This window comes from Clostridium thermopalmarium DSM 5974 (genome assembly GCF_002995795.1).
GTDB lineage: Bacteria > Bacillota > Clostridia > Clostridiales > Clostridiaceae > Clostridium_H > Clostridium_H thermopalmarium.
Window position 1 is genome coordinate 1 of the sequence record NZ_PVXN01000001.1, and the last position, 40,792, is coordinate 40,792.

Annotated in this window: 43 protein-coding genes and 5 tRNA genes; 35 read left to right on the plus strand and 13 right to left on the minus strand. The window is 32.0% G+C overall.

The genetic code is table 11. The features are described from left to right. The first annotated feature begins 51 nt into the window (after positions 1-51). The 5 genes from CPAL_RS00005 to CPAL_RS00025 all read left to right on the plus strand — a co-directional run bounded on the left by CPAL_RS00005 (position 52) and on the right by CPAL_RS00025 (position 474). A tRNA-Thr gene (locus tag CPAL_RS00005) sits at positions 52-127 on the plus strand. 23 nt (positions 128-150) lie between these two features. Then, positions 151-225, plus strand: a tRNA-Glu gene (locus CPAL_RS00010). 6 nt (positions 226-231) lie between these two features. Next, a tRNA-Val gene (locus CPAL_RS00015) sits at positions 232-307 on the plus strand. Between the two features lie 9 nt (positions 308-316). Further along, a tRNA-Asp gene (locus CPAL_RS00020) sits at positions 317-393 on the plus strand. 5 nt (positions 394-398) lie between these two features. Further along, positions 399-474: transfer RNA gene (locus tag CPAL_RS00025), tRNA-Thr, on the plus strand. 136 nt (positions 475-610) lie between these two features. Here CPAL_RS00025 and CPAL_RS00030 read toward each other — a convergent pair. Together CPAL_RS00030 and CPAL_RS00035 are read right to left on the minus strand one after the other, a co-directional pair. Beyond that, the gene (locus tag CPAL_RS00030) at positions 611-1,603 is read right to left on the minus strand and encodes an ATP-binding protein (protein ID WP_061858591.1); all 993 of its coding nucleotides are present in this window, start codon (positions 1,601-1,603) and stop codon (positions 611-613) included. Beyond that, complete coding sequence (locus CPAL_RS00035) at positions 1,596-2,579, minus strand: DnaD domain protein (RefSeq protein WP_061858590.1); 984 nt, start codon at positions 2,577-2,579, stop codon at positions 1,596-1,598. The genes CPAL_RS00030 and CPAL_RS00035 overlap by 8 nt, the downstream gene beginning before the upstream one ends. Before the next feature lie 220 nt (positions 2,580-2,799). Here CPAL_RS00035 and CPAL_RS00040 point away from each other — a divergent pair, with 220 nt between their 5' ends. The 14 genes from CPAL_RS00040 (at position 2,800) to CPAL_RS00105 (ending at position 14,206) form a co-directional block, all read left to right on the plus strand. Beyond that, positions 2,800-3,570 carry a M23 family metallopeptidase gene (locus CPAL_RS00040; RefSeq protein WP_242862635.1) on the plus strand — a complete coding sequence of 257 codons (771 nt, stop codon included), beginning with the start codon at positions 2,800-2,802 and terminating at the stop codon, positions 3,568-3,570. A 78-nt stretch (positions 3,571-3,648) separates the two neighbouring features. Further along, on the plus strand, positions 3,649-4,074 hold the full coding sequence (locus CPAL_RS00045; RefSeq protein WP_106023822.1) for a GNAT family N-acetyltransferase: 426 nt from the start codon (positions 3,649-3,651) through the stop codon (positions 4,072-4,074). 169 nt (positions 4,075-4,243) lie between these two features. Next, positions 4,244-4,714: a MarR family winged helix-turn-helix transcriptional regulator gene (locus CPAL_RS00050; protein WP_061858599.1), complete on the plus strand. Its 471-nt coding sequence runs from the start codon at positions 4,244-4,246 to the stop codon at positions 4,712-4,714. Positions 4,715-4,718: 4 nt separating this feature from the next. Beyond that, positions 4,719-5,690 carry a beta-ketoacyl-ACP synthase III gene (locus tag CPAL_RS00055; protein WP_061858587.1) on the plus strand — a complete coding sequence of 324 codons (972 nt, stop codon included), beginning with the start codon at positions 4,719-4,721 and terminating at the stop codon, positions 5,688-5,690. A 26-nt stretch (positions 5,691-5,716) separates the two neighbouring features. Further along, positions 5,717-5,944: an acyl carrier protein gene (gene acpP / locus CPAL_RS00060; RefSeq protein WP_061858586.1), complete on the plus strand. Its 228-nt coding sequence runs from the start codon at positions 5,717-5,719 to the stop codon at positions 5,942-5,944. A 62-nt stretch (positions 5,945-6,006) separates the two neighbouring features. After that, positions 6,007-6,957 (plus strand): enoyl-[acyl-carrier-protein] reductase FabK, encoded by a 951-nt coding sequence (gene fabK / locus CPAL_RS00065; protein WP_061858585.1) that lies wholly within the window; start codon positions 6,007-6,009, stop codon positions 6,955-6,957. Next, positions 6,950-7,888 (plus strand): ACP S-malonyltransferase, encoded by a 939-nt coding sequence (fabD, locus tag CPAL_RS00070; protein WP_061858584.1) that lies wholly within the window; start codon positions 6,950-6,952, stop codon positions 7,886-7,888. Before fabK ends, fabD begins: the two co-directional genes overlap by 8 nt. 8 nt (positions 7,889-7,896) lie before the next feature. Continuing rightward, positions 7,897-8,637 (plus strand): 3-oxoacyl-[acyl-carrier-protein] reductase, encoded by a 741-nt coding sequence (gene fabG, locus CPAL_RS00075; protein WP_337954618.1) that lies wholly within the window; start codon positions 7,897-7,899, stop codon positions 8,635-8,637. Positions 8,638-8,668: 31 nt separating this feature from the next. Further along, on the plus strand, positions 8,669-9,910 hold the full coding sequence (gene fabF, locus CPAL_RS00080; protein WP_082787881.1) for a beta-ketoacyl-ACP synthase II: 1,242 nt from the start codon (positions 8,669-8,671) through the stop codon (positions 9,908-9,910). Positions 9,911-9,914: 4 nt separating this feature from the next. Continuing rightward, positions 9,915-10,427 (plus strand): acetyl-CoA carboxylase biotin carboxyl carrier protein, encoded by a 513-nt coding sequence (gene accB, locus CPAL_RS00085; RefSeq protein ID WP_061858581.1) that lies wholly within the window; start codon positions 9,915-9,917, stop codon positions 10,425-10,427. A gap of 80 nt (positions 10,428-10,507) precedes the next feature. Continuing rightward, positions 10,508-10,933 carry a 3-hydroxyacyl-ACP dehydratase FabZ gene (gene fabZ / locus CPAL_RS00090; protein ID WP_061858580.1) on the plus strand — a complete coding sequence of 142 codons (426 nt, stop codon included), beginning with the start codon at positions 10,508-10,510 and terminating at the stop codon, positions 10,931-10,933. Positions 10,934-10,942: 9 nt separating this feature from the next. After that, positions 10,943-12,286 carry an acetyl-CoA carboxylase biotin carboxylase subunit gene (locus CPAL_RS00095; RefSeq protein WP_061858579.1) on the plus strand — a complete coding sequence of 448 codons (1,344 nt, stop codon included), beginning with the start codon at positions 10,943-10,945 and terminating at the stop codon, positions 12,284-12,286. A 92-nt stretch (positions 12,287-12,378) separates the two neighbouring features. Next, entirely contained in the window at positions 12,379-13,245 is an 867-nt protein-coding gene (gene accD, locus CPAL_RS00100) for an acetyl-CoA carboxylase, carboxyltransferase subunit beta (protein WP_061858578.1), read from the plus strand. Positions 13,246-13,261: 16 nt separating this feature from the next. Continuing rightward, positions 13,262-14,206 carry an acetyl-CoA carboxylase carboxyltransferase subunit alpha gene (locus CPAL_RS00105; RefSeq protein WP_061858577.1) on the plus strand — a complete coding sequence of 315 codons (945 nt, stop codon included), beginning with the start codon at positions 13,262-13,264 and terminating at the stop codon, positions 14,204-14,206. A gap of 87 nt (positions 14,207-14,293) precedes the next feature. On the opposite strand, the gene CPAL_RS00110 is transcribed toward CPAL_RS00105, so the two are convergent. The 6 genes from CPAL_RS00110 to CPAL_RS00135 form a co-directional block, all read right to left on the minus strand. Continuing rightward, positions 14,294-15,493 carry a cation:proton antiporter gene (locus CPAL_RS00110; protein ID WP_106023823.1) on the minus strand — a complete coding sequence of 400 codons (1,200 nt, stop codon included), beginning with the start codon at positions 15,491-15,493 and terminating at the stop codon, positions 14,294-14,296. Between the two features lie 184 nt (positions 15,494-15,677). Continuing rightward, a complete protein-coding gene (locus CPAL_RS00115) occupies positions 15,678-16,835 on the minus strand; it encodes a pyridoxal phosphate-dependent aminotransferase (protein WP_106023824.1) in 1,158 nt (385 codons plus the stop codon). 31 nt (positions 16,836-16,866) lie between these two features. Then, positions 16,867-17,592: an amino acid ABC transporter ATP-binding protein gene (locus CPAL_RS00120; RefSeq protein ID WP_061858574.1), complete on the minus strand. Its 726-nt coding sequence runs from the start codon at positions 17,590-17,592 to the stop codon at positions 16,867-16,869. Further along, a complete protein-coding gene (locus CPAL_RS00125) occupies positions 17,585-18,238 on the minus strand; it encodes an amino acid ABC transporter permease (protein ID WP_061858573.1) in 654 nt (217 codons plus the stop codon). Before CPAL_RS00125 ends, CPAL_RS00120 begins: the two co-directional genes overlap by 8 nt. Positions 18,239-18,359: 121 nt before the next feature. Next, positions 18,360-19,166 (minus strand): ABC transporter substrate-binding protein, encoded by an 807-nt coding sequence (locus CPAL_RS00130; protein WP_061858572.1) that lies wholly within the window; start codon positions 19,164-19,166, stop codon positions 18,360-18,362. A 97-nt stretch (positions 19,167-19,263) separates the two neighbouring features. Then, on the minus strand, positions 19,264-20,541 hold the full coding sequence (locus tag CPAL_RS00135) for a lactate racemase domain-containing protein (protein ID WP_242862634.1): 1,278 nt from the start codon (positions 20,539-20,541) through the stop codon (positions 19,264-19,266). 167 nt (positions 20,542-20,708) lie between these two features. Here CPAL_RS00135 and CPAL_RS00140 point away from each other — a divergent pair, with 167 nt between their 5' ends. Further along, the gene (locus tag CPAL_RS00140) at positions 20,709-21,329 is read left to right on the plus strand and encodes an amidase domain-containing protein (RefSeq protein ID WP_106023825.1); all 621 of its coding nucleotides are present in this window, start codon (positions 20,709-20,711) and stop codon (positions 21,327-21,329) included. Positions 21,330-21,460: 131 nt separating this feature from the next. On the opposite strand, the gene CPAL_RS00145 is transcribed toward CPAL_RS00140, so the two are convergent. Further along, positions 21,461-21,742, minus strand: a complete 282-nt coding sequence (locus CPAL_RS00145) for a hypothetical protein (RefSeq protein ID WP_061858570.1) — start codon at positions 21,740-21,742, stop codon at positions 21,461-21,463. Positions 21,743-22,121: 379 nt separating this feature from the next. Between CPAL_RS00145 and CPAL_RS00150 the strand changes: the two genes are divergently transcribed. The 5 genes from CPAL_RS00150 to CPAL_RS00170 all read left to right on the plus strand — a co-directional run bounded on the left by CPAL_RS00150 (position 22,122) and on the right by CPAL_RS00170 (position 28,559). Then, positions 22,122-24,497, plus strand: coding sequence for an ATP-dependent DNA helicase (locus CPAL_RS00150; protein ID WP_106023826.1), 2,376 nt, complete (start codon positions 22,122-22,124; stop codon positions 24,495-24,497). Positions 24,498-24,585: 88 nt separating this feature from the next. Next, positions 24,586-24,867, plus strand: a complete 282-nt coding sequence (locus tag CPAL_RS00155; protein WP_061858568.1) for a hypothetical protein — start codon at positions 24,586-24,588, stop codon at positions 24,865-24,867. A gap of 112 nt (positions 24,868-24,979) precedes the next feature. After that, the gene (locus CPAL_RS00160; RefSeq protein ID WP_061858567.1) at positions 24,980-26,221 is read left to right on the plus strand and encodes a competence/damage-inducible protein A; all 1,242 of its coding nucleotides are present in this window, start codon (positions 24,980-24,982) and stop codon (positions 26,219-26,221) included. A 23-nt stretch (positions 26,222-26,244) separates the two neighbouring features. Beyond that, positions 26,245-27,117 (plus strand): DegV family protein, encoded by an 873-nt coding sequence (locus tag CPAL_RS00165; protein ID WP_061858597.1) that lies wholly within the window; start codon positions 26,245-26,247, stop codon positions 27,115-27,117. Between the two features lie 233 nt (positions 27,118-27,350). Then, positions 27,351-28,559: a dicarboxylate/amino acid:cation symporter gene (locus tag CPAL_RS00170; protein ID WP_106023827.1), complete on the plus strand. Its 1,209-nt coding sequence runs from the start codon at positions 27,351-27,353 to the stop codon at positions 28,557-28,559. A gap of 82 nt (positions 28,560-28,641) precedes the next feature. Here CPAL_RS00170 and CPAL_RS00175 read toward each other — a convergent pair whose 3' ends face one another. The 4 genes from CPAL_RS00175 to CPAL_RS00190 form a co-directional block, all read right to left on the minus strand. Further along, positions 28,642-29,835 carry a S8 family serine peptidase gene (locus CPAL_RS00175; RefSeq protein WP_061858565.1) on the minus strand — a complete coding sequence of 398 codons (1,194 nt, stop codon included), beginning with the start codon at positions 29,833-29,835 and terminating at the stop codon, positions 28,642-28,644. A gap of 117 nt (positions 29,836-29,952) precedes the next feature. Next, the gene (locus tag CPAL_RS00180; protein ID WP_061858564.1) at positions 29,953-30,384 is read right to left on the minus strand and encodes a DMT family transporter; all 432 of its coding nucleotides are present in this window, start codon (positions 30,382-30,384) and stop codon (positions 29,953-29,955) included. A 97-nt stretch (positions 30,385-30,481) separates the two neighbouring features. Next, positions 30,482-30,967 carry a dUTP diphosphatase gene (locus CPAL_RS00185; protein WP_061858563.1) on the minus strand — a complete coding sequence of 162 codons (486 nt, stop codon included), beginning with the start codon at positions 30,965-30,967 and terminating at the stop codon, positions 30,482-30,484. 148 nt (positions 30,968-31,115) lie between these two features. Beyond that, positions 31,116-31,661 (minus strand): hypothetical protein, encoded by a 546-nt coding sequence (locus tag CPAL_RS00190; RefSeq protein ID WP_061858562.1) that lies wholly within the window; start codon positions 31,659-31,661, stop codon positions 31,116-31,118. Positions 31,662-31,924: 263 nt separating this feature from the next. On the opposite strand from CPAL_RS00190, the gene CPAL_RS00195 reads away from it, so the two are divergent. The 10 genes from CPAL_RS00195 to CPAL_RS00235 all read left to right on the plus strand — a co-directional run bounded on the left by CPAL_RS00195 (position 31,925) and on the right by CPAL_RS00235 (position 40,500). Next, entirely contained in the window at positions 31,925-33,184 is a 1,260-nt protein-coding gene (locus CPAL_RS00195; protein ID WP_165815383.1) for a UDP-N-acetylglucosamine 1-carboxyvinyltransferase, read from the plus strand. Positions 33,185-33,212: 28 nt separating this feature from the next. Continuing rightward, positions 33,213-33,998 carry an MBL fold metallo-hydrolase gene (locus tag CPAL_RS00200; protein ID WP_106023829.1) on the plus strand — a complete coding sequence of 262 codons (786 nt, stop codon included), beginning with the start codon at positions 33,213-33,215 and terminating at the stop codon, positions 33,996-33,998. Between the two features lie 14 nt (positions 33,999-34,012). Continuing rightward, positions 34,013-34,579, plus strand: coding sequence for a GerMN domain-containing protein (locus CPAL_RS00205; protein ID WP_106023830.1), 567 nt, complete (start codon positions 34,013-34,015; stop codon positions 34,577-34,579). 81 nt (positions 34,580-34,660) lie between these two features. After that, entirely contained in the window at positions 34,661-35,164 is a 504-nt protein-coding gene (locus tag CPAL_RS00210) for an SEC-C metal-binding domain-containing protein (protein WP_106023831.1), read from the plus strand. Between the two features lie 200 nt (positions 35,165-35,364). Beyond that, positions 35,365-36,237: a response regulator transcription factor gene (locus CPAL_RS00215; RefSeq protein WP_106023832.1), complete on the plus strand. Its 873-nt coding sequence runs from the start codon at positions 35,365-35,367 to the stop codon at positions 36,235-36,237. Continuing rightward, positions 36,234-36,713 (plus strand): 23S rRNA (pseudouridine(1915)-N(3))-methyltransferase RlmH, encoded by a 480-nt coding sequence (gene rlmH, locus CPAL_RS00220; protein WP_061858556.1) that lies wholly within the window; start codon positions 36,234-36,236, stop codon positions 36,711-36,713. Before CPAL_RS00215 ends, rlmH begins: the two co-directional genes overlap by 4 nt. A 19-nt stretch (positions 36,714-36,732) precedes the next feature. Then, positions 36,733-38,487: a Na+/H+ antiporter gene (locus CPAL_RS00225; RefSeq protein ID WP_242976266.1), complete on the plus strand. Its 1,755-nt coding sequence runs from the start codon at positions 36,733-36,735 to the stop codon at positions 38,485-38,487. A gap of 17 nt (positions 38,488-38,504) precedes the next feature. Further along, positions 38,505-38,714 carry a hypothetical protein gene (locus tag CPAL_RS14050; RefSeq protein ID WP_242976267.1) on the plus strand — a complete coding sequence of 70 codons (210 nt, stop codon included), beginning with the start codon at positions 38,505-38,507 and terminating at the stop codon, positions 38,712-38,714. Between the two features lie 360 nt (positions 38,715-39,074). Beyond that, positions 39,075-39,461 carry a MerR family transcriptional regulator gene (locus CPAL_RS00230; protein WP_061858548.1) on the plus strand — a complete coding sequence of 129 codons (387 nt, stop codon included), beginning with the start codon at positions 39,075-39,077 and terminating at the stop codon, positions 39,459-39,461. Between the two features lie 16 nt (positions 39,462-39,477). Further along, positions 39,478-40,500, plus strand: coding sequence for a DUF362 domain-containing protein (locus tag CPAL_RS00235; RefSeq protein WP_106023833.1), 1,023 nt, complete (start codon positions 39,478-39,480; stop codon positions 40,498-40,500). Positions 40,501-40,792: the final 292 nt, after the last annotated feature.

Genomic DNA, 40,792 nt, shown 5'->3' on the forward strand with positions numbered 1-40,792 from the left:
CCTGTCACGCCGGAGGTCGAGGGTTCGAGCCCCTTCTGGGTCGCCAAATAAGCTGGCATGGCTCAATTGGTAGAGCAACTGACTTGTAATCAGTAGGTTCCGGGTTCAAGTCCTGGTGCCAGCACCATTAAAGATTAAAAAACATAATATGGCTCCTTGGTCAAGCGGTCAAGACACCACCCTTTCACGGTGGTAACAGGGGTTCGATTCCCCTAGGAGTCACCATTTTGTGGGCGCATAGCTCAGCTGGGAGAGCATCTGCCTTACAAGCAGGGGGTCACAGGTTCGATCCCTGTTGTGCCCACCACAAAAACATGGCCCAGTGGCTCAGTTGGTTAGAGTGCCGGCCTGTCACGCCGGAGGTCGAGGGTTCGAGCCCCTTCTGGGTCGCCAAATAAGCTGGCATGGCTCAATTGGTAGAGCAACTGACTTGTAATCAGTAGGTTCCGGGTTCAAGTCCTGGTGCCAGCACCAAACAAAAAACCTTAAGCAAAACGCTTAAGGTTTTTTGTTTATAAGCTTCTTTAATGTTTTCTACAATGGAGGTTAGCTTAGAGAGCTTAGGTTTTTTCCAAACTAAACACAGCGCCCAAACTCTCCGCTCTTCTGCTTATAGATTTTGTGACTTAATTTTATTTAAATTCATTTTTACTCTAATATCTTCACCATAAAATTTGCATAAAGTGAAGTTGCCGAAAAGTCTCGATGTTATTCTTTCAGAATAAGTCTTTGACAGCTCTTCTAAAGTATAGTTAGTAGAAACTATCATCTTCTTTTCCTTTAGAAGCCTTTTATTTATTAAATTAAATAACTCTGTTTTACTAAAATTACTTATCTGCTCAGTTCCCAGATCATCAATAATTAACAAGTCACAATTTGTAAGCAAGTCTTCCATATCTGCATTATTTTCTATACGGACTTCTCTAAGATTTTTAATCAGATCTTCAGCAGTTTTATATATAACCAGTATACCTCTATCTAAAAGCTCTTTTGCTATGCAGTGGGTTAAAAATGTTTTTCCAGTACCTGAGTTTCCATAGAATAGAAGGTTATCCTTAGAATTTGAGAAAGTCTCAATAAAGTACATACTTATTTTTACTATTTCTTCTATGTTTTTTCGTGGGCTTTTTATATTATCGCCGCTGCGTACCGTTGGATAGTACTCATATTTAAAATTATTAAAATTATTAGTTTTTAGTATTTGATTTAACTCAGAATTTTTATAGTATAGTTTTACTAAATTTTGTTTATAGCACTGACAGCGATTAACTCCAATAAATCCTGTATCCTTACATTTTTTGCACCTGTATTGCATATTTAAATAGTCTATATCATATCCGTGAGACACCAAAAGTTCAGATTTAGCTATTCTAAGGTCTGTTAGCTGTTCTTTAAGATTCTTCAAATATTCTTCACGATTTTTTATAGGTTTAAATGAGCTTATGGAAATATGTACGCAAAGTTTGTTTATTTGCTTATCTATGTCTTCAATCTCTGGAATATTTTTGTATATTTCTTCTTTTCTTTTTTTTAAAGCTCTTTCTTCTTCACGTCGTATATTTTCATACATCTCCATTATTTCAGAGTGATAACCCTTAATCATCAACATCCCATCCTAATAGTTTTTTTTCTAAGTCCTCATAATCATAAGAGCGCTGCTCATAATTATTAAAGGAATCATTTTTATTATTGCCATTATACTTATTTTTCTTAAAGTTAGGTTTTATCTTATCCTTTTTCTCTATATCTTCAAGAGTTTTTATATCATTGGTAAACCAATTGTTTAGTATACCATCAATATATTTAAATTCAGCCTTATTTAGCCTTTCAAAACAAATATCACAAGCTTTATATATGACTTCTAAAGAAAACTTATAAACATTTAGCCATTTATCAATCATCTGCTCTTGGGGTTTCATAACATCATTACTTTGAACACCCAGATATTTTAATATCTTTTTAATTTTAAGCCATTTATCTTCATGTTTTTTAATAAAGGCTTGAGCATCATCTACAGTCTTTATTTTTGAGTCATGCCAAGAAATAGCTATCTTTTCTATATATCTATAGTCTGTTTTTCCTTTAGATATACTGTACTGAATTAAAAGAAGAAGCAGCTCAGGAGTAAAATCGTAATCTTTGAGCCAGCTTAGATACATGGTCATTTCTTTATTAGAAAGAGGTCTAGCAAGTAATTTTTGAATATCTTCCATCATATCCTTTATAGCCGTATTTTTTAACTCTGATAAAAGATTTATCTTATCATTAGAATCTATATTTTGAGCATTTAAATCTAAAAATTCTATGGAGAAGTTCCCCATATTATCAATTTTACTAATCCTTACTACACCTTCATCATTCCAATAATTCCAAGCATTCATAACATCGCTTTCTAGGAGATGTAAGCTGGTTGCTATACTAGATGAATTAATTCCTATTTCGCCAGATAAGCAATAACGAAGTCCAAGAAGGTATACCTTTATATATTCTCCACGAGCCTTAGGCATAAATTTATCTATGAACACGTTACTTATAGGTGTATATTCTATATTTGTATTTTTAAACATGAATGTACTCATGCAATCTCAACCTTTCCTTTTATAAGCACTATATATGGTATATATAATATTTAATTATAACAAAATGTAGTTACTTTCTCAATTAGTTAGGAGTTTTGCTTATAAATTATTTTAAAATTATATTATATACCAAACTTAGGATAAATTAAATTACAAAAATATGATTAAAATTTAGGGATATGGGGAATATTAGAAAAATGTGAAAGGATGTGTTATAAATTTGAGTTGTGACAATAAACAGAAAAAAATGCTAAGCTATATAATTATAATAATCACTATAGTCATATGTATGTCTTTTTACATAGCTTACAGACCAAATGCTTACGAAATAAAAATGAATGATAAAATTAATTTTTATGTAAAAGATAAAGAGGAATTCAAAACCCAAGTTAATAAAATTCAAAGTGATTTAAGAAAAGAATTTAAGGATTTTAAGCTTAAAGATAAGTTTACTTGGACTAAAGTTCATATTGATTATAAGGACTTAACTCCTGAGGAGGATATAAAGAATATTATATTAGAGAGCAATAAAGAAACTTTAAAAGTATTACAAGAAAAAAAGGAAAAAGAAAAACTCGAAGAGAAAAAGGCAAAGGCTTCAAAAAATAATCCTGTTTCAGCTAACAAGATTAAGTTTCTTAAACCTTGTGATGGAACAGTTACATCACAATTTGGAATGCGATGGGGAAAGATGCATAAGGGTATAGATATAGCAAATAAAGAAGGATCTCCTATTTATGCCGCTTTAGATGGAAAGGTTACCTATGCAGGATGGATGGAGGGCTATGGAAATGTAATAAAGATAGACCACAATAACGGTGTAGAAACTACATATGCTCACTGTAAGCTTATAAGAGTAAAAAAAGGAGAGCAAGTTAAAAAGGGTCAGTTAATAGGGGATATGGGGAGCACAGGAAGAAGTACAGGACCTCATGTTCATTTTGAAATAAGGGTTAACGGTGTGCCTCAAAACCCGTCTAATTATATATAAAATGTTGAAGGAAGAATAATTTAGTGATATGTTTATATTATTATGCAAATTTAAATGAAATAAGGTGGGGGGTATAGCATGACTAAAATTGTATGGATTTATGGAAATAAGGGGATTGAGGATGCACTAAGTATAAGGCGTAAAGTATTTATAGAAGAGCAAAGTGTACCTGAAGAAATAGAAATAGATGATATAGATAGTTTTGCAGAACATATAATAATTTACGAAGATAATAAGCCTATAGCTACAGGGAGAGTTTTTAAAAAAGATGATAATTTCTTTTTAGGAAGAATTGCGGTTTTAAAAGAGTATAGAAGAAAACATTTTGGGAAAATGGCTGTAAAAATGCTTGTTAACAGAGGATTTAACAAAGGAGCTGAGAAAATTATAATACATGCTCAGACTACTGCAGAGGAGTTTTACAAGAAGTTAGGTTTTAAATCCTTTGGAGAAAAATATTATGAAGCTGGAATAGAGCATATAAATATGATTTTAAAAAAGTAATATTTTTATATAAGGCTGTGTTTTGAAATTTGTCAAAACATAGCCTAAAAAATTGATTGACAGTTTTTTATTTTTTGTATATACTTTGATTATCAAAATATTTGATTATCGAAGTAAGTTTTAATAAAGTGTAAATATGGACGTTAGTTAGAAAGAGAAGTGATATGTGATGGATAGACCTATAAAGAAAATACTAAACGAACTACTAGTAGATACATTCAATGAAATATTGACAATTGAACAAACTGCTTTAAAGTCTGGCAAATTAAATGATTTATCCGTGACAGAAATTCACACAATAGAAGCTATTGGTATGTATAGAGCAAGAACAATGTCTGAGGTGGCAGCTGATCTTGGAATAACTGTAGGAACATTAACCACAGCTATAAATAATCTTGTAAAAAAGGGATACGTAGAAAGACAGAGGGATGAGAAAGATAGAAGAGTAGTTAAGATAATTCTTACAAGAGCAGGTAAGCTTGCTTATAGAGTTCATGAAAAGTTTCATTCTGATATGATTAAGGCTACTATAGAAGGCTTATCAGAGGATGAAGAAAAAGTTTTAGAAAGAGCCTTAAGTAAATTAAATGACTTCTTCAAAAATAAGTATCTAACAAAAAATCAATGTGAAAAGGAATAGGAATATGTTTGAAGTTAAAGTAATAGGTACCGGAAGGTATGTTCCAGAAAATATTGTTACAAATGATGATTTATCAAAGATTGTAGATACCAATAATGAGTGGATTAAAAGTAGAACTGGAATAAGGGAGAGGAGAATTTCAAAAGAGGAAAATACCTCTGAGCTAGCTGCAAAAGCTGGAAGAAAGGCGCTGGAAAGTTCTAAATTAAAACCAGAGGATATAGAACTTATTATAGTGTCAACTGCTACTCCAGATAACTTTACTCCATCCACAGCATGTATGGTTCAAGAAAAACTAGGAGCTATTAATGCTACTTGTTTTGATATAAGTGCAGCATGCACAGGATTTATATATGCAGTAGGGATTGCATCTCAGTTTATAAAGACAGGACAAAGTAAGAATGCTTTAGTAATTGGAGCCGAGGTTTTATCTAAGATAATTGACTGGGAAGATAGAAGTACTTGTGTATTATTTGGAGATGGAGCAGGAGCAGTTGTTCTTGAGAGAAGTGAAGAAATAGGCTTAATATCTCAATATACAGGTTCTGATGGAAGTGGAGGCAAATTTTTAGAGTGTGGTACAGTACCTTTAAAAAATCCTTATTCCAAAACTGATATAAATTTTAAAAGTAATTTATCTATGGAAGGAAGAGAAGTATTTAAATTTGCTATAAATGCAATGATCCATAGTATAGGTAAGGTTCTTAAAGATACTCAATATACTTTAGATGATATAGACTATATAGTTCCACATCAGGCCAATTTAAGAATTATTGATTTTGTGGCTAAAAAGTTGAAGCTCGATAAGGATAAGTTTTATATAAATTTAGATAGATATGGAAATACATCTGGGGCAAGCATTCCGATAGCCTTAGATGAAATGAATGAAAAAGGACTTTTAAAAAAAGGAGACAAAATCATTATAGTGGGCTTTGGTGGAGGGCTTACCTTCGGAGCACATTTAATCAAATGGTAATTATATAAAATATGGGAGGCGTTATTATGTTATTTGAAAAAGTTAGAAAGATTATGGCAGAACAATTAGGAATAGGGGAAGAGGAAATAAAGTTAGAATCAAATTTCCAAGATGATTTAGGGATAGATTCTCTAGACATATTTGAGGTAATAATGGAACTTGAAGATGAATTTGATATACAAATTCCTAACGAGGACCTTGAGAACTTAAAGACTGTTGAAGATCTAGTAAATTATATAGAATCAAAGTGCTAATAGGATAAACAATCAAAAACTAAAGACTGCAGCATAGCAGTCTCTTTTTGTAGGAGGTAAGTATGAGCAGTAATAGTTTATTTAAAAAATTAGGTATAAAATATCCTATAATCCAAGGAGGAATGGCTTGGATAGCTGACAGCTCATTAGCAGCAGCAGTTTCTAATGCAGGGGGTCTTGGAATTATAGCAGCAGGAAATGCTCCTGTAGATTATGTTAGAGAAGAGATAAGAAAGGCTAAACAAATGACAGATAAGCCTTTTGGTGTGAATATAATGCTTTTAAGTGATAATGCAGATGATATAGCAAAGCTTGTTTGCGAAGAGGGAGTAAAAGTTATAACAACAGGTGCAGGAAGTCCGGGGAAATATATGGAGATGTGGAAGAAACATGGAATTACTGTAATACCTGTAGTAGCATCAGTAGCTTTAGCAAAGAGAATGGAAAGAAGTGGAGCAGATGCTGTAGTTGCTGAAGGCTGTGAAGCTGGAGGGCATATAGGAGAGCTTACAACTATGGCTCTTGTGCCTCAAGTGGTGGATGCAGTGAATATTCCTGTAATAGCAGCAGGCGGAATTGGAGACGGAAGAGGAGTTGCTGCTGCATTTATGCTTGGTGCTTCTGGTGTTCAGGTTGGAACAAGATTTTTAGTTGCAAATGAGTGTACAGTTCATAAAAACTATAAAGAAAGAGTTATTAAGGCCAAGGATATTGATACTGTGGTTACAGGAAGAGCTACAGGACATCCAGTTAGAGTTTTAAGAAATAAATTAACAAGAGAGTTTAGTTTGTTAGAAAAAGGAGAATTCTCATTAGAGAAGTTTGAGGAATTAGGAAAAGGTGCACTTCCAAGAGCAGCCCGTGATGGTGATATTGAAATGGGGTCAGTTATGGCTGGACAGATAGCAGGACTTATAAAGAAAGAACAAAGCTGCAGGGAAATAATAGAAGAAATTTTCACTGAAGCAGAACAGGTAGTTAAGAATGTGACATTGGGAGGTTACTATGAATAAAGTTGCTTTTATATTCTCAGGTCAAGGAGCACAATATGTTGGCATGGGAAAAGAAGTTTATGACAACATAGAAGAAAGCAGAAAAGTTTTTGAGGCAGCAGATGAGGCATTAGGGTTTTCTATAAGCAAATTGTGTTTTGAAGGCAGTAAAGAGGAATTGGATAAGACTGAAAATACTCAGCCTGCTGTTGTAACAACAAGTATAGCTTTATTAAAGGCTTTAGAAAGAAGTGGAATAAAAGCAGATGCAGCTGCAGGACTTAGCCTTGGAGAGTATTCTGCATTAGTGTACAGCGGCGTTTTTAACTTTGAAGATGCAGTAAAGCTTGTGAAAAAAAGAGGAAGGTTCATGCAGGAGGAAGTGCCACAGGGCGTTGGCACCATGGCAGCTATTATAGGTTTAGATAGGGAAAAGGTTAAGGAAGCCTGTATTGCTTCAAAGTCAGAAGGAATTGTAGAAGTTGCTAACTTTAATTGTCCTTCTCAAATAGTTATTGCTGGGGAAATAAAAGCAGTAGAAGCAGCTTCATCTAAAGCAAAAGAACTTGGTGCAAAGAGAGTGATGCCCCTTTCAGTAAGTGGGCCTTTTCATACATCTATGCTAAAGGGTGCTGGAGAAAAACTTTATAAGGAGCTTGAGAAGGTAGAGATTAATGATATAGGTATTCCTGCTATGACCAACGTAACAGGAGATTATATAAAGGATAAAAGCGAGATAAGAGAGCTGCTAAAAAAGCAAGTATATAGTTCTGTATTATGGGAGGATATAGTAAATAATATGATAAAGGATGGAATAAATACTTTTGTTGAAATAGGACCAGGAAAAGCACTAAGCGGATTTGTAAAAAAGATAGATAGAAGTGTTAAGGTTCTAAATGTAGAAGATTTAGCTTCATTAAATAAGACAGTAAAAGAATTAAAAGGAGTGTAAATTAAATGATATTAAAAGGAAAAAATGCCATAATAACAGGAGCTAGCAGGGGAATAGGAAGAGCAATTGCATTAAGGCTTGCAGAACTTGGTGCTAATGTTGTTTTAAATTATAGAAGTGATTTAAACTCAGTAGAAGAAGTGGTTAAGCAGGTCGAAGAAAAGGGAGTAAAGGCATTAGCGGTTAAAGGAGATGTAAGCAGTTTTGATGATGCTAAGAGAATAGTTGATGAAACTATAGAAAATTTTGGCTCAATAGATATTTTGGTAAATAATGCTGGTATAACAAAAGATACTCTTCTTATGAGAATGAAAGAAGAGGAGTTTGATAGGGTTATAAATGTAAATTTAAAAGGAGTATTCAACTGCACAAAGCATGTTGTACCTGTTATGTTGAAGCAAAGAAGTGGAAGGATAATTAATATTTCCTCTGTAGTAGGATTATCAGGAAACGCAGGTCAGGCAAATTATGCAGCTGCTAAAGCTGGAATTATTGGATTTACAAAGTCTATAGCTAAAGAAATAGGAAGCAGAGGAATAACTGTAAATGCTATAGCGCCAGGATATATTGAAACAGATATGACTGAAGTTTTATCTGATAAAGTAAAAGAGCAGATAAAGGCTAATATTCCTCTAAAAAGGCTTGGAACACCTAAGGATATAGCAAACGTAGTTGCTTTTTTATCTTCAGAAGACGCTAGTTATATAACAGGTCAAGTGCTTAGTGTAGATGGAGGAATGCATATATAGATTTTAAAGGTTAAGCAGGGAGTGAATTATGGTGAAAAACAGAGTAGTTATCACAGGTATGGGAGCTATTACTCCTATAGGTAATGATGTAAATACATTTTGGAGCAGCATCAAAGAAGGAAAGTGCGGAATTGATAATATAACAGCTTTTGATACAACTGACTATAAGGTTAAATTAGCTGCTGAGGTTAAAAATTTTGATGCAGCTGATTATATGGATAAAAGAGAAGTTAGAAGGATGGATAGGTTCTGTCAATTTGCTATGGCGGCAGCAGATGAGGCTGTGAAGGATGCAGGGCTTGATCTAGAATCTCTTGATAGAGAGAGGTTTGGGGTTATTGTAGGTTCAGGAATAGGCGGTATAAGCACTATAGAAGAACAACATAAAAAGTTAATAGAAAGAGGACCAAATAGAATATCACCATTTTTTATACCTATGATTATAGGAAATATGGCAGCTGGGAATATAGCTATAAAATATGGAGCTAAAGGAATTTGTACTACAATAGTTACAGCCTGTGCTACAGGAACTCATGCTGTAGGAGAAGCTTTTCATAATATAAGAAATGGGTTATCAGATATAATAATTACAGGAGGAGCAGAAGCTTCAATAACACCTCTATCAGTGGCTGGATTTATATCACTTACAGCTTTAAGCACAAGTAAAGACAAAAATAGGGCATCTATTCCTTTTGATAAGGAAAGAGATGGCTTTGTTATGGGAGAAGGATCAGGAATATTAATTCTAGAATCTCTTGAGCATGCATTAAAGAGAAATGCAAAGATATATGCAGAGATAACCGGTTATGGAGCTACTTGTGATGCTTATCATATAACTTCACCAGCACCAAATGGAGAAGGTGGAGCAAGAGCAATGAAACTGGCTATTAAAGATTCAGGCATAGGAGAAGAAGAAATTTCTTATATAAATGCTCATGGAACAAGCACACCATACAATGATAAGTTTGAAACTGCTGCAATAAAGACTGTATTTGGAGATTATGCATACAAAGTACCAGTAAGTTCAACTAAGTCAATGACAGGGCATCTTCTTGGAGCAGCAGGAGCAGTAGAAGCTATTGTCTGTGTAAAAGCTTTAGAAGAAGGATTTGTACCTCCAACTATAGGATATAAGGTTCCAGATGAGGAATGTGATTTAGATTATGTTCCAAATAAGGGAAGAAAACAAGAGTTAAAGTATGCCATGTCCAATTCATTAGGTTTTGGAGGACATAATTCAACAATAGTTTTAAAGAAATGGGATGAGAGGTAGAGTTATGGATTATAAAGCTATTCAAGAACTTATAAAGACTATGAGCGACTCTAAGCTTACATCTTTAGAAGTAGAGGCAGATGATATTAAAATCAAGCTAAAAAAAGAAAGCCAAGTTGATAAGTTAGAAAAAGATAAGTTAAATGTTAAACAAGAATATATTAACAATTTACAAGTTAATGAATTAGAAGTTAGAAAAGACGGTGGATTAGACGAAGTAAGTGTAGAGAGTGTCCTTAGAAATAAGGAAGAAGTAATAAGTAAAAAAGATGAAAATCTTATAGCTATAAAGTCTCCAATAGTTGGAACTTTTTATGCAGCACCATCTCCAGAGGATCCTCCTTTTGTATCAGTTGGAGATAAGGTAAAAAGGGGAGATGTACTCTGCATAATAGAAGCTATGAAGCTTATGAATGAAATAGAAGCGGAAGATGACTATGAAATAGTTGAAATTTTAGTAGAAAATGAAGAAATGGTTGAGTATGGAGAAACAATTTTTAAAGTTAGAAAACTTTAAGATTAAATTAACAATGTACAATGGGCAATTAACAATTGTCCATTTATAATGGTTGATTATACAGATTGGAGTGATAAAAAATGCTTGGTATAAAAGAGATCCAAGAAATAATTCCTCATAGATATCCTTTCCTTCTTGTTGATAGAGTAGAGGAGCTAGAAGAGGGCAAGAGGGCTGTTGGATATAAAAATGTAACCATGAATGAATATTTCTTCCAAGGACATTTTCCAGGGGAGCCGGTTATGCCTGGAGTGCTTATGGTGGAGGCACTTGCTCAGGTTGGAGCAATAGCTCTTTTAAGCAAAGAAGAGTTTAAAGGGAAAATAGCATATTTTGGAGGAATTAATAAGGCTAAGTTTAGACGCAAGGTTGTTCCAGGAGATGTGTTAAGGCTGGAAGTTGAAATAATAAAGATGAAGGGACCTGCTGGAATAGGAAAAGGAATAGCCACTGTTAATGGAGAAAAGGCAGTAGAAGCTGAAATTATGTTTGCAGTAGGAAAGTAGGTGGAATATATGTTTAACAAAATCTTAATTGCTAATCGTGGAGAAATTGCAGTTAGGATAATTAGAGCATGTAGAGAAATGGGAATTGAGACAGTAGCAGTATATTCCGAAGCAGATAAAGATGCCATCCATGTAAGTATGGCAGATGAGGCTGTATGTATTGGGCCAGCAAAGGCAAGTGAAAGCTATCTTAACATGGAAAACATAATAAGTGCTACGGTTCTTACAGGGGCTCAGGCCATTCATCCTGGCTTTGGATTTCTGTCTGAAAACAGCAAATTTGCAGAGATGTGTAGAGGGTGCAATATCACATTTATAGGACCTGATGTAAAGACTATAGAAGATATGGGTAATAAGTCAAGGGCTAGAGAAATAATGATACAAGCAGGAGTTCCAGTCACTCCAGGAAGTATGGGAAATCTTGAAACCTTAGAAGATGCCTTAAAGGAAGCAGAGAGAATTGGATACCCAGTAATGATTAAGGCGTCATCTGGAGGCGGCGGAAGAGGTATAAGAATAGCAAGAAATAAGGAAGAGATTATAAAAGTATTTGATACGGCAAAGATAGAGGCTAAAGGAGCTTTTGGAGATGACAGTATGTACATGGAAAAGTTTATTGAAAATCCAAGGCATATAGAGTTTCAAATACTGGGAGATAACTACGGAAATATAATACATCTAGGAGAAAGAGATTGCTCCATACAAAGAAGAAATCAAAAGGTTTTAGAAGAAACCCCTTGTCCTGTAATGAATGAAGAATTGAGAAGGAAAATGGGAGAGGTTGCAGTGAAGGCTGCTAAAGCTGTTAATTATAAAGGAGCAGGGACTATAGAATTTTTATTAGATAATAAAGGTAACTTTTACTTTATGGAAATGAACACCAGAATACAGGTAGAGCATCCAATAACAGAGATGGTAACAGGAATAGATTTAGTAAAAGAACAGATTAAGGTTGCTTCTGGGGAGAGGTTAGAAGTAACTCAAGAGGATATAAGGCTTAAAGGCCATTCAATAGAATGCAGAATAAATGCAGAAAATCCGGAAAAGGGCTTTATGCCATCACCAGGAACTATTAATATTACTCATATACCTGGTGGAAGTGGAATAAGAATAGATAGTGCATTTTATCAAGGCTACAAAATACCTCCTTATTATGATTCTATGCTGGCAAAGCTTATAGTTCATGGAAGAGATAGAAATGAAGCTATAAACAAAATGAAAAGAGCCTTGGAGGAGTTTGTAATAGAAGGTATAAGCACTAATATAGATTTCCAACTAAAGATACTTTATAATGATACTTTTACAAAAGGTGCTTATAATACAGGATTTATAAAAGATGAATTTAATTATTAAAGATAAATTAGAATATAACCTATTATGGTTTAATATATTAGGTCATTTTATAACAACAACTTCAATATTGTTGTTAAAGGCAGGTGGGTTTTATGTTTAAGTTCAATCCTATGTTCAAAAAGACTAAGTATATAACTCTAAAAAATTCTGTAAATGATAGAGATAACGAGGAAAATACCCCCAATATACCTAGCGGTATGTGGATAAAATGCAGCGGTTGCGGAAAAATCTTATATAAAAGAGATTTAGAAGAAAATTTTAAAATTTGTCCACAGTGCGGAAAACATTATAGGATGAGCGCCAAAGAGAGAATAGATTTAATTGTAGATACAGGGACCTTTAGGGAAATGGATAGGGATATGAAAACATTAAATCCTTTAGACTTTCCAGAGTACTCTGAGAAAATAAAATCTTCTCAGGAGGCATCAGAATTAAATGAAGCTGTGGTTACAGGTATAGGTAAGATTTATGGAAAAGATGCAGTGATAGGAATTATGGATAGTAAATTTATGATGGGAAGCATGGGCTCTGTTGTAGGAGAGAAGTTAACTCGGGCAATTGAGAGAGCTACAAAGGAAAGACTTCCAGTTATAATATTTACAGCATCAGGTGGAGCTAGAATGCAAGAAGGAATGTTTTCTCTGATGCAGATGGCAAAGACAAGCGCAGCTATAGCAAGACATAATGAAGAAGGACTTTTATATATAGCCGTGCTTACAGATCCAACTACAGGAGGTGTCACTGCAAGTTTTGCCATGCTTGGGGATATTATTTTATCAGAACCTCAAGTGCTTATAGGATTTGCAGGTAGAAGAGTAATAGAGCAAACCATAAAGCAAAAACTTCCAGAGGGTTTTCAAAGTGCAGAATTTTTATTGGAACATGGATTTATAGATAAGATAGTAAATAGAAATGAGCTTAAGAAGACATTATATAGAATTTTAGATATACACTCCTAAGGGTGAGGTGATTTTTTTGCTAGAGTGCGAAAAGAAAATCAGTGAAATCAGTAAAAAGATAGAAGAATTAAAAAAATTTTCGGAAGAAAAAAATATAGATTTATCCCTTGAAATAAATGAATTTGAAAAGAAGCTAAAAGAGCTTAAGGAAAGCGAATATAAAAATCTAACTCCTATGGATAAGCTTATGTTGTCTAGAATGATAGAGCGTCCAACAGCCCTTGATTATATAGAAAGAATTTTTGATGGGTTTATAGAATTTCATGGAGATAGATATTTTGGTGATGATGCTTGTATCATAGGAGGTATTGGAAAGCTAAATGGAATGCCCTGTACCATAATAGGACAGCAAAAGGGAAGAAATACAAAAGAAAATATAAAAAGAAATTTTGGTATGCCAAATCCAGAAGGATATAGAAAAGCTTTAAGACTTATGAAACAGGCGGAAAAGTTTAAGAGACCAGTAATTTGTTTTATTGATACACCAGGAGCTTTTCCAGGGAAAGGTGCAGAAGAAAGAGGTCAAGGAGAAGCTATTGCTAAGAATCTTATGGAAATGGCCATGCTAAAAACTCCAATAATATCAATTGTTATAGGAGAAGGAGGCAGCGGAGGAGCTTTAGCACTATCAGTAGGAGATGAGATATGGATGCTTGAACATGCTGTATATTCTGTACTTTCACCAGAAGGCTTTGCCAGCATTTTGTGGAAGGATTCTTCAAGAGTAGCAGAAGCAGCTGATGTAATGAAGATAACGGCTCAAGATTTAAAGTCTTATAATATAATAGATAAAATTATAGAAGAACCTTTAGGAGGAGCTCATAAAGATGTAGATTTAATGGCTGATAGAATTAAAGAGGAACTTTTAAAGGTGAATTTTCATGAATTGATGGAAGATATAGAGTGCACTTTGGATAAGAGATATAATAAATATAGGACTATAGGAAAATATTTAGAATAGGTATGAGAGAAGGTATAATATATAAAGATGTGATTACACACTGAAGGACATATGTAATTACATCTTTATATATAGTTTTTAAATTTTTTAAGCAGCTCTATGAGTAAAATATATATTCTCTTTAAAAGCTAATTTTAATAAAATTGGAGTTATTAAAGTTGAAAATATAACTACAGCGATTATAGATCCTATAAATTGTTTTGGAAGTAGATTTATAGCAGAACCTTTATTAGCAACAATAAGGGCTACTTCCCCACGAGAAATCATTCCTACTCCTATTTGAAGAGAAGATTTATTGTCATATCCACATAGCTTAGCACCTAGGCCGCATCCAACTACCTTAGTTAGTATGGCTATGACTGTTAATACTACAGTAAATAGCAGTAGAGAACTGCCAGCAGATGATAAATCATTGTTAATTCCTATACTAGCAAAAAATATAGGTGAAAGAAGAAGATAAGATAAAACCTCTATTTTGCTCTCAATATAGTCTGAATGAACAGTATTTGAAATTATTACTCCTGCAATGTAGGATCCAGTAATATCAGCAATACCAAAGTATGCTTCTGCAATAAAGGACAAAATCAAGCAAAAAGAAAAAGCAAATAAAGAAAGTCGCCTCTTAGGACCGTGGCGAAGGCTTAGAAAGATAAAAATTTTTCTGAAAATGATACCGCTAACAATAGATATTAAGAAGAAGGCAGCTATTTTAATTAATGAATAAAGTATATTTACAGAAGGATCATTAAAGCTAGTTGCTATAGTAAGAAGTATTATACCTAAAATATCATCGATAATAGCGGCTCCCATTATAGCAGTTCCTGCGCTGGTTTTTAATTTTCCAAGTTCTTGAAGTGTTTCCACGGTAATACTAACAGATGTAGCTGTTAATATCACTCCCATAAATATATTTTCAATAAGTTTTTGATTACTCAAATTAAAAAAGTTTCCATCATTGTTAAAGAAGCTAGCTACTGCAAGCCCGCCCATTAAAGGAACTACAACTCCCATTAGAGCAATAATAAAGGAGGCTTTTCCACACTTTTTCAGCTCGTTAAAGTCAGTATCCAGACCAGCTTGAAACATAAGAACAATAACACCAAGCTCGGACATTTTAGAGATAAAGTCTGTTTCATGAACCATTCCTAAAACAGAAGGTCCTAAGATTATACCAGCTAAAAGTGCTCCTACTACTTGAGGCATATGAATTTTTCTAGTAAAAAGCCCTAATAGTTTAGTTGACAATAAAATAATAGATAAGTCTAGCAAAAAATGAATAGAAAGCATAGATGCCCACCTCCATAATTGAAATAATTTTTACATAAATACATTATATTGTATTTATGCAAAAATTATACCATATAGTATAAAAAATTAAAAGTAAATAATTAATTAAAATTTAAAATAGAAAATAAAAAAAGAGCACTAGTAAAAAAGTTCTAATACTCTTTTTTATTACAATATAATTTTATTAAACATTAAATAAGTTTTTCATTCTATTCAACGCTTCTTCTAATTTCTCTATATTAACAGTACAAGCTATTCTAACAAAACCTTCACCGCTTTTGCCAAAAGCGGTGCCTGATACAACAACAACTTTAGCTTTCTCTAAAAGAACTTTACAAAACTCTTCTGAAGTCATTCCCGTACCTTTTATATTAGCAAATAGATAGATGCCGCCTTTTGGATCTAATACTTTCATGCCTTTGATTTCATTTATTTTATTTGCTGTATAAATCATACGTTCTTCAAAACCTTTTACAATAGCTGGTTGAACTTTATTTCTATTTCTCAAAGCATAAATAGCTGCCCTTTGTGAAATAGATGGTGCTGAGAAAGTTACACTTTCGTTAATTTGAACCATGCAATCAATAACATAGTCTGGCGCAATTGCAAAGCCAACTCTCCATCCAGTCATTGCATATCCCTTTGAAAAACTTCCTAAGAGAACACTTCTTTCTTTCATACCTTCCATTGAAAGGATAGATGTATGTTTTTTATCATTAAACATAATGGCATCATACACTTCATCAGAAATAATAACAAGATTATTTTCTATTGCTACCTTAGCTAAGGCCTCTAAAGTTTCTCTATCATAACATGCTCCTGTGGGATTATTAGGAGAATTGATTATAATTGCTTTAGTTCTTTCGTTAATTAAAAGCTTTAATCTACTTATGTTTATATTAAATCCTTCATCTTCATTTGTCACTAATGTAACTATTTTACCTCCAACATCTTCAATTTGATCTTTGTATGGAGTAAAATAAGGTTCTGGTACAATTACCTCGTCACCTTCATCTATAATAGATTTAAGGGCCAAATACATTGCGTGACAAGCACCTACGGTAACCATTACTTCATTTTCTTTCACATCAATATTATAATCATCTTTATAAAACTTAGTAATCTCTTTTATAAGCTCTGGGTCTCCAGACGGTTTTGTGTATTTAGTATGTCCATTTAAAGCGTCCTTAAAAGCTGCATTAGTTATGATACTGTCTGTTATAAAGTCTGGGTCTCCAATGCTTAAATTAATAATATCTTTATCTCCCAGTAGAGAAGCCGCTGAAGATAGAGGATTAGAGTTATCATTTAAATATTTTTTCCCCAAAAATCTGCTTTTCATAATTTATACCCCCTTTTTATAATCTATACCCCTAAGATAGGACTTTGCTTAAGAAATCTTTAGTTCTAGCATTCTTTGGATTGTTAAATACTTCTTCCGGAGTTCCTTCTTCAATAATGTTTCCTCCGTCCATAAAGAAGATTCTATCTCCTACTTCTTTAGCAAATCCCATTTCGTGAGTAACAACCACCATTGTCATTCCTTCTGACGCAAGTTCTTTCATTACATTCAATACTTCACCAACCATTTCAGGGTCTAATGCAGAAGTGGGTTCATCAAAAAGCATAACATCTGGTTCCATAGCTAATGCTCGTGCTATAGCTATTCTCTGTTTTTGACCACCGGAAAGTTGAGAAGGGTAGCTATTTGCTTTATCATCAAGACCTATTTTCTTTAAAAGTTTAAATGCAATAGCTTCTGCTTCTTCCTTTGATTTCTTTTTTACCTTTATTGGTGCTAAAGTTATATTCTCAAGAACGGTTTTATTAGGAAACAAATTAAACTGCTGAAAAACCATTCCCATTTTTTCACGTAAATGATTTATATTAACCTTTTTATCTGTAATATTAGTACCTTCGAAGATTATTTCGCCCTCAGTTGGAGTTTCTAATAAGTTTAGGCATCTTAAAAATGTACTTTTTCCAGAGCCGCTAGGCCCAATAACAACTACAACCTCACCCTTATTAATGTGGGCGTTTACTCCTTTAAGAACATGGACGTGATTAAATTTTTTATGCAAATTATTTACCTTAATCACTAGTTTTCATCCTCCTTTCAAGTAATCCAATACATTTAGACAATGTAAATGTCATTATAAAATACAAAACTGCAACTACTATTAAAGGTTCAAATGAAAGATATGTTACTCCTCTTATGATATCAGAAGTTCTGGTAAGTTCTGTAAGCCCTATAACCGACACTATAGAAGATTCTTTTATAACTGTAACAAATTCGTTACCTAAAGCAGGTAAAACATTTTTAACAGCTTGAGGAATGATAACTTCCTTCATGGTCATAGCATAAGTCATACCTAAGCTTCTAGCTGCTTCCATTTGACCTTTATCAACAGCTTGTATTCCTGATCTTATTATTTCTGCTACATATGCTCCACTATTAATTGATAGAGCTAATATAGCAGATGGGAATTCAGGAAGTTCTACTCCTAAAGCAGCGGGTATACCGAAGTAGAATAAAAACAATTGAATCATTAAAGGAGTACCTCTTATAAACTCTACGTAAGCTGTAGAAATAAGTTTAAGTATCTTATTATTAGAAAGTCTCATTAAAGATAATAGAGTACCTAAAATTGTTCCAAATAAAACTGTTAAAAATGCTAACAATAAGGTCATTTTTACACCAGATAAGAACATCGTATAGTATTTTACTAAAAAACTAAAGTTCAATTATAAATCCCTCCTATAAATTGAAAAATTATAACTAAAAAACAAAAAATAAACAATTGATCTTAACTAACAAAAGATAATGGCTTAGCCATTATCTTTTCCTAAGTTACTCTATAGTATGTTATTCAATCATATTGCTTGCGTCTACAATAAATTGATTAATCTTATCTTCGGTCATAAGTCTATCTAAAGTTTTATTTATTGAATCTAAAAATTCTTGGTTATTCTTTGTTACTGCTATAGCAGATCCTTTTTCTGAAATAGATTTATCAAATTCTATATCAGACATGGATAAATCTTTATTTTTATCTGCATAAGATTGTCCAACAGGAAGTTCTACTACTAAAGCATCTACCTTTTTATTCTTAAGTTCAAGAATTAAATCTGTAATTTTGCTTAAAGATTTGATTTCAGCATCTTTAATTTGAGATTTTGCTATTTCTTCCTGAGTTGAACTCAATTGAACTCCAACTTTTTTACCCTTTAAGTCATCTAAAGATTTTATTTTATCTTTATCTTCAGCTCTTACTAAAACTGCTTGCTTAGCTACATAATATACCTTTGAGAAGTCAACTTCTTTTGCTCTCTCAGGAGTTGGATTCATACCAGCTATAACCATATCAACTTTGTTGCTTTTTAGTGCGCCTAATAAGCCCTCAAAGTTCATATCCCTTATTTCTAATTTTACACCTAAGTCTTTTGCAATTTCTTCAGCTATCATTATGTCGAAACCAACAACCTTATCTTCACCATTTACTTTTTTATGAAATTCATATGGTGGATAGTCACCGCTTGTTCCAACTATTAAAGTACCATTTTCTTTAACTCTTTCCATAGGTGATTTAGTTTTGCTACAAGCTGAGAAAGTAAATATCATGGCAGTCATTAACGTTAATGTAACTAATTTATTTAATATATTCTTTTTCATAAAAACAACTCCCTCTCAATTATCTTATGTATTATTATACATGTATACTTATAAATATTCAATAAGGTTTATTAAATTTTTATGAAAAAATTATACTTTAAGATTGAACAGGTAATGTACTTCCCGCTGTAGGCATTAAATAGATTAAATCAGCATTGTCTATAGCATCTTTAGCATAATATATAGCATCTTCTAAATTGTTTGTAATTTTAATGTTGCAACATTCTAAAGCCTTTTGATCCATTGAAGAAACTAATATTATATTGTATTTAACTGCCATTTCGCATATAACAAAAGCAAAAAACTTTGCAATTGTATATTCTCTTCTAACTTCCTTTTCTCTTTCTGCATTGTTTTTAAAGTTATAGAATATATGCTCCATATCTTTATGACCTAATCCTTCTATACATTGAGCAACCAAAATTATGGTTCCGCCTTCACGTACAGCTTCTACTGAATTGCTTAAGGCTTTTGAAGCTTGATAAAGATCTATATCTTTTGGATATCCACCAGCTGAAGCTATAATAACATCAGCTTTTTCTTTAATATTGAAGCTGTCTATTGATTTCAATATTTCACAGCCTTTTCTGTGGGCGGTAATATAATTACCTGCAACGGCAGCTGTAAAATTGCCATCTGAATCTAGTATTACATTAAATAAAAAGGATGGATTTACAAATTTAGCAGCTTCAAGCATGTCCTCGCTAAAAGGGTTTCCATCCATAAGGGCAGTTCTAACTTTTGGATTACTTCCTGGTCCATTTGGATTTAGTGAAAGAGAGTGATTTTGCATTACAGTTTCATAACTGCTGATACCTGGTAATATGGCCTTTCTTCCTCCACCAAAGCCAGCTATATCGTGAAAGACAATTCCGCCTGTAAGGATAATGTGTTTGCATTGAAGTGCTAATTTATTTACATACACTTCAGTACCAAAAGATGTGGTACCAACATATTGGAGATTATCCTTATCTCTACAGTCATGATCTATAATTTCAAACCTATTAAAAAGATCTTCACCCATGATCAATTTATGTTCTTCTTCATTTTGCTTTCTATGAGTTCCTAATGCGCAGATGAAATGGATATTATCATCTTTAACTCCTGCTTCTTCTAATTCTTTAATCACATAAGGCAAATATACAGATGGTTTTTGCCATAATCTTGTAACATCTGGTACTATAATGCACACATCTTCATCAGGTTTTACTATATCCTTTAATCTTGGGCTATCGATTGGATTTTCAATAGCATATTTTAATATTTCTTCTTCTCTTTTTAATTTAGGAGAAGATAGACTACTTATGATTTTTACATTTTTATGTTCAAAATTTAAATCAAAGTGCTTTTCACCATATTTCATTGATATTTTCAATTTCTACACCCCCTATATATGTTATATCTATTATATAACATATATTAATATAATGAAGTATAATTTATGCGAAAATATGAATTTTTATACAACAAGGTTTATCTTTTGGTATAAAATATAGTTATATCTTATATTATATAATGATAACAATTATTTTAGAGGATATTATGAGTGAATATAATAGAGAAAATGATATTATCTCAAAAGCAAATTTACACTATGATAGAATGTTAGCTAAGGAATATGCAGAAAAATATGCTTTAACCCCTAACATAAGTCAGTATCCATATTTTGAAACAGATGATTGTGCAAACTTTGTATCTCAAGTCTTAAAAGCTGGAGGAATGGAGGAAGTAGGCAGCAAATGGGATAAAATTGATTCTTGGTTTTGCAAAACAAAGGATCATAAAAATTTAACTAATATATCTATAACATGGAGAGCCGCACGATATTTTAGAAGGCATTGGGGAAATGAAAACGGTTTAGGAGCCAATAGAGCTGCAGCATATACTGCTATAACAGTTCAACAAGCATTAGACAATTTTGATAGGTTATTTTCCTTATTAAATATAGGAGATGTGATACAACATGGTAGTCCTGATAATAAATATCCATACCATACTCAAGTTATACACGATAAAGGCTATAACTGGAAAATAGGCATATATGATTTATTTATGGCTCAGCATACGAAAAATAGACTTTATGTATCACTTTACCAGTATTTAAGCGACTTTACGGATAAAGATATAAGGCCAGTGTATATTTATAGAATTAAGGACGATTAAGAAGTAAATTGTGACAATTTTTATTGAAGATTCTATATGGGATTTGCATTTAGGAAAGCTTCTAATGCTAGTTCAACGCTTTCTATAATGCAAATCTTATATTTCTATTAGTTTTGTTTGATTTAACATTTTTACCACTTTAAAAGAATTTTATTAATAGCTAGAAAAACAATTGAAAGAAACATTATTAAACTTATCACTTTATCCTTAAATTTAGCAGATGGTCTAATTATGCAAAATAAATATGATGCTCCCATAAATGAATAGGATACTATTTGTAAATAAGTAATCTGAGTAGATCCCAATGAGAATAAAGGAAAGGCTACAGGAATAAGCACTAATACTCCAATTGCTAAAAGTAAAGTTTGTACTTTTTCAGCTGAGGTTAAATCTTTTAAGCGATTTTTAAACATGCATTTATACCTCCTTATATTGATATATACTTAATTATTATTTCGATTAACACTTTTTAACTTTATTCCCATTATATTTATTTTAATAATATCATATAAACATTTATTTTAAAACGTTATTTTAAATTTTATAATTGGATTTTTGAAAAAGATCTTATGTGTTTTTTTCATAAATAAATAGTGCTATGAAGGCACGTTATATCATTATTGGACATTATTTAGGAATAGAGCTTTAACAACAATAACCAGCATAGATGCTTTAGGTATATCAGTAATTAATTCTGCAGGAGTATGTAGGTTTGTTTGGATTGATTCATATATATTTTAAAAATAAGTTATAATTAAGTATAGACTATACATAATCGAGAGGATAAAAAATATGGAAGAGAAAACCATTATAAAGATTTCCGTTAGAAACCTTGTGGAGTTTGTTCTAAGGTCTGGAGATTTGGTTTCGACATTTACGGGAAGTTCTAGAAACGTGGATGCTATAAAGGTGCATCAGAAAATACAAAAATCAGCTCCTAAAGAATATAAGAGTGAGGTAGCACTTTCTTATACTATAGAGGATGAAGGTATAATTTTAGAAGTAGGTGGACGTGCTGACGGAATTATAGAGGAAGAGGATAGGATTATAATTGATGAGATAAAGACAACTACAGTTCCTTTAGAGTTTGTGGAAGAGGATTATAATGAGCTTCATTGGGCTCAAGCTAAGTGCTATGGATTTATATATTCTAAGGAAAATAATTTAGAAAATATATGTATTCAGCTTACATATTATCAAATGGATACAAAAGAAATTAAAAGGTTTATGAAGACCTTTGACTTTAAAGAGTTGGAAGAGTTTTTTTATAGTTTAGTAGATCAATATATGGATTGGGCAAGGATGCAGCAAAGTTGGGTTGAAGAGAGAAATAGGTCTATAGTAGAGATGCTATTTCCGTTTAAAAGTTATAGAGAGGGACAAAGAAGGCTTGCTGTAGCTGTATACAAAACAATAGTTGAGGAAAAGAAAATATTTGCTCAAGCTCCTACAGGCATAGGAAAGACTTTAGCTTCGCTTTTTCCAAGCATTAAAGCTATGGGAGAGGGACACACCTCAAAGATATTTTATCTTACAGCAAAAACTATAACTAGAACTGCTGCGGAAAAGGCTGTAGAAAAAATGAGGAATAAAGGACTTAGAATTAAAAGTCTTACAATTACAGCTAAGGATAAAATATGTTTTAAAGAAGAGAAAAATTGTGATCCTGAAAAGTGTGAATACGCTAGAGGACACTTTGATAGAGTAAATGAAGCTATAAAGGATATTTTTAAGGAAGATAATCTATGTCGAGAGATTGTTGAAGAATATTCTAGAAAACATAGAGTATGTCCTTTTGAATTTTCTTTAGAATTGGCTAATTTTTCGGACTGCATAATATGTGATTATAATTATGTATTTGATCCTAGAGTATATTTAAAAAGATTTTTCTTAGAAGGAACTACAGATTTTACATTTTTAATTGATGAGGCTCATAATCTGGTTGATAGAGCAAGAGAAATGTTTTCTGCGGAACTTAGTAAAAAAGAAATATTGAAGTTAAAAAAAGATACATTAGATAAGGCTAAAGAAGTTTCTAGAATTCTTAATAAGATAAATTCAGAGATGATTAAGTTTAGAAAGCTGTGTGAGGAGAACGGCGGCAATGCATATATAGATAAAGAACCTCCTAAGGATATAATATCTCTTTTAAGGGAATTTTCATTTCATGCAGAAAAGTGGTTTTTAGAAAATAAAGATAGCAATGAAAATTTTAAAGATGAACTTATGGAGTTTTACTTTAATGTCCTAAACTTTATAAGGACTTTTGATGGATATGATGATACATATGTAACTTATGCAGAGAAGCTTGGAGATGAGGTTAAGTTAAAATTATTCTGCCTAGATCCATCACTTTTACTTCAGGAGGGAATGAAGAGAGGAAGAGCTTCTATTTTATTTTCAGCTACTCTAATGCCTATGGATTATTTTGTTGATATTCTTGGAGGAGATGAAAATTCATACAAAATAAGATTGAATTCACCTTTTAGAAGGGAAAATCTCTGCTTAATGATGGATAGCAGCATAGCTACGACATACAAAATGAGAAAGTTTACTTATGATAAAATCGTAGAAGATATTGAAAGAATTTTTGAAAGTAAGAGAGGAAACTATCTAGTGTTCTTTCCATCATATGAGTACATGAATGAAGTTTATACAAGGTATTCTCTAAAAAATTCTCATGTAAAAACTCTGTGTCAAAGTTCTTTTATGATGGAAGAAGAAAGAGAAGAATTTTTAAATAGTTTTTCTAAGGATAATAAAGAGGGCTTAATTGGGTTCGCTGTCATGGGAGGAATTTTTTCAGAAGGCATTGATTTAACCGGAGATAGATTAATAGGAACTATAATAGTGGGAGTTGGTCTTCCACAGATTTCTTTAGAGAGAAATATAATAAAGGATTATTTTAATCATAAAAACAATAAGGGGTTTGAATATGCATATATGTACCCGGGGATGAATAAGGTTATGCAGGCTGCAGGAAGAGTAATAAGAACAGAAGAAGATAAGGGAGTAGTTCTCTTAATCGATGAGAGATTTTCTTATCCAAGTTACTATAAGTTATTTCCAAGGGAATGGAGAAACTTAATACTTCTTAAAAATTCAAAAGAAATAGATAGGATTGTTAAAGATTTCTGGAATAGAAGTCAGGGAAATATTTTCAAATGAATGAAAAGAAATATTGACAATCGAACAAATGTTCTATATAATCGAATTATGTAGTTATTTGCACGATTTTATAGATGGGGGTACATTTATGCAACAACATGGCAGTTTTTTTGTTAGAGTAAATTATTCTATTCAAGGTAGGGACAAGAAAGGAAAGTGCATAGGAGCACATATAACAAGGATAAAAAATAATGGAGAGAATAAATATTTAATAGGTGGAGGACACATCAATAGGAATGAAGGTTCATTTTTATTTAAGGTGAAGGATTTGAAAGAAGCAAATGAGGTTGCTAAGAATAGCGTATTTATAAAGGATAAAATATATAGTTACGAACTTATTATATTAGATGAAAAAATCAGAATAGCATAATGAAGAGAGTTTCCTGTCGTATTTTGAACAATAGATTATATATATATCTATTGTTTTTTTGGTATAATATTGAATAAAGCGTTATGTTTAAAAGAGGAAAGAAGGAAAAATAATGAGGGCGGAAATATTAGCAGTAGGTACAGAGATATTATTAGGTAATATAGTGAATACTAATGCTCAGTATATAGCAAACAGATTAGCTGAACTAGGTATAGAGGTATATCATCAATCAGTAGTTGGAGATAATGCAGAGAGGCTAATGCAGGCTTATGATTTAGCCTTTAAAAGAGCAGATCTAGTAATAACTACAGGAGGACTTGGACCGACTAAAGATGATTTAACTAAGGAAGTAGCATTTGAGTATTTTGGAAAGAAAGCAGTTCTTCATGAGGAATTATTGAAAGAAATAGAGGATTATTTTAAAAAAATAAACATGCCTATGAGTGAAAACAATAAAAAGCAAGCGTTTTTCCCAGAGGATGCAATTATAATGAAGAACAAAAATGGTACAGCACCAGGATGCATAATAGAAGAAGGTAATAAGATATTAGCTGTGCTTCCTGGACCTCCAAGGGAAATGAAACTTATGTTTGAGGAGAGCCTGGTTCCATATCTAAAAAAATTTCAAGATAGTGTTTTAGTATCAAAAACTCTTAGGGTTATAGGTCTAGGAGAAAGTAATGTAGCTGAAATTATAGATGATATTTTAGAAAATTCAAAAAATCCTACAGTTGCACCTTACGCCAAAGAAGGTCAGGTTACTTTGAGAATTACAGCTAAGGCAGAAAATGAAGAAGAAGGGAAAAAACTAATCATTTCAGTTGAAAAAGAAATTAGAGAAAGACTTGGAATTTCAGTATATGGAGAAGGAGATATTACATTAGAAGAGGTTGTAGGAAAAATACTAGTTGAAAATAATTTAACTATAGCTACAGCAGAATCTTGTACTGGAGGACTTTTGGGCGGAGCCATAATAAATTATCCAGGAATATCTAAAGTATTTAAAGAAGGGTTCATAACTTATAGTAACGAAGCTAAGATTAAGAGATTAAATGTATCGGAAAAAACACTTAAAAACTTTGGAGCAGTAAGCAGTGAGACGGCAGCAGAAATGGCTAAGGGAGCAGCTCTTTCTTCAGGAAGCGATATAGGTATATCAACAACAGGAATTGCAGGACCAGGAGGCGGAACTAAAGAAAAACCTGTTGGACTTGTGTATGTAGGCCTTTATATAAAAGGAGAGGTTAAAACTAAAGAACTGCATTTAGTAGGAAATAGGCAGAGAATAAGGAACATGACAGTGATGAGGGCCTTAGATTGGTTAAGAAGAGAATTAATAAGCAGGTATATATAGGAATTACCAAGGAGGATTATAATATGAATACTATTATAACTACAGATTCAAGTAGTGATTTGCCGCTGGAGTATGTTGAAAAAAATAATATACAAACTTTAGGCTTGATATGTCATTTAGAAGGACAAGATTATATAGATGACTTTGGTAAAACCCTTACATATGAAGAGTTTTACGGCAAATTAAGAAAGGGAGCTATGCCTACTACTTCTCAAATAAATGTATATAGATTTGAAGATTTATTTAGAAAATATGTAAAAGAGGGAAAATCTATAATTCATCTGTCTATGTCCTCTAAAATAAGCGGGTGTTACAGCAGTGCCATTATTGCAAAAAAAACAATTGAAGAAGAGATAAAAGGAGCAGATATAACGGTAATAGATACAAAAAGTGCTTCTATTGGAGAGGGAATTTTAGTATATACTGCTGTAGAAATGCTAAATGGTGGAGCATCAAAGGAAGAGATAATAAATTGGGTGGAAGAAAATAAATTAAAACTTCATCATTGGTTTATAGTAGAAGACCTTATTCATTTAAAAAGAGGTGGAAGACTTTCTAGTGCAAAGGCTAATATAGGAACTCTTCTTCAGATAAAGCCTTTAATATATATAGATAAAGAGGGAAATCTCCAAAATTTAAGCAACATAAGAGGAAGAAAAAAGGCCATAAAATCTCTTATGGATAAATTTGAAGAAAATATTGTAGATACAGAAAATTTGGTTGTGGGCATAAGCCATGGGGATTGCCTTTCTGATGCTCTTTATCTTAAAGAGATGATTCTTGAAAAATATAATGTAAAAAAGGTTTTAATAAATCATGTAGGTCCTGTTATAGCATCTCATACAGGAGCGGGAATGCTATCATTATGTTTTATAGGCAAAGATAGAGTTATATAGAAACCTAGGATTGCAAGTTAGAAGTCTAATGTTAAGAACTAAAATATTTAGAAAAGAACTAGGCAATGTAGTTTTAGATTGCTTAGTTCTTTTGATTTTTTGTAAATAATATAAGAAACAATATAATTAAATTTTTGTTGACAAATGAGGGACAAGGTGTTAATATCTTACTGTATTTATACTAGATACAAATGTTTTTTGTATAAATACAAAATGTAAAAGGGGGGATTTATATGAAAAAGATGGGGCTTTTACCCAAATTGGTTATAGGAATAATATTAGGTATCATAATTGGAATTGTATCAAAAAATACAGAAGTTTATTTTATTTCAAGAATATTTGTTACCTTTTCAAGCTTATTCGGTAGCTTTTTAAGCTTTATCATTCCTTGTATAATTTTAGGATTTGTTGCACCGGGTATTGCGGATTTAGGAAATGGATCTGGAAAGTTACTAGCGATAACAACAGCAATAGCGTATGTTTCTACTATAATAGCAGGAACAGCAGCATATTTCATTGGAGCATCTATACTTCCTAAGGTAATAAAGGCGGCGGAAGTAGCTAAAGGCTCATCTATAGAGCTAGAGCCGTATTTTACAATAACTATAGACCCAGTAATGGGAGTTATGACAGCACTTGTTATGGCGTTTATGCTAGGAATAGGCATGTCATATATAAAGGGAAATGCACTTCTTAATGCACTAAAAGATTTTCAAGATGTAGTAGCACTTGCAGTAAAGAATATAATTATACCTCTTGTACCTGTATATATAACAGGAATATTTGTAAAACTTACAGTTGCAGGAGAAATATTTAGAACTTTAAAGACATTCTCATCTGTTTATATAATATTATTATTGCTTCAAGCGGCTTATCTTGCAGTTCAATATGTGGTAGCTGGAACTATAAGTGGTAAAAATCCATTTAAATCCTTAAAAAATGAGATTCCAGCATACTTTGCAGCACTGGGAACTCAGTCATCAGCAGCTACTATTCCGATAAACCTAGAATGTGTAAGAAAAAACGAAGTTTCAGATGAAATTGTAGACTTTGTTGTTCCATTATGTGCAACAATTCATTTAGCAGGAGATACTATAACATTAGTATTAGCTTCTATGGGAGTTATGCTAATGAATGGACAAAATCCAACATTTGCAGTAATGTTTCCATTTATACTAATGCTGGGAGTAACAATGGTAGCGGCACCAGGAATACCAGGTGGAGGAGTTATGGCATCCTTAGGACTTTTACAAGATATGCTTTTATTTACTCAACCTCAACAAGGTTTGATGATAGCGCTGCATGCAGCACAAGACAGCTTTGGTACAGCTACAAATGTAACAGGGGATGGAGCTATAGCTATTATTGTAGATCATATTTTCAAAAGAAATAAATCTAAAGATGAGGAAAAAGTAATAGAAATCAAGGCTGCAGAAGGCTAAATAAAAAAGATGTAAGAATTGGTCACAAATAATTCTTACATCTTTTTTGTGCTTAAAATAATTTACTTATAGTTTTATAGTATTAGGAAAGTAGTTTTTTAATATTTATAATACCTGAGCCCTGTATACTTTTAGGTATGTTTAAAAAAGTAGAAGACATCTTAAGGAGAGAAACTATATCTTTATATGTTAGATTGGGATTTTTTTCATATAATAAGGCGCAAACACCACTTATATAAGCAGCTGCACAGGATGTACCTGTATAGGTGGTGTAAGGATTATCTATAATACGAGGATATAGCTTTTGTCCATCTCTTTCAGATATATATGATGTATCCGAGTTTAAAGAGCATATGTTCACACAAGCAGCAGATAAATCGGGCTTTTCAAGCTTGCTACCAGATCCAGCAGAAGAATTTAAATAAGGTTTTTTTACACCAGAAGTATCTATGCCAGCTACGGTTATACAGTTTTTTAGAAGAGCTATTCCCCTCATAGAATTTTCTGTATTGGTATTGTGGCCACTTGGCACTACAATAACCAAATTATTTTCTACGGCTTTTTCAAAAAGCTTTGAAAATAGAGAAAGATAAAACTTGTTATAATCTAATAGTTCAAAAGGAAGACATATTATTTTTATATTGTAGGTATTGCTCTCTTCTATTAAAGTATCTATAGCAAACAATATGTCGGAGATAAAACCCCTTCCTGCACTATTAAAAGCTTTTATCATATAAATTTTACTTCCTTCAGCTATTCCTTTATACATTCCGTTAGAACTATAGCCGCTGGAAGCAATAATACCGCTTATAAAGGTTCCATGACCATTATCATCATAAGGATATTTAAGATTATTTATAAGATCTAAAAAATTTAAAATTTTATTAGAAGGACTTTTTAGATCTGGATGAGGATATACTCCACTGTCTACGATTCCTATACATACATCCTTTCCTGTTAGTTTGCTTTTATTTTCAAATTTAACTCCGTTTGCGGAAAGTACACTACTGCCGCATAAGAGAGCATAATTATCAAAACAAATATATTTTATCTCAGGATACTCAATAAGTCTTTCTATGACATTAGGAGAAACATTAGCACATATACATCCTACAGATGGAATTGAACGTATGACATCGCATCTATATATTTTAAGCTTTTTTTCGATTTTGTCTTGGAGAGATTTACAATATATTAAAACCCTATAATTTTTATATAGCTTATTTTCTAAGGCATCTTTTAAATTTATATCCAACTTGTTTTTTAGAGAAAACACTGGTATCCTCCTAAAATATTACTCTATTATATAGTATAGTAGTATTAAAGGGAAAATGTTAAAAATAAAAATAGAGAAACAAATAATCTCTACTCCCAATAGAGATTATTTGTTTCTCTATTTTTTCCATTCGAATATTATTATACCTAAGAGCATAATAGCGGCACCAATTATTTTAAACATACCAAAGTTAGATTTGTCAGAATCAAAAAGACCAAAAGCCTCAATTAGTGCAGCAGAAACAAGTTGGGCAATCAATATAGCGCTTACTGCATATGTAGGACCTAGTTTAGCCATTCCACACATAACTGTAAGAGTAATAGCTACGCCAAGGGGACCACCGAGAAGATAAAGTTTATTAGCTTCTCCTATATTTCTTATATTGCCTTTTCCTGCAAATAACATAATTACAAGTGTTAAAACAAAAGCTATTCCTTGCACTATTGTATTTGTCTCCCAAAGTCCAATCTTTTGACTAAGACGAGTATTAAAAACACCTTGAAGACTCATAAAAAGACCTGCAAGGAGAGAACATATTAGTCCGAACATAAAAATCACCCTCCAAGGATAGTGTACCCTAAAATTATAGGTTATATTATCCTTTCAGAAGGCTAACATAATAATTAACTTGTTATAAATTCATATATTAATATCCATTATCTTGTCTTGCATGATTTATAGCATTCTTATGGTAATAGGCATTCTCAATTTCTTTAAAGGTAAAACCTAAGTCGTGTCCAATACATAAGAAATCTTCAAATAAAGTTTTATAGTTATCTCTAGATGAGCAAACTATAAAATCGTTAATATCTATGTATAGATTAAGAAATTTTTTAGTTAACTCAGTATCCTCACCCTTACAGACAATATCTATGTCACAATAATTTTTATCAAGACCTATACTAAGTATAAAATGCAGACAGTCTACATATTCCTCAAGTATTTTTTCTTTAGGAGAAGGTCCCTTATTGCTCCAAAACTTAAAACACCTGGTTTCGTTAGCAAGTTCACTTATCTCTACCTGAAGAGCTAAAATCTTTTTTGAAAAAAGAGATTCATTTTGTAAATGATGTTCTTCTAAAATTCTTTTATCAAGATCCTGTTGTAACTGGAATAACTTATGCAAATTCATCTAAGATTTCCGCCTTTCTTTAAATTTCATACTAATATATTGTATAATATTTTCAGAAATATTAAAAGATTGACAAAACGTTTACATTTAAAATGTTAAAAAATAAATTCGTATCAAAATTTGTAGATTCGATACGAATTAACTTTATTTAATAATCTCTTAAAATGTAATCTTTTATTAAAATTTGTTTTTTATTGTTGATTGGTTTCCAAAGTTCAATGCGGTTAACCTTAGCAAAGTCATAACATATATCTTCATTTTTAAATGTAAATTCTGCATGCAAATCTTCATTTAGTGCTTTTCTAATAGAATAATTAGAATTTGCAATAGGCATATACAATTCTTTATCAGGATCATTTTGTATATTAAATCCATTTAAGAGAAGAATATCGGTAATGTTACGGATAATTCTATTTATATACCCACTATGTTCTACCCTTAAATTGATAGTTTTTAGAGATTTATCAAAGCAAAATTTAGGATTAATTTGAACCTTGAATTTTTTATAAGGAGCTAAAGTATCTGTAACAATCTTATCAAGTTTATCCATATCAGGGTCAATTATGGTTTGGATATGTATGAAAAATTGTTGATTTGTTTTATAAAGTTTATATTTTCTACATAAATCTCTTTGAGTTGTTTCAATAAGCTTATTAGATTCTTTATCAAATAAGGCAACTAAATGATATTTCATTTTAATCCCCCAAAAACAATTTTTATTGTTATTATATCATACTTAGTATATTTATGCATACTGAAAGTATACATAACATAAATTATTTACAGGTTAATCCTAATAGTGAATATATTAGCTTGCAATCAAACTTATGCTATAACATATAAAAAAATAGGTATTAAAAATCAGCAGTATTATGCTATAATAAACTTTGTGAAATATTTGATGCCATATTTTATAAAAATAAAATACTAAAAAAGATAGTAAGGATGGATAATCATATGGAGAAGTTGATTATTTATGGAGGAAGACCTCTTAATGGAGAGATAGAAATAAGTGGAGCAAAAAACGCAGCAGTTGCAATTTTACCTGCAGCTATAATGGCAAGTAAAGGTGTTTGTACTATTGACAATATACCTCAGATTAGTGATACATATTGTATAGAAAAAATTATAGAAAGCTTAGGAGCTAAAATAACTAAGAATAAAAATACAGTTATAATAGATAGTACCTGTATAAATAACAGTAATGCAGATACAGATGATGTAAGAAAAATGAGAGCTTCTTACTATTTGATAGGAGCACTATTAGGAAGATTTAAAAAAGCAAAGGTAGAAATGCCTGGTGGATGTGCTATAGGGGTTAGGCCTATTGATCAGCACATAAAGGGATTTGAAGCACTAGGTGCAAAGGTAAAAATTGAGCATGGTGCAGTGGTTGTAGAAGCAGATAGATTGGTTGGAGCTAATATATATTTTGATGTAGTTAGTGTTGGAGCTACTATTAACGTCATGTTAGCAGCTACACTTGCTGAGGGAAAAACTATACTTGAGAATGCAGCTAAAGAACCTCATGTAGTTGATGTAGCTAATTTTTTGAATAGTATGGGTGCGGATATAAAAGGTGCTGGAACAGATGTTATTAAAATAAATGGTGTTAAAGAACTAACAGGCTGTAGTTATAGTGTTATACCAGATCAAATAGAGGCCGGTACATACATGATTGCTGCCGCAGCTTGTGGAGGAAAGGTTACTGTAAATAGTGTTATACCGAAACATCTAGAATCTATATCAGCAAAACTTATAGAAATGGGTGTTAAAGTAACAGAAAATGGAGATAGTGTAACTGTGGAGAGTCACGGAAATTTAAGAGGAGTGAACATAAAGACTCTTCCATATCCAGGATTTCCTACAGATGTGCAGCAGCCAATGACTGCACTTTTGAGTATAGCAAAGGGAAGAAGTATAGTTAATGAAAGTATATGGGAAAGCAGATTTAAGCATATTGATGAGCTAAAGAAGATGGGAGCTCAAGTAAATGTAGAAGGTAATTTAGCTATTATTGAAGGAGTTTCACATCTTACAGGAGCAAAGGTAAAGGCTACAGACTTAAGAGCAGGAGCTGCTATGGTTATAGCAGGGCTTATTGCTAAGGGAGTTACAGAAGTTACTAGTATACAGCACATAGATAGAGGATATCCATATATAGAAAAGAAATTTAATGCGTTAGGTGCAAAAATAATAAGAGTTAAAGATGAATAGACTTTATGATTAGAATGGAGAAAGTACAATGATATTTTGTCCTTTGTATAGTGGAAGCAGTGGGAATAGCATATATGTATCCTCAAATTATGCAAGTATATTAATAGATGCAGGCTTAACAGGAAAAAGTATAGAAAGTGCATTATCATCCATTAAAAAGGACCCAAATAAAATAGACGGTATATTTATAACTCATGAACACAGTGATCATATAAAAGGTGTAGGCGTTTTATCAAGAAGATACAATATACCTATTTATGCTAATGAGCTTACATGGAAGAGTATGGAGAAGAGTATAGGAAAAATTAAGGAAGAAAACAAAAGAGTCATAGATAAGTCTGGTGTTAATATAAAAGATATGCAAATATGCAGTTATTCAATACCTCATGATGCTGCTGACCCAGTAGGTTATACTATTAGCTGTGGGAAAAATAAGGTAAGCATAGCCACAGATCTTGGATATTTTTCGAAGGAAGTAGAAGAAAACGTAAAAAATTCAGATGTTATTCTGCTTGAAAGTAATCATGATGTTGAGATGGTAAAATTCGGACCATATCCATATCCTTTAAAGAGAAGAATTCTAAGTGATGTTGGCCATTTATCTAATTATGATTGTGGAAAGGCCATAGTAAGTATGACAAAAAATAGTTGCAGAAGAATAGTTCTGGGACACTTAAGCAAGATTAACAATTATCCAGAGCTAGCATATGAAACAGTAGTGAGTGTGCTTAGAGAAGAAGGCATAAAAGTGAATGAGGATGTTTTTATTGGTATGGCTAAAAGAGACATGCCAAGTAATTATATAGAATTTTAAGGAGGAGGTATGGTGTGAAAAAAATATACAGGCTGTTTTTAATCATACTAGCAACTGTTTTTTTAAGTTTTATTCTTTTAGGGTGCGGCAATAAAAATAAAGACTTAGTAAAGGATAATAAGAAACTAAAGACATTAAAATTACCTAACTCCGATGAAACTTGCATAAATTTAGATGTTTATTTTGATGGATCTAAAAGTGAAAATGAAGTAAAAGTATTGAAAGAAGAAAGAATACTAGAGAAAGAAGAACTCATAGGGGAAATTATAATGCAGGAGCTTATAAAAGGGCCTTCTGTTGAAAGCCAGTTAAAGCCTGTATTTCATAAGGATACCAAGCTTATAAGTTTTTCAATTAAAGATGGCATTGCATATGTAAATTTAAGCAAAGAAGCGAAATATAAGATGAGTACAGCTAAGGAAGAAGCTTGCTTAAGAAGTATTGTATTATCATTAACTCAACTAAGTTCTATTAACAAGGTAAAAATATTAATTAATAATAAAAGTGTAGATTCTTTAGGTGGAAATTATGATATATCTAAGGCTTTTGCCGAGGAAGATATATCTAAAATAAAGAAATAATTGGAATTGAAAAGAAAATAAAATTTTATTATAATAATAAATAATTACGGGCAAATATAATTTACAGAAGGAGAATGTAAGATGAGTTTGTACAAGGATTGGACAAATATGGTTATAGATTATGTAAAACATAAAGGCGAGGCTGCTTTTTGGAAAGAGTATGGAGATATGGAAAAAAACATATATGCTAAGATTTTAGCTAATCATAAAGAATCTCCTAAGGGAACAGTAGAGGAATTAGCAGCTAAATTTGATACTCCTATAGATTTTTTTGTAGGGTTCTTAGATGGAATTAACGACAGCCTTGTGGCACCTTTAGATATAGAGAATATTGAAAAGGATACAGTAGTAGAACTAAATATAGATTTAGAAAAGCTATATTTTAATATGGTAGATGCTAAAGCAGACTATCTATACAATCTTCCTCAATGGGATGGAATTTTCTCTGTAGAAAAGAGAAAAGAAATTAAAAAAGCATGGAGAGCTTCTAAGACTGTAGTTAGAGAAGAGAAAATAGGAAGAAATGATCCTTGTCCTTGCGGAAGTGGTAAAAAGTATAAAAAGTGCTGTGGAGCTGCGGTTTAGAGATTTAAATAATAGTCTAAAATCATGAATCACACAGGATGGCGATAAGGTTTAAGCTGCCATCCTGTGTTATTTTTTGTAGTATAAGCATAATAAATCTCGACTTTTGTTTAATAAAATAATTGAAGAAATAGCAAATTATTACGAAAATCACTATATAGTATAGTAAGCAGGAGTACCGTCATATAGGAGTGATTTTTATGAAAAATGTAGTAATATTAGATAGCAAGGCTTATATGAGAAGTAGAATTAAGGAATTGGTATGCGACTATGAGGTACGTGTATATGAAGCTGTGAATTCTTTCCAACTATTTAGAATACTGGCTGAAGTCAATTATGATGTTTCACTAATAATAATGGAGATAAATTTGGATAGAGAGAGCGGAATAGATATACTAAATAAGTTAAAAAGCAGAGGGATAGATATACCAGTGTTGATAGTAACCTCAGAAAATAGGAAAAAAAAGTTTGTAAAGAGTATAAAGGCAGGAGCGGTAGATTACATATTGAAGCCCTTTGATGAGAAAATGTTGTTAAAAAGAATAGTGAAAGGTATGGACAAAAAATATAAAAAGACAAATAAAAATGGGGGCAACATAATTAAGGAGAAAAATAATAAGTTAAATTTAGATTTTCAAGACTATCTATCTAATCAGCTAAAGGATGCTAAGAGTAGGCATAATAATTTCTCTATAATGATGATAACTGTTTTTAAATTTGTAGATAACTTTACAGAAGATGTTGAAAAAGAGTATACTATATTAGGAAATGATTTATATATCAAGTTAAATGATATATTAAAGGATGCAGACTTATTTATAAGATATGAAATTCAAAGTTTCATAGCAACTTTTAAGAATAAGGATAAAGATAATGAAAATTATATTACTGAGAAGATAAAAAAATTTTTTGAAGACATAAAACAAAATGATAAAAGATTTAAAGACTATTATTTAGAGTGTGCTTTTGCTCATTATTTAGAGGATGGAAAAAGCAAAGCTGAGCTTTTATCGAAGGTTAAACAAAAAATAGTAAATAAAATAAATGAAGTGAAAAGAATGGAGAAAAAATGAACATAACAGTTATTTGTGTAGGAAAGTTGAAAGAAAAGTATTTAAAAAGTGCAATAGATGAATACAGCAAAAGGTTGAGTAGATACTGTAAACTAGATATTATTGAATTGAGTGATGAAAAAACTCCAGACAATGCCTCAGAAAAGGAAGAGTTAATGATAAAAGAAAAAGAAGGGAATAATATACTGAAACATATTAAGGATAATATGTTTGTTATAGCTTTAGCTATAGAAGGGAAGATGTTATCCTCAGAAGAATTGGCGGACTTCATAAGAGAGCAGGGAGTTCGAGGGAACAGCAATATTGCTTTTATAATTGGGGGGTCTCTCGGTTTATCTAAGGAAGTGCTTAGTAGAGCAGATTATAAGCTTTCTTTTTCTAAAATGACCTTCCCGCATCAACTTATGAGGGTTATATTGTTAGAACAGGTTTATAGAGGGTTTAGGATAATTAATGGAGAGCCGTATCATAAGTAAATCATAAGAAGGGAAAAATGTGAACTTATTGACTACAGTATTATTGTTGCTTGTTTGTTTATTGATTTCAAATGTTATTAGTCACTACATACCTTTTATTCCTACGGCATTAATCCAAATAGTCCTAGGAATAATAATTGCACTTTCATTCAGAAATATTAAAGTTAAAATAGAATCTGAATGGTTTATGCTGCTATTTGTTGCGCCTCTTCTATATAATGACGGCAGGCGTTTTCAGCTCAAAGAATTATGGAAACTGAGACGTCCCATTTTAGGTAATGCTATTTTTCTTGTTCTTTTGACAGCCATTGGTGGAGGATATTTTATTCACTGGATGATACCAAAAATCCCTATTGCTGCAGCATTTGCACTGGCAGCTATTTTATCACCAACTGATCCTGTAGCTGTTAATGGTATTGCTAAACGTATTCAGATTCCTGAAAACATATTGAATTTAGTAAGAGGAGAATCTCTAATAAATGATGCATCTGGATTAGTTGCCTTTAACTATGCAGTGGCCGCAGTGGTAACTGAAAGCTTTTCCCTAAAAGAGGCTGTGCTTGATTTCATCTATATGTTTAGTATGGGTGCCATTTTAGGAATAATTTTTGGGATGCTTATAATGTGGATAAAATATGCTCTGAGAAAAAGTGGTATCATTGATGTTACATTTCATTCCCTTATGCAAATTTTGGTTCCTTTTATCATTTATATTATTACAGAAGAGCTTTTGCATGCTTCGGGTGTTATAGCAGTAGTGATAGCTGGAATTATCCACTCATTAATCTCAGAGAGAACAGAAACCATTGTGCCTAATGAAAAGATAGTTACAGAAAATATATGGTCAATTATTATATTTACTCTTAATGGTATTGTATTCATACTATTAGGCTTAAACATTCCCTCTTCAATGGGAGAAACAGTGGTAGATCCTAACATTGGCAATTGGCTAGCTTTGGGATATGTGATTGCAATTGGACTGGTTATACTAGGAATTCGCTTTATTTGGTCCATTCTCTTTTCTTATTATCAATACAATTTTGTCAAAACAGAGCATACCGACAAGCCAAGCTTAAAAACCAGCTTATTAGTGAGTCTTACAGGTGTACGTGGTGCAGTTACTATGGCTGGAGTTTTATCGATTCCATATTTTTCAATGAGCGGAAGGGCATTTCCAGAACGATCCTTAATTCTTTTTTTAGCTGCTGGCGTTATTTTATTTACATTAATATCTGCAACAGTGCTTCTGCCTATTTTAAGCAATAAGGCAGCGAAAGAAGGAGAAATCCTTAATAATATGTATTTAACTGAAATAAGAAAAAAACTTATTCAAGAGTCTATAAAGAAGATTAGGTTAGAAATGAATGAAGAAAATGAAGCTGCAGCTTATGAACTAATGAGTGAATATAAATTGATGTATAAAAAGATAGATCGTTATGGTGATTTTAGGGAAACACAAGATTATCAGAATGAAATAACAAAAATACGATTATTAGGTGTAAAAGCAGAGAGAAAGTATATCCATGATATAAGAGATAACAAGGAGATAGACCCTAAAATTCTTAGTATATTTGAAAGTTCCCTTGATTATCGAGAGGAGGTACTCTCAAATAGTGTTTTTACGGGTTATAAACATGTTTTAGAAGAAACATTTCGAGGTTTCACTCATTTTAAGGCACAATACATAAAGAGTGAAGAAATAAGTGTTGATAAATTACGTGCTGCAAGGAATATTCAAGCAAAGGTGGAAGAGCAGATATTGCTAATGTTGTAATTTTAGATTATAAAAGAATGATTAATAAATTAAAATCAGCTAACTTACAATATAATGACAAAAAAGAAGAACAAAAGGAAGAACTGCGCATCAAAGTTATTGATTTTGAACGCTGTCAGATTCGTGCAATGTATGAATTAGGAGAAATAAGCAATAAGCAAGCAAAGGAATTAAGACGATTTATAAACTATATTGAAAGTGTTACTTTATATGAACAGGTAGAATGATAATAATATTTAAGTAAAGAGGAGGATACTGCTAAATTCAAAAGCAGTATCCTTTAATTTTGACGGAACACTAAATTATTATATTGATGAAAGAAGGAAATAAAACTTTCATCAGAGTCTTATATTTTTTTATTTTGTGTTTATTCTCCTTTACTACAATGAGACGCAAAAGCAGGTAACCAAAATCTGGGTCTCTTACTGTAGATATGTCCCCACTATTTACTGATTCTTTGATATAATTAAATAAGATATGATTTTATATATACGTAATTAAGTTAAATTAAGTATTGACATAAAGTTAACTTTACCCCTTATCATAGGTTATGTAGAATAATAATTTTGCTAAGAAAGGAGGTAAATATGAATTATACCATTAAACAGGTTGCGGAGAAAATGGGAGTTACTGTTTCAACCCTGCGGTATTACGATAAAGAAGGTCTTTTGCCATTTGTGGATAGGAAACCAGATGGAACTAGAGTTTTTAAAGATGAAGACTTTCATAGTCTGGAAATTATAAAATGTATGAAAAGGTCTGGAATGCCCATAAAACAGATAAAAAGGTACATGGATTTATGCCAAGAGGGTGATAAGACACTTCAAGAACGGCTGAATATTTTTCTTGAAAGGAAGAAAGTCGTTCTAAGGCAGATGGAGGAATTGAATAAGGTTATGGAAACTATCAATCATAAGATATGGTATTATGAAACAGCAATTGCAGCTGGTACAGAGAGAGTTCATAAGAAGTAAAAGAAAGGGTGTTATGATGAGTAAAGTATATTTCATTAAAAATTCAGAATCAGATTATGATAAGCTTGGAAAAGATGCTTTAGAACTTTTAAAAAAAATAGTATCAGAAACTGGACATAAGTTTGAAAAAGAAGTGCCTATAAAGGTCCACTTTGGTGAAAAGGGAAACAAAACCTTTATACCTGCAAAATGCTATGACGAAATTATAAATTATCTTAAAGAAAATGGTGTATCTCCATCCTATATCGAAAGTAATGTACTATATAGAGGATCAAGAACTACTACAGAGCTTCATATTGAGACAGCAAAAGCTCATGGCTTTACACAGATTCCAATTATAATAGCTGATGGAGATATAGGAACAGAGTACAATGAAGTGGAAATAAATAAAGAATACATAAAAAAGTGTAAGATAGGCAAGAGATACGGTGAATTTAAGCAATTTATTGTTATGAGTCATTTCAAGGGACATGTAGCAGCTGGATTTGGTGGAGCTTTAAAACAGCTTGCTATGGGTTTTGCTTCAAGAGGTGGAAAGATGGAGCAGCATTCAGGCATATCACCTGTGGTAGATCATGAAAAATGCGTTTCTTGCGGTATTTGTATGAATAAATGTAATTTTGGTGCTATCGAAATTTCAGATGCTGCAGTAATTGATGAGAGTAAATGTATTGGCTGTGCTGGGTGTATAGCTGTTTGTCCTCAAGGTGCAATTGAAAATTCTTGGGGAGGAGCTAATTTCCTTGAGAAACTTGCAGAGTATGCTTATGGAGCATCAAAGGATAAGGATATAATATATATTACATTTGTACACAATATTACCAAGGAGTGTGACTGTGTTGGTGAGCATATGAAACCAGTTGCAGGTAATATTGGTGTTCTTGCAGGAAAAGACCCAGTTGCCTTAGATACAGCATGTCTAGATTTGGTTCAGAAAAACAGTGGGAAAAAACTCTTTGAAAAAGGAAGGACATCACTTAAACATGCAGAAAAAATAGGATTAGGATCAATGGAATATGAACTTATTGAAATAAAATAATAACTTACATCACAAAAAGACATTTGCCTTTAGGCGAATGTCTTTTATATTGACATAAGAAAATTATAATGATATTATAAGTTCGATACTATTATTTATACAATAACTTTATACTTCCCTAATTTTATTATACACTTTTACAAAAACAATGTCAATAGGGTTTTAACAGAGATTTCGCATCTAATTTCCAGTAAAGCTTTTTTCTTTATAGGAAATTAGATTTTTTCTATTTTATTGAAATTTTGGAAGGGAAAAAGGCCGTAGGCCATGTATATAGATACACCTTCCCCCT

Coding starts and splice junctions, on each gene's coding strand:
- CPAL_RS00030 (WP_061858591.1), bottom strand. CDS start 1,603: ATGATTAAGGGTTATCACTCTGAAATAATGGAGATGTATGAAAATATA.
- CPAL_RS00035 (WP_061858590.1), bottom strand. CDS start 2,579: ATGAGTACATTCATGTTTAAAAATACAAATATAGAATATACACCTATA.
- CPAL_RS00045 (WP_106023822.1), top strand. CDS start 3,649: ATGACTAAAATTGTATGGATTTATGGAAATAAGGGGATTGAGGATGCA.
- CPAL_RS00050 (WP_061858599.1), top strand. CDS start 4,244: ATGGATAGACCTATAAAGAAAATACTAAACGAACTACTAGTAGATACA.
- CPAL_RS00055 (WP_061858587.1), top strand. CDS start 4,719: ATGTTTGAAGTTAAAGTAATAGGTACCGGAAGGTATGTTCCAGAAAAT.
- acpP (WP_061858586.1), top strand. CDS start 5,717: ATGTTATTTGAAAAAGTTAGAAAGATTATGGCAGAACAATTAGGAATA.
- fabK (WP_061858585.1), top strand. CDS start 6,007: ATGAGCAGTAATAGTTTATTTAAAAAATTAGGTATAAAATATCCTATA.
- fabD (WP_061858584.1), top strand. CDS start 6,950: ATGAATAAAGTTGCTTTTATATTCTCAGGTCAAGGAGCACAATATGTT.
- accB (WP_061858581.1), top strand. CDS start 9,915: ATGGATTATAAAGCTATTCAAGAACTTATAAAGACTATGAGCGACTCT.
- fabZ (WP_061858580.1), top strand. CDS start 10,508: ATGCTTGGTATAAAAGAGATCCAAGAAATAATTCCTCATAGATATCCT.
- CPAL_RS00095 (WP_061858579.1), top strand. CDS start 10,943: ATGTTTAACAAAATCTTAATTGCTAATCGTGGAGAAATTGCAGTTAGG.
- accD (WP_061858578.1), top strand. CDS start 12,379: ATGTTTAAGTTCAATCCTATGTTCAAAAAGACTAAGTATATAACTCTA.
- CPAL_RS00110 (WP_106023823.1), bottom strand. CDS start 15,493: ATGCTTTCTATTCATTTTTTGCTAGACTTATCTATTATTTTATTGTCA.
- CPAL_RS00115 (WP_106023824.1), bottom strand. CDS start 16,835: ATGAAAAGCAGATTTTTGGGGAAAAAATATTTAAATGATAACTCTAAT.
- CPAL_RS00130 (WP_061858572.1), bottom strand. CDS start 19,166: ATGAAAAAGAATATATTAAATAAATTAGTTACATTAACGTTAATGACT.
- CPAL_RS00140 (WP_106023825.1), top strand. CDS start 20,709: ATGAGTGAATATAATAGAGAAAATGATATTATCTCAAAAGCAAATTTA.
- CPAL_RS00145 (WP_061858570.1), bottom strand. CDS start 21,742: ATGTTTAAAAATCGCTTAAAAGATTTAACCTCAGCTGAAAAAGTACAA.
- CPAL_RS00150 (WP_106023826.1), top strand. CDS start 22,122: ATGGAAGAGAAAACCATTATAAAGATTTCCGTTAGAAACCTTGTGGAG.
- CPAL_RS00155 (WP_061858568.1), top strand. CDS start 24,586: ATGCAACAACATGGCAGTTTTTTTGTTAGAGTAAATTATTCTATTCAA.
- CPAL_RS00160 (WP_061858567.1), top strand. CDS start 24,980: ATGAGGGCGGAAATATTAGCAGTAGGTACAGAGATATTATTAGGTAAT.
- CPAL_RS00165 (WP_061858597.1), top strand. CDS start 26,245: ATGAATACTATTATAACTACAGATTCAAGTAGTGATTTGCCGCTGGAG.
- CPAL_RS00170 (WP_106023827.1), top strand. CDS start 27,351: ATGAAAAAGATGGGGCTTTTACCCAAATTGGTTATAGGAATAATATTA.
- CPAL_RS00180 (WP_061858564.1), bottom strand. CDS start 30,384: ATGTTCGGACTAATATGTTCTCTCCTTGCAGGTCTTTTTATGAGTCTT.
- CPAL_RS00185 (WP_061858563.1), bottom strand. CDS start 30,967: ATGAATTTGCATAAGTTATTCCAGTTACAACAGGATCTTGATAAAAGA.
- CPAL_RS00190 (WP_061858562.1), bottom strand. CDS start 31,661: ATGAAATATCATTTAGTTGCCTTATTTGATAAAGAATCTAATAAGCTT.
- CPAL_RS00195 (WP_165815383.1), top strand. CDS start 31,925: ATGGAGAAGTTGATTATTTATGGAGGAAGACCTCTTAATGGAGAGATA.
- CPAL_RS00200 (WP_106023829.1), top strand. CDS start 33,213: ATGATATTTTGTCCTTTGTATAGTGGAAGCAGTGGGAATAGCATATAT.
- CPAL_RS00210 (WP_106023831.1), top strand. CDS start 34,661: ATGAGTTTGTACAAGGATTGGACAAATATGGTTATAGATTATGTAAAA.
- CPAL_RS00215 (WP_106023832.1), top strand. CDS start 35,365: ATGAAAAATGTAGTAATATTAGATAGCAAGGCTTATATGAGAAGTAGA.
- rlmH (WP_061858556.1), top strand. CDS start 36,234: ATGAACATAACAGTTATTTGTGTAGGAAAGTTGAAAGAAAAGTATTTA.
- CPAL_RS14050 (WP_242976267.1), top strand. CDS start 38,505: ATGATTAATAAATTAAAATCAGCTAACTTACAATATAATGACAAAAAA.
- CPAL_RS00230 (WP_061858548.1), top strand. CDS start 39,075: ATGAATTATACCATTAAACAGGTTGCGGAGAAAATGGGAGTTACTGTT.
- CPAL_RS00235 (WP_106023833.1), top strand. CDS start 39,478: ATGAGTAAAGTATATTTCATTAAAAATTCAGAATCAGATTATGATAAG.